Annotated in this window: 55 protein-coding genes and 1 tRNA gene (2 of these 56 running past the window's edge); 32 read left to right on the plus strand and 24 right to left on the minus strand. The window is 68.2% G+C overall.

The features are described from left to right. Positions 1 to 118, minus strand: the start of a protein-coding gene (locus PFX90_RS10745; protein ID WP_285712441.1) for a bactofilin family protein. Its footprint begins 263 nt before the window's first position; the window shows 118 of its 381 coding nt (coding positions 1-118); the start codon lies at positions 116 to 118; its stop codon lies off the left edge, out of view. Positions 119 to 131: 13 nt separating this feature from the next. Continuing rightward, positions 132 to 1244, minus strand: a complete 1113-nt coding sequence (locus PFX90_RS10750; protein WP_285712848.1) for a peptidoglycan DD-metalloendopeptidase family protein — start codon at positions 1242 to 1244, stop codon at positions 132 to 134. A gap of 307 nt (positions 1245 to 1551) precedes the next feature. Here PFX90_RS10750 and PFX90_RS10755 point away from each other — a divergent pair, with 307 nt between their 5' ends. The 9 genes from PFX90_RS10755 to PFX90_RS10795 all read left to right on the plus strand — a co-directional run bounded on the left by PFX90_RS10755 (position 1552) and on the right by PFX90_RS10795 (position 9256). Beyond that, on the plus strand, positions 1552 to 2841 hold the full coding sequence (locus PFX90_RS10755; RefSeq protein WP_285712443.1) for a glutamate-5-semialdehyde dehydrogenase: 1290 nt from the start codon (positions 1552 to 1554) through the stop codon (positions 2839 to 2841). A gap of 3 nt (positions 2842 to 2844) precedes the next feature. Then, complete coding sequence (locus PFX90_RS10760) at positions 2845 to 3507, plus strand: nicotinate-nucleotide adenylyltransferase (RefSeq protein WP_285712444.1); 663 nt, start codon at positions 2845 to 2847, stop codon at positions 3505 to 3507. A gap of 204 nt (positions 3508 to 3711) precedes the next feature. Continuing rightward, a complete protein-coding gene (gene rsfS / locus PFX90_RS10765) occupies positions 3712 to 4035 on the plus strand; it encodes a ribosome silencing factor (RefSeq protein WP_285712850.1) in 324 nt (107 codons plus the stop codon). A 136-nt stretch (positions 4036 to 4171) separates the two neighbouring features. After that, positions 4172 to 4594 (plus strand): 23S rRNA (pseudouridine(1915)-N(3))-methyltransferase RlmH, encoded by a 423-nt coding sequence (locus tag PFX90_RS10770; RefSeq protein ID WP_285712445.1) that lies wholly within the window; start codon positions 4172 to 4174, stop codon positions 4592 to 4594. Between the two features lie 7 nt (positions 4595 to 4601). Further along, positions 4602 to 5825, plus strand: a complete 1224-nt coding sequence (locus PFX90_RS10775; RefSeq protein WP_285712446.1) for a murein hydrolase activator EnvC family protein — start codon at positions 4602 to 4604, stop codon at positions 5823 to 5825. A 132-nt stretch (positions 5826 to 5957) separates the two neighbouring features. Continuing rightward, positions 5958 to 7322 (plus strand): S41 family peptidase, encoded by a 1365-nt coding sequence (locus PFX90_RS10780; protein WP_285712447.1) that lies wholly within the window; start codon positions 5958 to 5960, stop codon positions 7320 to 7322. Positions 7323 to 7332: 10 nt separating this feature from the next. After that, positions 7333 to 7785: a disulfide bond formation protein B gene (locus PFX90_RS10785; protein ID WP_285712448.1), complete on the plus strand. Its 453-nt coding sequence runs from the start codon at positions 7333 to 7335 to the stop codon at positions 7783 to 7785. 22 nt (positions 7786 to 7807) lie between these two features. Continuing rightward, entirely contained in the window at positions 7808 to 8329 is a 522-nt protein-coding gene (locus PFX90_RS10790; RefSeq protein WP_285712450.1) for a demethoxyubiquinone hydroxylase family protein, read from the plus strand. A gap of 333 nt (positions 8330 to 8662) precedes the next feature. Next, complete coding sequence (locus tag PFX90_RS10795; protein WP_285712451.1) at positions 8663 to 9256, plus strand: hypothetical protein; 594 nt, start codon at positions 8663 to 8665, stop codon at positions 9254 to 9256. 3 nt (positions 9257 to 9259) lie between these two features. On the opposite strand, the gene PFX90_RS10800 is transcribed toward PFX90_RS10795, so the two are convergent. Genes PFX90_RS10800 through PFX90_RS10815 form a run of 4 tightly spaced genes read right to left on the minus strand, consistent with a single transcriptional unit; the run spans position 9260 to position 12991 of the window. Next, positions 9260 to 10273, minus strand: a complete 1014-nt coding sequence (locus PFX90_RS10800) for an NAD-dependent epimerase/dehydratase family protein (RefSeq protein ID WP_285712452.1) — start codon at positions 10271 to 10273, stop codon at positions 9260 to 9262. A gap of 25 nt (positions 10274 to 10298) precedes the next feature. Further along, positions 10299 to 11105 (minus strand): enoyl-ACP reductase FabI, encoded by an 807-nt coding sequence (gene fabI / locus PFX90_RS10805; protein ID WP_285712453.1) that lies wholly within the window; start codon positions 11103 to 11105, stop codon positions 10299 to 10301. Then, positions 11105 to 11992: a YihY/virulence factor BrkB family protein gene (locus PFX90_RS10810; RefSeq protein WP_285712454.1), complete on the minus strand. Its 888-nt coding sequence runs from the start codon at positions 11990 to 11992 to the stop codon at positions 11105 to 11107. The genes fabI and PFX90_RS10810 overlap by 1 nt, the downstream gene beginning before the upstream one ends. 18 nt (positions 11993 to 12010) lie before the next feature. Continuing rightward, positions 12011 to 12991 carry a DnaJ C-terminal domain-containing protein gene (locus PFX90_RS10815; RefSeq protein ID WP_285712455.1) on the minus strand — a complete coding sequence of 327 codons (981 nt, stop codon included), beginning with the start codon at positions 12989 to 12991 and terminating at the stop codon, positions 12011 to 12013. A gap of 142 nt (positions 12992 to 13133) precedes the next feature. Here PFX90_RS10815 and pdxH point away from each other — a divergent pair, with 142 nt between their 5' ends. After that, positions 13134 to 13790: a pyridoxamine 5'-phosphate oxidase gene (gene pdxH, locus PFX90_RS10820; protein WP_285712456.1), complete on the plus strand. Its 657-nt coding sequence runs from the start codon at positions 13134 to 13136 to the stop codon at positions 13788 to 13790. A gap of 13 nt (positions 13791 to 13803) precedes the next feature. After that, positions 13804 to 14598, plus strand: a complete 795-nt coding sequence (locus tag PFX90_RS10825; RefSeq protein ID WP_285712457.1) for a PhzF family phenazine biosynthesis protein — start codon at positions 13804 to 13806, stop codon at positions 14596 to 14598. 147 nt (positions 14599 to 14745) lie between these two features. Here the strand turns inward: PFX90_RS10825 and PFX90_RS10830 are convergent, their stop codons facing one another. After that, positions 14746 to 15885 carry a serine hydrolase domain-containing protein gene (locus PFX90_RS10830; RefSeq protein ID WP_419180097.1) on the minus strand — a complete coding sequence of 380 codons (1140 nt, stop codon included), beginning with the start codon at positions 15883 to 15885 and terminating at the stop codon, positions 14746 to 14748. 35 nt (positions 15886 to 15920) lie between these two features. Between PFX90_RS10830 and PFX90_RS10835 the strand changes: the two genes are divergently transcribed. Beyond that, complete coding sequence (locus PFX90_RS10835) at positions 15921 to 16274, plus strand: hypothetical protein (RefSeq protein WP_285712459.1); 354 nt, start codon at positions 15921 to 15923, stop codon at positions 16272 to 16274. Here the strand turns inward: PFX90_RS10835 and mnmA are convergent. Continuing rightward, positions 16271 to 17440 (minus strand): tRNA 2-thiouridine(34) synthase MnmA, encoded by a 1170-nt coding sequence (gene mnmA / locus PFX90_RS10840; RefSeq protein WP_285712460.1) that lies wholly within the window; start codon positions 17438 to 17440, stop codon positions 16271 to 16273. The genes PFX90_RS10835 and mnmA overlap by 4 nt on opposite strands. 138 nt (positions 17441 to 17578) lie before the next feature. On the opposite strand from mnmA, the gene PFX90_RS10845 reads away from it, so the two are divergent. The 5 genes from PFX90_RS10845 (at position 17579) to PFX90_RS10865 (ending at position 24716) form a co-directional block, all read left to right on the plus strand. Continuing rightward, positions 17579 to 18025: a hypothetical protein gene (locus PFX90_RS10845; RefSeq protein ID WP_285712461.1), complete on the plus strand. Its 447-nt coding sequence runs from the start codon at positions 17579 to 17581 to the stop codon at positions 18023 to 18025. After that, on the plus strand, positions 18022 to 18321 hold the full coding sequence (gene sciP, locus PFX90_RS10850) for a CtrA inhibitor SciP (protein WP_285712462.1): 300 nt from the start codon (positions 18022 to 18024) through the stop codon (positions 18319 to 18321). Before PFX90_RS10845 ends, sciP begins: the two co-directional genes overlap by 4 nt. Positions 18322 to 18586: 265 nt before the next feature. Continuing rightward, positions 18587 to 19777: an efflux RND transporter periplasmic adaptor subunit gene (locus PFX90_RS10855; protein ID WP_285712463.1), complete on the plus strand. Its 1191-nt coding sequence runs from the start codon at positions 18587 to 18589 to the stop codon at positions 19775 to 19777. Positions 19778 to 19852: 75 nt separating this feature from the next. Further along, positions 19853 to 23377, plus strand: a complete 3525-nt coding sequence (locus PFX90_RS10860) for an efflux RND transporter permease subunit (RefSeq protein WP_285712464.1) — start codon at positions 19853 to 19855, stop codon at positions 23375 to 23377. A 46-nt stretch (positions 23378 to 23423) separates the two neighbouring features. Then, positions 23424 to 24716, plus strand: coding sequence for a DUF445 domain-containing protein (locus PFX90_RS10865; protein ID WP_285712465.1), 1293 nt, complete (start codon positions 23424 to 23426; stop codon positions 24714 to 24716). A 15-nt stretch (positions 24717 to 24731) separates the two neighbouring features. Here the strand turns inward: PFX90_RS10865 and PFX90_RS10870 are convergent, their stop codons facing one another. Then, positions 24732 to 25586, minus strand: a complete 855-nt coding sequence (locus PFX90_RS10870; RefSeq protein WP_285712467.1) for an energy transducer TonB — start codon at positions 25584 to 25586, stop codon at positions 24732 to 24734. Positions 25587 to 25739: 153 nt separating this feature from the next. Here PFX90_RS10870 and PFX90_RS10875 point away from each other — a divergent pair, with 153 nt between their 5' ends. After that, entirely contained in the window at positions 25740 to 25832 is a 93-nt protein-coding gene (locus tag PFX90_RS10875) for a DUF445 family protein (RefSeq protein WP_419180098.1), read from the plus strand. Between the two features lie 6 nt (positions 25833 to 25838). Here the strand turns inward: PFX90_RS10875 and PFX90_RS10880 are convergent, their stop codons facing one another. The 4 genes from PFX90_RS10880 to sucC form a co-directional block, all read right to left on the minus strand. Next, a complete protein-coding gene (locus tag PFX90_RS10880; RefSeq protein WP_285712468.1) occupies positions 25839 to 26792 on the minus strand; it encodes a hypothetical protein in 954 nt (317 codons plus the stop codon). 73 nt (positions 26793 to 26865) lie between these two features. Continuing rightward, positions 26866 to 27795: an electron transfer flavoprotein subunit alpha/FixB family protein gene (locus PFX90_RS10885; protein ID WP_285712469.1), complete on the minus strand. Its 930-nt coding sequence runs from the start codon at positions 27793 to 27795 to the stop codon at positions 26866 to 26868. A gap of 29 nt (positions 27796 to 27824) precedes the next feature. Continuing rightward, positions 27825 to 28571, minus strand: a complete 747-nt coding sequence (locus tag PFX90_RS10890) for an electron transfer flavoprotein subunit beta/FixA family protein (RefSeq protein WP_285712470.1) — start codon at positions 28569 to 28571, stop codon at positions 27825 to 27827. 158 nt (positions 28572 to 28729) lie between these two features. Continuing rightward, a complete protein-coding gene (gene sucC, locus PFX90_RS10895; protein ID WP_285712471.1) occupies positions 28730 to 29929 on the minus strand; it encodes an ADP-forming succinate--CoA ligase subunit beta in 1200 nt (399 codons plus the stop codon). A 114-nt stretch (positions 29930 to 30043) separates the two neighbouring features. Between sucC and PFX90_RS10900 the strand changes: the two genes are divergently transcribed. Next, positions 30044 to 30820 carry a 3'(2'),5'-bisphosphate nucleotidase CysQ gene (locus PFX90_RS10900; RefSeq protein ID WP_285712472.1) on the plus strand — a complete coding sequence of 259 codons (777 nt, stop codon included), beginning with the start codon at positions 30044 to 30046 and terminating at the stop codon, positions 30818 to 30820. 135 nt (positions 30821 to 30955) lie between these two features. Here the strand turns inward: PFX90_RS10900 and PFX90_RS10905 are convergent, their stop codons facing one another. After that, positions 30956 to 31657 (minus strand): YiaD family glycine zipper/OmpA-like lipoprotein, encoded by a 702-nt coding sequence (locus tag PFX90_RS10905; RefSeq protein ID WP_285712473.1) that lies wholly within the window; start codon positions 31655 to 31657, stop codon positions 30956 to 30958. A gap of 202 nt (positions 31658 to 31859) precedes the next feature. On the opposite strand from PFX90_RS10905, the gene PFX90_RS10910 reads away from it, so the two are divergent. Continuing rightward, a complete protein-coding gene (locus PFX90_RS10910) occupies positions 31860 to 33161 on the plus strand; it encodes a hemolysin family protein (protein ID WP_285712475.1) in 1302 nt (433 codons plus the stop codon). A 281-nt stretch (positions 33162 to 33442) separates the two neighbouring features. Here PFX90_RS10910 and PFX90_RS10915 read toward each other — a convergent pair whose 3' ends face one another. Genes PFX90_RS10915 through gpmA form a run of 9 tightly spaced genes read right to left on the minus strand, consistent with a single transcriptional unit; the run spans position 33443 to position 42317 of the window. Continuing rightward, a complete protein-coding gene (locus PFX90_RS10915) occupies positions 33443 to 33859 on the minus strand; it encodes a DUF3035 domain-containing protein (protein WP_285712476.1) in 417 nt (138 codons plus the stop codon). Then, positions 33852 to 34388, minus strand: coding sequence for a signal peptidase II (lspA, locus tag PFX90_RS10920; RefSeq protein ID WP_285712477.1), 537 nt, complete (start codon positions 34386 to 34388; stop codon positions 33852 to 33854). Before lspA ends, PFX90_RS10915 begins: the two co-directional genes overlap by 8 nt. Next, complete coding sequence (gene ileS / locus PFX90_RS10925) at positions 34385 to 37417, minus strand: isoleucine--tRNA ligase (protein WP_285712478.1); 3033 nt, start codon at positions 37415 to 37417, stop codon at positions 34385 to 34387. Before ileS ends, lspA begins: the two co-directional genes overlap by 4 nt. Positions 37418 to 37462: 45 nt before the next feature. Further along, positions 37463 to 38395 carry a bifunctional riboflavin kinase/FAD synthetase gene (locus PFX90_RS10930; protein WP_285712479.1) on the minus strand — a complete coding sequence of 311 codons (933 nt, stop codon included), beginning with the start codon at positions 38393 to 38395 and terminating at the stop codon, positions 37463 to 37465. After that, positions 38395 to 39591 (minus strand): dipeptidase, encoded by a 1197-nt coding sequence (locus PFX90_RS10935; protein ID WP_285712480.1) that lies wholly within the window; start codon positions 39589 to 39591, stop codon positions 38395 to 38397. The genes PFX90_RS10930 and PFX90_RS10935 overlap by 1 nt, the downstream gene beginning before the upstream one ends. Further along, positions 39588 to 40076, minus strand: coding sequence for a dihydrofolate reductase (locus tag PFX90_RS10940; RefSeq protein ID WP_285712481.1), 489 nt, complete (start codon positions 40074 to 40076; stop codon positions 39588 to 39590). The genes PFX90_RS10935 and PFX90_RS10940 overlap by 4 nt, the downstream gene beginning before the upstream one ends. Next, positions 40073 to 41140: a 5-(carboxyamino)imidazole ribonucleotide synthase gene (locus PFX90_RS10945; protein ID WP_285712482.1), complete on the minus strand. Its 1068-nt coding sequence runs from the start codon at positions 41138 to 41140 to the stop codon at positions 40073 to 40075. The genes PFX90_RS10940 and PFX90_RS10945 overlap by 4 nt, the downstream gene beginning before the upstream one ends. Then, positions 41140 to 41631 carry a 5-(carboxyamino)imidazole ribonucleotide mutase gene (gene purE, locus PFX90_RS10950; protein WP_285712851.1) on the minus strand — a complete coding sequence of 164 codons (492 nt, stop codon included), beginning with the start codon at positions 41629 to 41631 and terminating at the stop codon, positions 41140 to 41142. Before purE ends, PFX90_RS10945 begins: the two co-directional genes overlap by 1 nt. After that, a complete protein-coding gene (gpmA, locus tag PFX90_RS10955; protein WP_285712483.1) occupies positions 41631 to 42317 on the minus strand; it encodes a 2,3-diphosphoglycerate-dependent phosphoglycerate mutase in 687 nt (228 codons plus the stop codon). Before gpmA ends, purE begins: the two co-directional genes overlap by 1 nt. A gap of 273 nt (positions 42318 to 42590) precedes the next feature. Between gpmA and PFX90_RS10960 the strand changes: the two genes are divergently transcribed. The 7 genes from PFX90_RS10960 to PFX90_RS10990 all read left to right on the plus strand — a co-directional run bounded on the left by PFX90_RS10960 (position 42591) and on the right by PFX90_RS10990 (position 48697). Then, a tRNA-Thr gene (locus tag PFX90_RS10960) sits at positions 42591 to 42665 on the plus strand. A 401-nt stretch (positions 42666 to 43066) separates the two neighbouring features. After that, the gene (locus PFX90_RS10965; RefSeq protein WP_285712484.1) at positions 43067 to 45214 is read left to right on the plus strand and encodes a hypothetical protein; all 2148 of its coding nucleotides are present in this window, start codon (positions 43067 to 43069) and stop codon (positions 45212 to 45214) included. A 117-nt stretch (positions 45215 to 45331) separates the two neighbouring features. Then, complete coding sequence (locus PFX90_RS10970) at positions 45332 to 46096, plus strand: SDR family NAD(P)-dependent oxidoreductase (RefSeq protein WP_086737484.1); 765 nt, start codon at positions 45332 to 45334, stop codon at positions 46094 to 46096. Between the two features lie 30 nt (positions 46097 to 46126). Beyond that, entirely contained in the window at positions 46127 to 47095 is a 969-nt protein-coding gene (locus PFX90_RS10975; RefSeq protein WP_285712485.1) for a thiamine pyrophosphate-dependent dehydrogenase E1 component subunit alpha, read from the plus strand. Next, positions 47095 to 48081 carry an alpha-ketoacid dehydrogenase subunit beta gene (locus PFX90_RS10980; RefSeq protein WP_285712487.1) on the plus strand — a complete coding sequence of 329 codons (987 nt, stop codon included), beginning with the start codon at positions 47095 to 47097 and terminating at the stop codon, positions 48079 to 48081. Before PFX90_RS10975 ends, PFX90_RS10980 begins: the two co-directional genes overlap by 1 nt. Continuing rightward, positions 48081 to 48314 carry a biotin/lipoyl-containing protein gene (locus PFX90_RS10985; RefSeq protein ID WP_066532098.1) on the plus strand — a complete coding sequence of 78 codons (234 nt, stop codon included), beginning with the start codon at positions 48081 to 48083 and terminating at the stop codon, positions 48312 to 48314. Before PFX90_RS10980 ends, PFX90_RS10985 begins: the two co-directional genes overlap by 1 nt. Continuing rightward, positions 48311 to 48697 (plus strand): nuclear transport factor 2 family protein, encoded by a 387-nt coding sequence (locus PFX90_RS10990; RefSeq protein WP_285712488.1) that lies wholly within the window; start codon positions 48311 to 48313, stop codon positions 48695 to 48697. The genes PFX90_RS10985 and PFX90_RS10990 overlap by 4 nt, the downstream gene beginning before the upstream one ends. On the opposite strand, the gene PFX90_RS10995 is transcribed toward PFX90_RS10990, so the two are convergent. Continuing rightward, positions 48694 to 49464, minus strand: a complete 771-nt coding sequence (locus PFX90_RS10995) for a hypothetical protein (protein ID WP_285712489.1) — start codon at positions 49462 to 49464, stop codon at positions 48694 to 48696. The genes PFX90_RS10990 and PFX90_RS10995 overlap by 4 nt on opposite strands. Before the next feature lie 182 nt (positions 49465 to 49646). On the opposite strand from PFX90_RS10995, the gene PFX90_RS11000 reads away from it, so the two are divergent. The 5 genes in view from PFX90_RS11000 to PFX90_RS11020 are tightly spaced (each overlapping or abutting the next) and all read left to right on the plus strand, a layout consistent with a single transcriptional unit that may run on beyond the window. After that, positions 49647 to 50630 (plus strand): NAD-dependent epimerase/dehydratase family protein, encoded by a 984-nt coding sequence (locus tag PFX90_RS11000; protein ID WP_285712490.1) that lies wholly within the window; start codon positions 49647 to 49649, stop codon positions 50628 to 50630. Continuing rightward, a complete protein-coding gene (locus tag PFX90_RS11005) occupies positions 50627 to 51472 on the plus strand; it encodes a sugar phosphate isomerase/epimerase family protein (protein ID WP_285712491.1) in 846 nt (281 codons plus the stop codon). Before PFX90_RS11000 ends, PFX90_RS11005 begins: the two co-directional genes overlap by 4 nt. Continuing rightward, positions 51465 to 52484 (plus strand): hypothetical protein, encoded by a 1020-nt coding sequence (locus PFX90_RS11010; RefSeq protein WP_285712492.1) that lies wholly within the window; start codon positions 51465 to 51467, stop codon positions 52482 to 52484. Before PFX90_RS11005 ends, PFX90_RS11010 begins: the two co-directional genes overlap by 8 nt. Next, entirely contained in the window at positions 52484 to 53638 is a 1155-nt protein-coding gene (locus tag PFX90_RS11015) for an FAD-dependent oxidoreductase (protein ID WP_285712493.1), read from the plus strand. The genes PFX90_RS11010 and PFX90_RS11015 overlap by 1 nt, the downstream gene beginning before the upstream one ends. Next, a protein-coding gene (locus PFX90_RS11020; protein WP_285712494.1) for a hypothetical protein crosses the window boundary here: on the plus strand, positions 53631 to 55417 show its 5' portion. The gene runs 289 nt beyond the window's last position; only the first 1787 of its 2076 coding nucleotides appear in the window; it begins with the start codon at positions 53631 to 53633; its stop codon lies off the right edge, out of view. Before PFX90_RS11015 ends, PFX90_RS11020 begins: the two co-directional genes overlap by 8 nt.

A 55417-nucleotide genomic window follows, 5' to 3' on the forward strand; every position in this document is an offset into this window, starting at 1 on the left:
TCGCGCAGGTGATGTCGCCCAGCACTGCACCGTCGATATGCAGATCGGCCGAGGCGCTGAGATTGCCGGTGATGGTCACATCCGCGCCGATCACCGAGAAGGTCGAACCAGAGGCCATGGTGCTGCTCCTGTTAGCGGGCCGCGACGGGGCGGCGGGCAGGGGTGCCGGATCCGGCTGCGCGGACTTCCTTGAGAACATCGGGGGCGGCCTCCAGAAACGGGCGCGGGTTCACCGCGCGGTCATTGATGCGGACTTCGAAATGCAGGTGCGGCCCCGTCGAGCGCCCGGTCGAGCCGAGCCCGGCGATGGTCGTACCCGCCGCGACCTGCTGGCCGACCTTCACGTCGAAGCGCGAAAGGTGGGCGTAGCGGGTCAACATACCGTTACCGTGAGTGATCTCGACCACATTGCCGTAGCCCGACTTCTGCCCGACGAAGCTGACGCGGCCATCGGCGGCGGCGAAGACCGGCGAGCCCATCGGTCCCTTGAAGTCGATCCCGGCATGCATCGCCCCGCTGCCGTTGAAGGGGTCGCGGCGGTAGCCGAAGCCCGAGGTGATGTTCTCGACGCTCGCGGGGACGACCTGCGGGATGCCGTCCAAGGCGCGCTCGAGCACCGCCATGCGGGCGAGGCTGAGGCCGAGGCGCTCGAAGCGCGGGTCGATATCGTTGCTGCCGCCGCCGAGCAGCGCCTCGAAGGGGCCGCCCATCGCCTGCTGGGTCTCGCGGGTCATCGATTTGGGATCGAGATTGAGCTTGCGCATCGCGGCCTCGGCGCGGCGGGCGCGGGCATCGGCGAAGCGGGTGAGGCGCTCGGCAAAGGCGAGCTGGCGCGCCTCGATCTCGGCAAGGCCCTTGGCCTGCGGGATCAGCGCGCTGACTTTCTTCACGGTCTCGCTGGCTTCGCGGGTCGAATCGGTGATCGTGCCGCTCGCCGCGCCTTCGCGGACCATGTCCTCGGGCAGCATCCGGGCCATCTCGTCGAGGAAGTCCTGCCGTTCCTTCAGGTCATCGACCACCTTGTCGAGGTTGCCGCCATATTCCTTGATGCGCTCGCCCGCCTTGGCGACGCGGGCTTTCTCCTCGACGAAGGAGGCCAGGTCGGCCTCGGCGCGGTACTGGCCCCAGGCCATGATCGCGAGCGAGAGCAGCCACAGGAAGGCCACGGCCACCACGCCGCCGGCAACGCGCATCTGGAGCTTGGACGAGACCTTAATGAAGCGCACCTGTCCGTCGGCGCGCATGAAGAACTCGCGGTCGGGGAACCATTGCCGTAGCCGGTCGCCCCACACTTGTGCGGTATCCTTGAGTGACAAAATTGCGGCCCCGGTCTGGTTTTGTTGTGCCCCGGGCCGCGGCGCTATCAGCGTGTTTCTACGGGGTCGAATCCAATATTTCTATCCTAGGTGAGTCGATGCGGAATCGCGGCGAGCCGATCAAGGTTTGCGTGACGTTCCGGTGGCCAGGCTTCCGATGCGGGCGAATCCGCGCGAATCGCCCTCTGTCCGGGCAGGCCTGACAGGCGGCGCGCGCGGTGCTAGAGGCCGTGGCATGACCAAGCTGACCGCCGTCCGTCCTGCTGCCGAGGCTGCCGATCCCGCCGCGCTGGTGACTGCGCTGGCGCAGGACGCCCGCGCCGCCCAGCGCGCACTCGCCGCCATGCCTAGCGCCGCGCGCGCCGCCGCGCTGCGCCTTGCCGCCGAGGCCCTGCGCGCCGCCGCACCGCAGGTGCTCGCGGCCAATGCGAAGGACCTTGCCGCGGGCGAGGCGCGCGGGCTTTCGGGCGCGATGCTCGACCGGTTGATGCTCGATGAAGCGCGGCTTTCGGGCGTTGCCGATGCGGTCGCGGCGGTGGCCGATCTGCCCGATCCGGTGGGGCAGGTGATCGATTCCGCCGAGCGCCCCAACGGCCTCAGGCTGAGCCGCATCCGCGTGCCCGTCGGCACTATCGGGATCATCTACGAGAGCCGCCCCAACGTCACCGCCGATGCCGCCGCCCTGTGCGTGCGCGCGGGCAATGCGGCGATTCTGCGCGGGGGGAGCGAGGCGGTCCATTCCAACCGCGCGATCCACGCCGCGCTGGTGGAGGGTCTGGTGGCGGGCGGCGTGCCCGCGGCGGCGGTGCAGCTCGTTCCCTCGCAGGACCGCGCCTGCGTCGGCGCGATGCTCACCGCGAGCGGCCTTATCGACATGATCGTCCCGCGCGGCGGCAAGAGCCTCGTCGAGCGCGTGCAGGCCGAGGCGCGGGTGCCTGTTCTCGCGCATCTCGACGGGATCAACCACACCTATGTCCACGCCGCCGCCGACCCGGCCATGGCCGAGGCGATCGCGCTCAACGCCAAGCTGCGCCGCACCGGCATCTGCGGGTCGATGGAGACGATGCTGATCGATTCGGCCTATCCCGCCCCCGCTCCGCTTGTCGCCGCGCTGATCGATGCGGGCTGCGAAGTGCGCGGCGACGCCCGCATCGGCGCACTCGATCCGCGCGTCATTCCGGCGAGCAGCGACGACTGGGACACCGAATATCTCGACGCGATTCTCTCGGTGGCTATGGTCGACGGGCTCGACGAAGCGCTCGCCCACATCGCCCGCCATTCCTCGCACCACACCGACGCGATCGTGACCGCCGACGAGGCGGTCGCGGAGCGCTTCCTCAATGAGGTGGACAGCGCCATCGTGATGCACAACGCCTCCACCCAATATGCCGACGGAGGCGAATTCGGGCTCGGCGCCGAGATCGGGATCGCCACCGGGCGGCTCCACGCGCGCGGGCCGGTCGCACTGGAAGGGCTGACGACCTACAAGTGGCAAGTGCGCGGGAGCGGGCAAACGCGCCCGTAAACAGTGCCCGCGACCTATACCGGCCTCCTCGGCGGCAGCTTCAACCCCGCGCATGGCGGGCACCGGCGGATCACGTTGTTCGCGATGGATGCACTGGCGCTGGACGAGGCGTGGTGGCTGGTCTCGCCGGGCAACCCCTTGAAACCGCAGGCCGGGATGGCTCCGCTCGAGGCCCGCCTGCTCTCCGCCCGCCAGCAGGCCCGCCGCGCGCCGATCATCCCCACGGCGATCGAGCAGAGACTCGGCACGCGCTACACTGTCGACACGCTGCAAAAGCTCGTCCGGCGTTATCCCAAGCGGCGCTTCGTCTGGCTGATGGGGAGCGACAATCTCGCCCAGTTGCACCGCTGGAAGGACTGGCGGAGGCTCGCGCGGACAATGCCGATTGCGGTGATCGCCCGCCCCGGCTATGATGACGACGCTATGGCGAGCCCCGCCATGGCCTGGCTCAGGCGCTATCGTGTGTCTGCCGCCAGCATTCGGAAACGGGGGCAATGGAGCGCACCGGCCCTGGTGTTAATGCGTTTCGATCCAGACCACCGCTCGGCCACGGCCATCCGCCGTGCCCATGCCGGGTGGGCCGAGACTTTGCTCGGGCCGGATCGTGATGTGCCGCTGCGCGATCGGCTGACATTCCGCATAGTCCGGTCAGAGGAAGACGCATGAGGCGCCGCAATCGCGCCTCGGCTGCCTCGCCTGGCCGTATGCGTGATGCCCGCCCCCATCGCCCCGAACTCTGGAGATACGTGATTGCCGATGACCGAAGCCCTTCTCGCTTCCCTGCCGCTCGGTGCGGTGCAAGCTGCCGCCAATACGGCCAAGTCGCTCGTGGGCGCTGATCTCAGCGCCACGGCGCTTCACGCGCTGGTGATGGCGCAGCTTGACGACGATCAGGCGCAGGACGTCGTTTCGATCCCGCTCGAGGGCAAGAGCTCGATCGCCGATCACATGGTGATCGCGAGCGGGCGCTCGACCCGGCAGGTCGCGTCGATGGCGCAGAAGCTCGCCGAGAAGATCAAGCAGGCCGGTTTCGGCCACGCCCGCGTCGAAGGCCTGCCGGCCGCCGACTGGGTGCTGATCGACGCAGGCGACGTGGTGATCCACCTGTTCCGCCCCGAAGTGCGCAGCTTCTACAACCTCGAACGGATGTGGAGCTTCGAGGGGTCGGAAACGTCGATGATGGGTAGAAACTAGTTTTCTTTGCGGGGGCGCCTCCGCACCCCCGTCCTCGGTGCTGTTTCGAGCCCTGCGGGCTCGAGCACCTGCGGCTCGCGCGCGTGCGCTCGCGGCCCTGCGGGCCGAACCAGCGCCTACAGCATAGGGTGGCGTTTTGCTTCTCCACATCATCGCGCGCGGGAAGATAGGCCGGTCGCCTGAGGGCGAGCTGGTGGACCGCTATGCCAAGCGCCTGACATGGCCGGTGAAGCTCACCGAATGGCCCGATACCGGCGCCGGGAAAGCCGCCGATCCGCTCACCCCGCACCGCACCGTGCTGCTCGACGAGCGCGGCAAGGCCATGTCCTCGGAAGCCTTCGCGCAACTGCTCGGCAAGTGGCGCGATGATGGCGTGCGCGAGACACGCTTCTTCCTCGGCGCGGCGGACGGGCATTCGGATGCCGAGCGCGCGTCTGCTGACCTCCTCCTCGCCTTCGGGCCCGCCACCTGGCCGCACATGATGGCCCGCGCGATGCTGATGGAGCAGCTCTACCGCGCCACCACAATCCTTGCAGGCCATCCCTATCATCGGGCATGAGGACGTCATGCGCCGCGTGATCCTCACCGCCCTCGCCGTGATCGGCACCGGAACGGCGCTGACGCTCGCTTTGCCTTCCAGCGATGCCGCCCCCGCCACGGCGCTCATCGACCCCGCCGAGGCCGAAGCCGCGCTCGCCCGCGCCACGCGCGAGGGCAAGCTCGCCGACGCCCGCGCGCAAAAGCTCACCGCCGAAGCCGAGGCCGCGACCGAGGCAGCCGAGAAGACCGCCTCCGAGGCCGCCGCGCTCGCCGCGCGCATCCAGCAGGCCGAAGCCGGGATCGAGGCCGCCCGCGCCCGCCTCGCCATCGCCAAGGACCAGCGCGCCAGGCTGACCGCCCGGCTCGCCGCCAAGCAGGCGCCCACAGCGCGCCTTGCCGCCGCGCTCCAGACCGCCGCGCGCCGCCCGCTGGCGCTCGCCGCGCTGCAACCCGGATCGCTGGAGGACGTCGTCCACGTCCGCGCCGTCATGGCCAGCGCCGTGCCCCAGATCCGCGCCCGCACCGCCGCTTTGCGCGCCGATCTCGATCGGGGCCGCGCATTGGAAGCGCAGGCGAGCGCCGCGCTCGAGCAGCTGCGCAGCGGCGAGAGCGAGCTGCTCCAGCGCCGCAGCGCGCTTGCCGCGCTCGAACAGCAGCAGCGCCTTGCCTCGCGCACCACCAGGGCCGCCGCGCTGCGCGAGGCAGAGCGGGCGCTGGCGCTGGCCGAGGAAGCGCGCGATCTCGATGGCCTCGTCGGCAAGCTCGGCGAGGTCGCGGCGCTGCGGGACGAACTCGCCGCGCTCCCCGGCCCCGTGCTGCGCCCCGCCGACCTCTCCGCCGCGCTCCCGCCCGAACCGGCCCCCGCACCCAGCGCCTCCGCCCCGCCGCCCGCCGACTTCCAGCTCCCCGTGCAGGGCCGCACGCTGGTGGGCTTCGGGGCGAAGCGCGCGAGCGGCCTTGCCTCGACCGGCCTCACCTTGGCCCCCGCCCCTCAGGCGCAGGTCGTCGCCCCCGCGCGCGGGCGCGTCGCCTTTGCCGGGGCCTATCGCGGCTTCGGGCGAATCGTCATCATCGAGCACCCCGGCGGCTGGACCAGCCTCGTCACCGGGCTCGAGCGGGTCGACGTCGCGGTCGGCGATGCGGTGATCGGGGGATCGCCCGTAGGCCGCGCGGCGGGCGGGGCGAGCCCGGTGACGATCGAACTCAGGCGTGACGGCAAGCCCGTCAACCCCTTGCAATATCTGCGATAACCCCGCGGCCTCGCAAAGAAAGCCGCGGCGCAATGCCCCCCGCTGGCACACATCGCGCATACGCCACGTGTTATCTGGCGTTCATCTCGGCAAACCTATACATTCGCCCGACAAAGGAGCTTTGCCCTGCCCATGAAAATCGCCGCCTTCCTGCGTAGCGCCGCGCTGGTCACCTCGGTCGCGCTGATCCCCGCCACCACCGCCACCATGGCCCAGGTCGATGGCCGCGCCTCGCCCGAGTTCGCCAAGCTCTTCGCGGTGTTCCAGCGGGTCAAGGCGAGCTATGTCGAGCCGGTCGATGACGAGACGCTGATCCGCGGCGCGATCGACGGGATGCTGGCCGCGCTCGATCCGCATTCGGCCTATCTCGACGGCGGCGATCTCCAGCGGCTGGAGACGATGATCGACGGGCAGTATTCGGGCCTCGGCCTGTCGGTGGTGATGCAGGACGGGGCGGTCAAGGTCGTCTCGCCCTTCCGCGGCAGCCCGGCCGAAGCGGCGGGCATCAAGGCCGGCGACTTCATCACGCACCTCAACGGCAAGCTGATCGTCGACACCAAGCTCGACGACGCGGTCGCGCAGATGCGCGGGCCCAAGGGCACCTCGATCCGCCTCACCATCTTCCGCCAGGGCCGCGACGAGCCGCTCGAAGTCGATGTCACCCGCGGGGTGATCGAGCTCGAGCCGGTCACCTCCGAGTTGCTGCCCGGCAATATCGCGGTGATCAGCGTCAACGAATTCTCGGCCAATGTCGGCGCGGATGTCTTCGCCGAGTGGCAGGCGCTCAAGAAGAAGGCCTCCGGCGGGCGCCTCAGCGGGCTGGTGCTCGACCTGCGCAACAACCCCGGCGGGAGCCTCGACGAATCGGTCGCGCTCTCCGACCTGTTCCTCACCGACGGGCGGATCGTCAGCCAGCGCGGCCGCGCGCGGGGCGAGACGATGCTCTACGATGCCGAGACCGTCTATCGCGGTGACATGGCCGAGGGCGTGCCGATGATCGTGCTGATCAACGCGGGCTCTGCCTCGGCTTCCGAGATCGTCGCGGGCGCGCTGCAGGATCACCGCCGCGCGCTGATCATGGGCGAGAGGAGCTTCGGCAAGGGCTCGGTCCAGTCGCTGCTGCCGCTCGGCAAGGACGCCGCGCTCAAGCTGACGACCGCGCGCTACTATACCCCCTCGGGCCGTTCGGTGCAGGAGGGCGGGATCAAGCCCGACATCGCCGTGCCGCAGATTTCCGACCCCGATTACATGCTGCGCATGAAGTACCAGACCCGCGAGAGCGACCTGCGCGGCCACCTCATCAACGAGCTCGGTATGAAGGACGAGGAGATGGAGGGCGACAAGATCGCCGATCCGCGCTTCCAGCTCACCGCCGCGCAGCTCGAGGCGCAGGGGATCAAGGACTTCCAGCTGAACTACGCCGCCGACACCCTGCGCCGCACGACCAAGAGCACCGTCGCGCTCCGCCCCGGCACCCAGCGCGCCGCCAAACCCTGAGGCCCTAGCGATGGACAATCTGGCGAAAGCCCGCGCGCTTGCCGTGCTGGTGCCCGCTGCGCTGCTCGGCGGGGCCTATGTGTCGCAATACGGTTTCGGGCTCTACCCTTGCGAGATGTGCTGGTGGCAGCGCTATCCGCATTTCGTGGCGGTGGCGCTCGGCCTTGCGGCCTTCGCGATCAAGCCCGCCGCGCGCCCGCTGGTGCTGCTGGCGGGGCTGGCGATCCTCGTCTCGGGCGGCATCGGGCTGTTTCACGCAGGGGTGGAGTATGGCTGGTGGGAGGGCATCACCGATTGCACCGCCCACGCGCCCACCGGCTCGGCCTTCGACTTCGCCAGCCCGGTCGTGCCCTGCGACGTGCCGCAATGGAAGCTGTGGGGGGTGAGCCTTGCGGGCTTCAATTTCCTCTTCTCCGGGCTTGGCGGTGCAGCCCTGGTGGCGCTGGCTGCGTATCGGAAGTAAGACCCTCCCGAAGGAGCCGACCATGGACCGCAAAGACCTCCACCGTATGATCCGCGTCGACCAGGCCGGGGAATTCGGCGCGACCCGCATCTATGAAGGCCAGCTCGCCGTGATGGGCGACCGCGGGCCGCACTCGGCCGAAATCCGCCACATGGCCGCGCAGGAGGCAGAGCACCGCAAGAAGTTCGACGCCCTGCTCGCACGCCGCGGGGTGCGCCCGACCGCGCTCCATCCCTTCTGGTCGGCGGCCGGCTATGCGCTGGGCGCGGGCACGGCGCTGCTCGGGCCCGAGGCGGCGATGGCCTGCACCGCCGCGGTCGAGACCGAGATCGACAAGCACTATTCCGACCAGCTCGACGCGCTCGAAGCCTCGGGCGCCGATCCCGAACTTGCCGCAATGATCGCCGAATTCCGCGAGGAAGAGCGCGAACATCGCGACGCCGCCCTCGCCAACGGTGCCGAGCGCGCCCCGGCCTATCCGCTGCTGGCGGGGGCGATCCGGCTGGGGTGCCGGATTGCGATCCGGATCAGCGAAAGGGTCTAGGTTGGCGTAGCCTCCGCGGAGTCCTTGTCTGCGTCCGCGCCTCCGCGCGGACGTCCTCGGTGCTGTTCCTCCACTGCGCTTCGCTCCGTTCCGGGCACCTGCGGCTCGCGCGCGTGCGCTCGCGGCCCTTCGGGCCGTTTCCTGTGCCCCTCAGCATCGTAGCGCTTGCCCCCTTTTTCTTCGGGGGCACTGCGCCCGCGCTCCCCTCCCCTTGCGGGAGGGGTTGGGGGAGGGGGCGCAGCGCTCGCCGCTTTTGTCCGCGCTTGCCGCCTTGTGCCCCCTTCACCCTCGGTTCAGCCCCTCGGGCCTAGACAAACCCTCTCGCATGGGGGCATGGCTGCTGTCTCGCCGCCGCGCGACACAGAGGACACCTGCACCATGAAGCGCCTGCTCGCCCCCGCCGCTCTCGCCCTGCTCGCCTCCGCCGCGAGCCCCGCCGCCGCCCAGAGCGCGGACGAGAAGATCAACATGGTGATCGCCTACTCCGCCGACGAATGCCCCGTCGCCCAGCCCGGCGAGGTCGTGGTCTGCGAGATCCTCGTCGAGGAGGAGCGCTACCGCATCCCCTCCAACCTTCGCTACAGCGACGACCCCGCCAATGTCGCCCGCGCGCGGCAGGTCGAGGAGATCAAGTATGTCGGCGATTTCGGCACCATGAGCTGCTCGCCCGCCGGGGCCGGCGGCTTCACCGGCTGCAACCAGAAATTTGTCGAGGCCGCCTACAAGGACAAGTCGGAAGCCGACGCCGTCCGCTTCGGCCAGCTGATCGAGAAGGCGCGCCAGGAACGCCTCTCCACCATCGACGCCGAAGCCGCCGCCGAGCAGGAACGCGTCGAGATGATCGAGCGCGAATATATGCAGCGGCTCGAGCGCGAGCGTCAGGCCGAACCCCCCGGCGAAGGCCAGCTCCCCCCGCCGCCGAAGTAAGGCTCAGACCCGGTAATACTCCCGGTACCACGCCACGAACTTCGCCACGCCCTCGCGGAACGGGGTCTGCGGGGCGTAGCCGGTGAGCGCTTTCAGGAGCGCGGCATCGGCCCAGGTCGCGGGCACGTCGCCCGGCTGGATCGGTAGGTAGTTGCGGATCGCCGCGCGCCCGCATTCCGCCTCGATCGCCTCGACGAAATCGAGGAGCCGCACCTTGTCGCCATTACCGATATTGACCACCCGGAACGGCGCGACGGGCGAGAGGCTGTCGCCTTCGAGGATCGCCTCGGGCGTCTCGGGCCGCACCGGGGCGGCGTCGATCAGCAGGCGGATGCCGCGCACCAGATCGGCGACATAGGTGAAGTCGCGGTACATCTCGCCGGCGTTGTAAATGTCGATCGGCGTGCCTTCGAGGATCCCGCGGGTGAACTTGAACAGCGCCATGTCGGGCCGCCCCCACGGGCCAAAGACGGTGAAGAACCGGAACATCGTCACCGGCAGCGTCCACAGATGGGCATAGGAATGCGCCATCGCCTCGTTCGCCTTCTTGGTCGCGGCGTAGAGGGTGAGCGGCGTGTCGACCTTCATCCCCTCGTGGAACGGCATCGCGGTCTCTGCCCCGTAGACCGACGAGGTCGAGGCCATCAGCAGATGATCCACGCCAAGCTCGCGCGCGCATTCCATCACGTTGAAGGCGCCGACGAGATTCGCGTCGATATAGGCGCGCGGGTTCTCGAGGCTGTAGCGCACCCCCGCCTGCGCGGCGAGGTGGACGATCACATCGGGCTTCTCGGCCAGCGCCAGCGCGCGCAATGTCTCGAAATCCTCCAGCAGGCCTTCCACGCAGCGGAAATGCGGGTGCTGGAGCAGCATCTGGTGCCGCCGCTGCTTGAGCCGCACGTCGTAGTAGTCGGTCATCCCGTCATAGCCGACGACGCGGAAACCCTCCTCCAGCAGCAATTGCGAGAGGTGGTAGCCGATGAACCCGGCCGATCCGGTGACGAGAACGGTGCGCATGGCCGGGGCTCTTACGCGCCAGCCCTTAAGAAAGGGCGATATCCGGCGCGTCTTCCTGCTTCATGCCGACCACGTGATAGCCTGCATCGACATGGTGCGTCTCCCCCGTCACGCCCGAGGACAGGTCGGAAAGCAGATAGAGCCCCGCCCCGCCGACGTCCTCGATGGTGACATTGCGGCGCAGCGGCGAATTGTATTCGTTCCACTTGAGGATGTAGCGGAAGTCGCCGATCCCGCTCGCCGCCAGCGTCTTGATCGGCCCCGCGCTGATCGCGTTGACGCGGATGCCACGCGGGCCGAGGTCGTTGGCGAGATACTTCACGCTGGTCTCGAGCGCCGCCTTGGCGACGCCCATCACGTTGTAATGCGGCACGACCTTCTCGGCGCCGTAATAGGACAGCGTCAGGATCGCGCCCCCGCTCTCGGGCATCATCGCGCTCGCCCGCTGGGCGATGGCGACCAGCGAATAGGCCGAGATGTTCATGGTGTTGAGGAAGTTGTCGAGGCTGGTGTCGACATATTTCCCGCGCAGCTCGTTCTTGTCCGAATAGCCGATCGCGTGGACCACGAAGTCGATCGAGTCCCACCGCTCCTTCAGCGCCGCGAAGGCGGCGTCGAGCGATTCCATCTTGGAAACGTCGCATTCGAAGGTGAAATCGCTGCCCAGTTCCGCCGCGAGCGGGATCACCCGCTTGGCGAGCGCATCGCCCTGATAGGAGAAGGCCAGCTCCGCCCCCTGCTCGGCAAGCTTCTTCGCAATGCCCCAGGCGAGCGACTTGTCATTGGCGAGCCCCATGATCAGCCCGCGCTTGCCGTTCATCAGTCCAGTCATCAAGCCGTCTCCGTGCCTGCGTCTTTCGGGGTCAGGTCCCGTCCTTCGAGCGCGAGTGCCGCGTTCAATTCGGCGCCGATAACGAGGCCGAGGCCGACAAGCCAGAAAAACAGCAGCGTCACCATCGCGCCGGCAAGGCTGCCGTAGGTAAGGTCATAGGTGAAGACGCTGCGCAGCACCACCGGCAGCGCGGCGGCGACGGCCAGCCACCACACCGCGGTGAACAGCGCGCCGGGCCACTTGGGAAAGCGGCGGCCGCGGAAGGCGGGCGGGGTGAGGGTGATGAACAGCACGAACAGCGATCCCCACAGGCCCAGCGCGGGCACGATGCGCGAGAGTTGGAGGGTGCCGATCCATTCGCCCAGCTGCGGGAAGGCGGCGAGGATCACCTGCTGCGCCCCGCCGATCGCCACCTGCGCGAACAGCGAGAGCATCAGCAGCACCACCGCGCCGAGGATCAGCCCGGCCGACAGCAGCCGGGTCTTCCAGAACGCCCGCTGGCTCCGCGCACCATAGGCGCGGCGCAGGATGTCGCGGATCGTCTCGATCAGGCTCGACACGGTCCAAAGCCCGACCGCGCCGCCCGCCCACAGCAGCCAGCCCGAGCGCGCATAGACCACATCCTCGGCCACCGGCACGATCGTCGCCGCGACCGAATCGGGCAGCGCCAGCGCGACCGAGCGGATCATCGCCTCGGCATTCTCGCGCCCGCCGATCAGATCGAACAGCGCCGCGCCGAGGATGAAGAAGGGGAAAATCGACAGCATCCCGAGATAGGCGAGATTGCCCGCGTGGATGAAGCCGTCGTTGAAGGTGTCGGTCGCGACGGCCTTGACCACCGCCCAGATCCGGGCCGGCGGGGAGGGGGGAGGGGTGGTGCTCGGCACGCGGTTGCTCGCCCGGGCCTAAAGCCCGAACTTCTCCCGCGGGCGCGCCGGATCGATCCAGTTCTCGAGCCTCGCCTCGAGCGCCGCGAGATCGGCGGGGAGCTGGATCTCGATCGTCACCAGCTGGTCGCCGCGTTCGGGCTTGCCCTCGATCACCTTGCCGTTCTTGCGCGTCCAGCCCTTGCCCGCGAGGCGCATCACCGTCCCGCTCGAGGTGCCCGGCTTGATCGTCAGCATCACCGCGCCGTCCACGGTGGGGCATTTGACCTTGGCGCCGCGCACCGCCTCGTCGAGCGTGACCGGCAGGTCCATGCGGATATTGTCGCCCTCGCGCCGGAAGAAGGGGTGGGGGCCGACCTCGACCATCACGATCCCGTCGCCATTGCCGCCGGTGCCGGGATGGCCCTTGTCCTTGAGCCGCATCACCGTGCCGTCCTCGACGCCCGCGGGGAGCTTGAGGTTGATCGCCTTGCCGTCGGCGAGGGTAATGCGTTGGTCGCGACCGGCGGCCGCATCGACGAAGGGCACCGCGAGCCGGTACTGGATGTCCGCCCCGCGCCTAGGCGGCGGCGGCGGAGGCTGGCGGCCGAAGCCGCGCTTGGCCTGCTGGTTCTTGCGCCCGCCGAACAGCCCCTCGAACAGGTCGCCGAGATCGACGTCGTCCGCCCCGAAGCCCTCGAACCCGGGCCCGCCCGGACCGCCGCCGGGGCCTGCCCCGTAGGTGCCGCCCCGGCCATAGCCCGGCCGTCCGCCCATCCCTGCAAAGGGGTTGGCGGGGTTGCCGTCCGCGTCGATCTCGCCGCGGTCATATTGCGCGCGCTTGGCCTTGTCCGACAGCAGGTCATAGGCCCGCGTCACCTCGGAGAACTTCTCCGCGGCCTTGGGATTGTCCTTGTTGCGATCGGGATGGAGCTCCTTCGCCAGCTTGCGATAGGCGCTCTTGATGTCGGCCTCGGAGGCCGTGCGGGGGATCCCGAGCGTGGCGTAAAGGTCGCGCATGGTGAGTTAGCTAGGTGAGACAGTCGCCATGCGCAAGCGGGGACCCTTGTCGGCGGAAAACCAAAGTTAAGCATATGCGCCTTTCGCTGGCGGGCGCGCGTAACTATGTGGCGGAGCCTGAAGCTTCCCGAGGAGCCCCACAATGTCCGATCCCGTCCCGCTCGACGATGCCCAGCTGGCCGATAGCGTGCTGCCTGCGGGCGCCGATCCTTTCGTGCTGTTCGAGGAATGGTTCGCCGCCGCGCAGGTGGGTGAATTGAACGATCCCAACGCGATGGCGCTCGCCACCGCCACGCCGGAGGGCGCGCCCTCGGTGCGGATGGTGCTCTTGAAGGGGCACGGCAAGGGCGAGATCGCCGGGGGCGGCTTCACCTTTTTCACCAATGCCGAGAGCCGCAAGGGCGGCCAGATCCGCGCCAACATGCAGGCCGCGCTGCTGTTCCACTGGAAGAGCCTGCGCCGCCAGATCCGGATCGAGGGCCCGCTCACCGAAGTCTCGCCCGAGCGCGCCGACGCCTATTTCCACTCGCGCCCCTACAAGAGCCAGGTCGGCAGCGCCGCCAGCGACCAGTCGCGCCCGCTGCCCGAGCGGCAGGCCTATATCGACCGGGTGCAGGCCATCTGGGCCGAGCACGAGGCGGCGGGCAAGGTGCCGCGCCCGCCGCACTGGACAGGTTTCACTTTGTCCCCGCAAAGAATCGAATTCTGGATCGATCGCGACAACCGGCTGCATGATCGCCGCGAATTCGTCCGCTCCGGCCCCGACGCGCCGTGGTCGGATACGCTGCTTTACCCCTGAGGAACCTTCGCAAATGCCGCAGAAAATCCCCTACTGGCACGTCGATGCCTTCGCCGCGCAACCCTTCGGCGGGAACCAGGCGGCGGTGATGGTGCTCGAGGAATGGCTGCCCGACGATGTGTTGGTGAAGATCGGGGGCGAGAACCTCTTTGCCGAAACCGCCTTTGTGGTGCGCGACACGACCGGGGAGGCCGATTGGGAGCTGCGGTGGTGCACCCCCACCTACGAGATCGCGCTGTGCGGCCACGCGACGCTGGCGAGCGGGCATATTCTGCTCCAGCGCGACGGGGGCGAGCGCATCACCTTCCGCACGCGCAAATCCGGCATTCTCGATGTGGTGAAGGTGGGCGATGCCTACGAGCTGGCGCTCCCCGCGATTGCGACCGCGCCGGGCGAATACCCCGAGGCGGTCGCTCTGCTTGGCGCGCAGCCGCTGGAAGTGTGGCGCAACGAGGGGCGCTACAACGTCTTCCTGTTCGAGAACGAGGCCGCCGTCCGCGCGCTCGATCCCGACATCCGCGGGCTGGGGGCGTTGGGCACCGACCAGTTCATCTGCACCGCTCCGGGCGACACGACCGACATCGTCAGCCGCGTCTTCGTCCCCGGCGGCGGGGTGGACGAGGATTCGGTCACCGGCTCGGCCCATGCGGTGCTGACCCCGTTCTGGGCGAGGAAGCTCGGGCGCGAGAGCTTCACCGCTCATCAGGCTTCCACGCGCGGCGGCGATCTGGCGCTGCGGCTGGATGGGGACCGGGCGTGGCTTGGCGGGCCGTGCGTGACGGTGGTCGAAGGAGCGTTCTACCTTTAGCTCCCCTCCTCTTCAGAGGAGGGGCCGGGGGTGGTGGCGCGGGCCGAAGGCGCACGCGCGTGCCGCAAGGCACCACCCCGCTGCGACTAACTCCGCTTCGCTCCGCAAGTCTCGCGGCCCTCCTCTCAAGAGGAGGGCGGATTCGCGCTACCTCTCCGGATAAAGCTCCAGCACGTCGGCTGCTTGTTGCAGCATCGGTGGGCGCTCGGCGGAGTCGGAGTGGCCGAGGCGCACCAGCGTCACCTGCTGGCTCGGCGAGACCAGCACATATTGGCCCATGTGGCCGATCAGGCTGAACAGGCTCTGCGGCGCGCGGTCGGGGAAGAGGGGGTGCTCCTCGCCACCGGGCCGCGGGCGGTTGAGCCAGGTCTGGAAGCCGTAGTGCGGACTGCGCGGGGAGGGCGTCACCATCGCCTCGACCCAGCGGATCGGCACCAGCTGCTCGCCGCCCGGCGCGCGGCCCTTGCGGCGCAGGAACTCGCCGAACTTGGCCCAGTCGCGCGCGGTGGCGTGCATCAGCGAGCCGCCGATGAGGGTGCCCGACGCGTCGAACTCGGGCACCATGCTGGTCATGCCGAGCGGGCCGAACAGCCGCTGGTGGAGGTAATCGGCCACCGCCTTGCGCCGCGCCTCGGGCTTGTCGCTGGTGGTCAGCGCGCGCGCCGCGACGTCGGCGAGGATGACGCTGGTGTTGCTCGAATATTCGAACTGCTTGCCGGGCTCGGCCTCGAGCGGCTGCTCCTCGGCCCACTTGGCCATGTTGTCGCGCCCGTCGAGGAACAGCATCCTGACCTCGGACGATTCATAAGGCGGGTCGCCCGACTCGGTGTGGCGCAGGCCGCTGCGCATCTGGAGCAGATGGCGCAAGGTGATCTCGCCGCGCGGATCGCCCTGGCGCTGCCACAGGGGCACGGGGGCGGGGGCGTCGAGGGCCAGCAGGCCGTCGGAGACCAGCATCCCGATCAGCACGCCGGTGACGGTTTTGGCCATCGACCAGCTGATGAAGCGTGTGTCCTTGCTGTAGCCCGGACCATAGCGCTCGGCCGCGATCTTGCCGTTCGCCATCAGCACCACCGCGCGGGTTTCGCCGAGGCCGGGCTTGGTGAAGAGGTCGTCGATCTCGCGCGCCAACTTGTCCCTGGGCGCGCCTGCGTCCTTGGTGACGGCGGCCTTGGCTTCGTCGGTGAGCGGGGCCTCGGCCACCGGCGCCGCGCCGCAACTTGCGAGCATCAGGAGGGCTGGCGCGAGAGGAAGGGCGCGGTTAAGGACGGCGGCTCGGAGGGTCATCGCGCCCTCATTCCCCGAAGCATGAAGGCTTGGCAATGGCGAAATCACCCGCTCCCGCAGGCAGACGCGCGCGCAGGCGCTGGGGGCTGTGGGTGCTCGCGATCATCGCGGCGCTGGTGGGCGGGGCGGCCCTCGCTTTCCGCACCGAGATCGCGGGCTATGGCAGCGTTTCGGCGGCCTATTCGGCGCGCGTGGCGTGCTCGTGCCGCTTCGTCGCGGGCCGGCCGCTGGAGGACTGCAAGAAGGACAAGCTCGCAGGGATGGAGGCCGTGACGCTGGTCGAGGATGGCGAGAGCAAGAGCGTCACCGCGCGCTTCCCGCTGGTCGCCAGCGCGACGGCGACCTACCGCGAGGGCTATGGCTGCGTGCTGGAGCCCTACGAGAGTTAGGCTTCAATCTTTTCGGTGCTGCCGATCCAGCCGCCGCCGACCACGCGGCCGTCCGCATAGATCACCGCCGCCTGCCCGGGGGCGACGCCGAATTCGGGCTCGGCGAAGCGGATCGTCACCGGCGCGCCGTCGCCCAGCGTGCCTTCGAGCGTTACCGGCACTGGCTTGGCGAGGCTCCTGACCTTGGCGGTCAGCGGGGCATCCGGCAAAGGCCCGATGCGGTTGGTCTCGGTGAGATGCGCGGCGCTCACCGCCAGCATCCGCTTGGGGCCGACGCGGACTTCGCGCGAGGGGGCGTCGAGGCCGATCACGTAGAGCGGCTCGGGCTGGCCGCCGATCTCGAGGCCCTTCCTCTGGCCCACGGTGAAGTGGACGATGCCCTTGTGTTCGCCCAGCTTCTCGCCGGTCGCGGCGTGGACGATCGCGCCGGGCGCTGCACCTTCGGGCCGCACCTTGGTGACGATCTTGGCGTAGTTCCCGTCGGGCACGAAGCAGATGTCCTGCGAATCCGGCTTGGCGGCGTTCCTCAGGCCTGCCGCCTCGGCCAGCGCGCGAACCTGCGGCTTGGGCATTCCGCCCAAGGGAAAGCGCAGGTATTCGAGCTGCGCCTCGGTGGTGCCATAGAGAAAATAAGACTGGTCTCGCGCCGGATCGAAGGCGCGGTGGAGCTCGACCCCTTCGGCACCCATCACGCGGCGGACATAGTGGCCGGTCGCAAGGCAATCCGCCCCCAGCTCGCGCGCCATGCGGAACAGGTCGGTGAACTTGGGGCCCATGTTGCAGCGGATGCAGGGGACCGGCGTGCGGCCCGCGAGATATTCGTCGGCGAACTGCTCGACCACTTCCTCGCGAAAAGCGCTTTCGTGGTCGAAGACATAGTGCGCGATCCCCAGCCGGTCAGCCACGGCGCGCGCGTCGCGGATGTCGTCGCCGGCGCAGCACGCGCCCTTGCGGCCCGTGGCGGCGCCATAGTCATAGAGCTGGAGCGTGATCCCGATCACCTCCGCCCCGCTGGCATGGGCGAGCGCGGCGACCACCGAGGAATCGACCCCGCCGCTCATGGCGACGACGATGCGGCACGCCGAGGCCGCGCGCGGCAGATCGAACAGCGCGGCGGCGTCTTCCGGGGCCATCAGGCCGGGCTCGAGGGTGGCAGGCGTGGTCATGGGGCGGCGCGCATATAGCGATGCGTCCCCCCTTGCGCCAGTGGGGGCAATCTTGCCGCCCCGGCCCGCGCTATTCCTAAGCCGGGGTAAATGGCGACTTTACCGGATTTTGACGCACTCGGGTTATCAAAGGGGGTGATGTTCGAGAAAGCCAACCCCAGTCTTGTGCGCGCCGATGCGCCTTCCGGCGGGCTCTCCGCCGAGGAGCGGGCGCTGCTGCGCGCTGCGGCCAAGGGCGGCGGGGCGGAGCGATTCGCCCCGCGTCAGGCGCGCCGCAACGGCGAGGCACTGCGGGCGATGGAATGGAGCGAGCTGACCGCAAGGCTCAACGCCGCGCGCGATCTCAGGCTGTTGCTGCGCACCGAGAATCAGGCCCCGATCGAGGCGGCCGCCGCCAGCTTCGGGGATGCCGCGGCCAGTTATTTCGCCCTTCTCGAAGATAGCGAACCTCCCGTTAACCCTGATGCTTTAGGGCAATCTAAACCTCAGGGTGCGATGGTCGATGCGGCCCAAGCAAATCGCCCGGAGAATGCGAATGGAACCCGTTCGGACGCGCCCCGCGGCGCTGCGAGAGACATGCGATGATTGAGAATCAGGACTTCCGCCCCGCGCAGGTGATCGGCCCCCTCGGCGAGCCGCTGACCCTTGCCGACCTGCCGTCGCCCGACACCAAGCGGTGGGTGGTGCGGCGCAAGGCCGAAGTGGTGGCTGCCGTCAACGGCGGATTGCTGACGCTCGACGAGGCGCTGGCACGCTATGGCCTGACGCTCGAGGAGTTCGCCTCGTGGCAGCGCGCGGTCGACCGTTCGGGGATGCACGGGCTGCGCGTCACCAAGATCCAGCACTACCGCGATCTCTACGAGCGCCAGCTCAAGTACTGAGGCCCGAAAGCCACAATCGGCCCCCCTGACGGCCCGCTTCGCCCGCAAGGCGTAGCGGGCCGTCGCCGATTCGCGGCACCTTTCCGCCTGTCCTTCGTCTAGACGGGAAGTCATCGGTCGAAGCGCGGATTGCGGGCAAGCCCATGACAATCTATCAGGCGTTGCACTTGGTGACTTATACGAGTAATACACTCGGGCCGGGAAATTGGCAGGCTTCGGGCTGCACGGGGCTCCGGGCATTTCGGCCCCGGGTGAAGGAATGGCGATGAATTACGAGACGACGATCAAGGCCGAGGCCGCCGACGGGGTGACGACGGATTTTACCGGCGCGCGCAGTCTTGCCGCGCCCGCCATCCCGCGCTGGCTGATTGTCGGCGGGCTCGGCGTGTTCGGGCTGCTGCTGGCGGTCGCGCTGTGGTTCGCTCTGGCGGGCGGCGAGCCCGTGCCGGTCGATGACGACAATTCGCAGGCCCCTGCGGTCACCGTGGTGGCGCCCGGCATGACCATGGTCACCGGCGAGATCGAGGCCCCCGGCACGCTCGCCGCGCGCCGCCCCATGCCGGTCGGCGTGGTCGGCGAGGGCGGGCAGGTGGTGCGCGTCACGGTCGATGCGGGCGACTGGGTGCAGCAGGGCCAGGTGCTGGCGGTGATCGACCGCTCGGTGCAGGTCCAGCAGGCCGAGGCGCAGGCCGCACAGATCCAGGTCGCGCGCGCCGATGCCAACCTTGCCCAGGCGAACCTCGACCGCGCGCTCCAGCTGGTCGCGCGCGGCTTCGTCTCCAAGGCCGATGTCGATCGCCTGACCGCGACCCGCGATGCCGCGGCCGCGCGCGTCAAGGTCGCCGAAGCGCAGCTGCGCGAACAGCGCGCGCGCAACCAGCGGCTCAACATCGTCGCGCCCGCGACCGGCTATGTCCTTGCCCGCGCGGTCGAGCCCGGGCAGACCGTCGGCGCGGGCACCCCGGCGCTGTTCACCATCGCCAGCGGCGGCGAGATGGAGATGCTCGCGCAGCTTTCGGAAGAGCAGCTTTCCAAGATGTCGGTCGGCACGGTCGCGCGCATCACGCCGACCGGTTCGGACCAGACCTTCGAGGGTCAGGTGTGGCAGATCGCCCCGACCATCGACCAGCAGACCCGGCAGGGCACCGCGCGCATCGCGCTGGCCTTCAACCCGGCGCTGCGCCCCGGCGGCTTTGCCACCGCGCGCATCAACTCCGGCAGCTTCCGCGCCACCGTGGTTCCCCAGAGCGCGGTGCTGGCCGATTCCAAGGGCAGCTTCGTCTACGTCGTGGGCGACGACAAGAAGGCCACCCGCCGCAGCGTCAAGACCGGCGCGGTCACCGCCGAGGGCATCGCCATCATCGAGGGCCTTACCGGCTCGGAGAAGGTGGTGCTGCGCGCCGGCGGGTTCCTGAACCCGGGCGAAACGGTCAACCCGCAGCTTCAGAAGAAATAAGGCGCCCATCCCGCGCGGGGGCTTCCGCGTATCTGGCAGGCACTCCGCGACAGGCGCAAAACAGGCAGGATTTTCATGGCACTTCGCGACATTTCGGCCTGGTCGATCCGCAACCCGGTGATTCCGCTGGTGTTCTTCACCGGGCTGCTGTTCGCGGGGATCGTCAGCTTCATGCGGATGGATGTCACCAACAACCCGGACATCGAATTTCCCGGCGTGATCGTCCTCATCGCCCAGCCCGGCGCCTCCCCGACCGAGATCGAGAACCAGATCACCCAGCGCGTCGAAAGCGCGGTGCGTTCGATCGCCGGGGTCAACTCGATCCAGTCGACGGCGCGCGAGGGCAGCTCGCAGACCTTCGTCGAATTCGAGATCGGCACCGACATCATCGAAGCAGTCAACGAGGTCGAGACCGCGATCGACAGTGTGCGCGGCTCGCTGCCCGACGGCATCCTCGAGCCGCAGGTCAACAAGGTCAACGTGGTGGGCGAACCGATCGGCTATGTCGGGGTCGAAGCCAACGACATGACGCTCGAGCAATTGAGCTGGTTCGTGGACGATACCGTGGCCAAGCGGCTGCTGAAGATCCCCGGCATGGCGGAAGTGCAGCGCATCGGCGGGGTCGACCGGCAGATCGAGGTGATCCTCGATCCCACCCGGATGCAGTCCTTCGGGGTCACCGCCTCGCAGATCAATGCGGCGCTGCGCCAGACCAATCTCGACGCGGCGGGCGGCCTTGCAGAGGTCGGCGGTACGCGCCAGTCGCTGCGGGTGCTCGGCAATTCGGACACCGCCTACCAGCTTTCGCAGACGCAGATCCAGCTGGGCGGCGGACGCTCGGTGCGGCTGGCCGACATCTCCACGGTGCGTGACGGCTATTCCGAGCGCACCTCGATCAGCGAAGTGAACGGCAAGGAGGTCGTCAACTTCCTGATGAACCGCGCGCGCGGGGCATCGGACCTGACGGTCTATGAAGCCGCGCTGGCGGAGATGGACAAGATCGAGAAGGAGAATCCCGGGGTCAAGTTCATCAAGTTCTCGACCAGCACCAACTATACGCGCGGCCAGTACAAGTCCTCGATGTGGGCGCTGGTCGAGGGCGCGGTGCTCGCGGTGGTCGTGGTGTTCATCTTCCTGCGCGACTGGCGCGCCACCGCAATCAGCGCGGTCGCGATCCCGCTGTCCGCCATCCCGACCTTCTGGTTCATGGATCTGCTCGGGTTCAACCTCAACTTCCTCTCGCTGCTCGCGCTGGCGCTGGTGGCCGGCGTGCTGGTCGACGATGCGATCGTAGAGATCGAGAACATCGTGCGCCACATGCGCATGGGCAAAAGCGCCTATCAGGCGAGTATCGACGCGGCCGACGAGATCGGCCTGCCGGTGGTCGCGACCAGTTTCTGCATCGTCGCGGTGTTCCTCCCCGTCGGCCTGATGCCGGGCGTGTCGGGCCAGTTCTTCCAGAACTTCGGGATCACCGTGGTGGTCGCGGTGCTGATGTCGCTGGCCGTCGCGCGCATGGTCACGCCGCTGATGGCGGCCTATTTCCTCAAGGCCCACGGCGAGGCCGAGCATGGCGGCGGGCGCTGGATCCAAGCCTATATGCGGGTGCTGGCCTGGACGCTCGACACCGGCAAGATGGCCGCGCGCCGCGCCGGGCTCAACGGCTCGGGCAACCGCTTCTTCTATGTCGCCGGCCTGCTGCTGACCGTCATCGTGCTGCTGTTCGTTTCGGCGGCGGCGATGTTCGAACTGGCGAACGGCAGCTTCAGCGGCGGCGCGTGGAAGGGCCTCCTCGGGCTCGGCATCCACACGCAGATCGCCGCGGCGCTCGAGCCCGACACGAATACCCTGCTCAACCAGATCGTCGCCAAGGTGTTCGAGGTGGTGATCGTGCTCACCATCTCGGCGGCGTCCTTCCTGGCCGCCTTCTTCGTCTTCAAGGCGTTCGAGATGCTGGCGGGCATGGGCAGCGGGTTCCGGCGCGGCATGCGCTGGCTGACCGCGCGGTTCTACGACCACCGCATCTGGATGCTCGGCATCGGCTGGTTCTCGTTCCTGGTGACGATCCTGCTGTTCGGCCAGATTCCGGGCCAGTTCCAGCCGAACATCGACGACGAGGACAGCCGCGTCGAGATCGAGCTTGTGCCGGGCACCACCCTTGCCCGGACCAAGGAGGTCGTCAACGCCGTCGCCGATCGCTTGCGGCAGGAGCCGGAAGTGGAGCGGATTCTCGAGCGCATCCGGCTGGGTGAGACCTCGTCGGTGTTCCTGAAGCTGCGCGACGATCGTGCGCGGTCCTCGATCGAGTTCGAGCGCGAGCTCGCCCCGGTGCTGGCCGCGATCCCCGATGCGCGCGTGCGCTTCCAGTCGCAGTCCGGCGGGTTCGGCTCGGGCCGCGACATGACCGTGATGCTGGCGGGCTCGGATCCGGTGCTGCTGGAGAAGACCGCGACCCAGCTGGTCGAGGAGATGAAGGGCCTCAAGTCCCTCGTCGCCCCGCGCATCAGCGCCGATCTCAACCGTCCGGAAATCATCATCACCCCGCGCACCAAGATCGCCGCTGAGCTGGGCGTCACCACCGCTGCGCTCTCGCAGACGATCCGCATCGCGACGCTGGGCGAGATCGAGCAGAACGCGGCGCGCTTCTCGCTCTCGGACCGTCAGATTCCGATCGTGGTGCGCCTGTCGCAGGAATCGCGGACCGACTTCCGCACCATCGAGAACCTGCCGGTGCCCACCGCCAATGGCGGCTCGGTGCCGCTCAGCCGCGTTGCCGACATCACCTTCGGTTCGGGCCCGACCGCGATCCAGCGCTACAACCAGAACCGCCGTGTGCTGGTCGGGGCGGACCTCGCCTCGGGCGTGCTCAAGGGCGAGGCGCAGGCGCAGATCGATGCGCTGCCGGTGCTTCAGGACCTGCCCCTTGGCGTGATCCGCGACGTGGTGGGCGAGGAGGAATGGCAGCGCGAGCTGGTGCAGAACCTCATCATCGCGATTGCGGCGGGCGTGCTGCTGGTGTTCGCGGTGCTGGTGCTGCTCTACAAGCGCCTGATGAGCCCGCTGGTCAACATGACCTCGCTCGCGCTCGCGCCGCTCGGCGGCATCCTGCTGATCTGGCTGCTCGGCCAGCCCAATTCGATGCCGGTCTATATCGGCATCCTGCTGCTGCTGGGCATCGTCTCGAAGAACTCGATCCTGCTGATCGACTTCGCGATCGAGGAGATGAACAAGGGCATCCCCAAGCTCGAGGCGATCATGGACGCCGGGCACAAGCGCGCCCAGCCGATCATCATGACCACGGTGGCGATGACCGCCGGGATGGTGCCGGTGGCGCTCTCGCTCGAGGGCGACGGGGCGTGGCGTCAGCCGATGGGCATTGTGGTGATCGGCGGGCTGGTGCTCTCGACCCTGCTGACGCTGCTGATCGTGCCTGCGGGCTTCAGCCTTGCCGACAGCTTCGAGAAGCGCGTCGGCCCGTGGCTGCGCGCGCGCCTGCTGACCTACAAGCCGGGCGACGAGAAGCGTCCGCTGGGCGCGGCCGATCAGCCGTTCCCCGGCCTCGCCAAGCTCCCGCCGCACGGACATGAACCGGCCGAGTGATCAAAAGGTGCTGACGCGGCGGCGTGAGGCGCGCTAAGGCTCGTACATGGCGAAGCGCTCCCTGAGGCCCCTGACGCTCGGCGGCCAGCCGCTGACGGTCGACCGCGCCAAGCGGATGCGCTGGACGGCGACGGGCATGCTCGCCGCGATGGCGGTGATCTTCATCGCCACCCACGGGCTCGCCACCACCGGCCACCCCGCCTGGGGCTATGTCCACGCCTTTGCCGAGGCGGCGATGGTCGGCGGCCTGGCCGACTGGTTCGCGGTGACCGCGCTGTTCCGCCACCCGCTCGGCCTGCCGATCCCGCACACCGCGATCATTCCCGAGAACAAGGACCGCATCGCCGACACCATGGCGGCCTTCCTGCGCGAGAATTTTCTGACGCCCGCAGTGGTTGCCCGCCGGATGAGCGGCATGAATGTCGCCAAGGCGGCGGGGGAGTTTTTGGCGGCTTCCCCCGAGCGCGGCGGCGTGGACGAACGCTCGCGCATCACCAGCGGCGCGGCGGAGTTGCTGGCCGAGGTGCTCGAATCGCTCGATCCCGACCGGCTCGGCAATCAGGTGCGCTCGGGCCTCGCCGCGCAGCTCGCCAAGCTCGACATCGCCCCGCTCGCGGGCCGGATGATCGAGAGCGCCATGGTCGACAAGCGCCACCAGCCGCTGATCGACGGCTTCGTGCGCTGGGCGGGCCTGACGCTCGAGGACAACGAGGAGACGGTGCGCGAGATCATCCACCAGCGCGTCTCGGGCGTGCTGCGCTGGGCGGGGATCGACAAGACCATCTCCTCGAGCGTGCTCGACGGGCTCTACAAGCTTCTCGCCGAGGTGCTGGTCAACCCCGACCACCCCCTGCGCGGCAAGATCGAGGAGGGGCTGGCGAAGCTAGGCCAGGACTTGCAGCACGATCCCGAAACCCGCGCCAAGGTCGAGGACATGAAGCGCGACCTCATCGCCAACCCGGCGGTCGCGGTGTGGTGGACGGGGGTGTGGGAGCGCATCCGCCAGTCGCTGATCCGCCGCGCGCGCGATCCCGAGAGCCAGATGGGCGCGGAGATGCGCAACATGCTGTCGGAGCTCGGCCAGGCGCTCCAGCAGGACGAGCGGCTGCAGCACCAGATCAACCGCTTCGCCCGCCGCACGGCCGTGGGCGTCGCCACCCGCTACGGCGACCAGATCGTCCGGCTGGTGTCCGAGACGGTCAAGCGCTGGGACGCCCGCACCATCACCGACCGCGTCGAGGGCGCGGTGGGCCGCGACCTCCAGTTCATCCGCATCAACGGCACGCTGGTGGGCGGGCTGGTGGGGATGACGCTGCACTTCATCAATACGGTGCTCTAGGCGCCGCCCCGGCCGCTATCCCGAGAAGGCAACACGCAGGTTCGTGCGCAGGCGCCAATAGGAAGGCGTTGCCTGACCATCCGCGCCGAGCGCAGGCTTGAAGCGTTCCTTCATCGCCGTCGCGCACATGGCCTTGTCGAGCTCCGCATATCCCGTCGCGACCAGCATCCGGCAATCGGTGGCCTTGCCCGCGGCATCGGTGAACACCACCAAGTCGATGGTGCCCTGCTGCAAGCTGCGCAGCGCGGGGCGCGTGTAGGCAAGGCGCATCTGCTTCATCAGCCGGTCCGTGTCGACGGGGGCGGCTGCGCGTTGCAGGCCGTATTGCTGCGCCGGGTCGAAGCCCCAGCTGCGCATGATCTGCGCGGTGCAGTCATTGAGCGCGCTCGCGGCTTCGGTCAGCGGGCCGGTGGCGAAGGTCACGCCGCCATTGCCCTGCGTCACGGTGATGCGCTCCACGCCCTGCGCCGTGGCGGTATCGATCCGGCCGCGACCGGCTGCGGCATCGGGCTTGCTCTGGTCGAGCCACACCTCCTGCAGGATCGCGGCCTGGCCATACTGGGCGTTCGGCTCGATCCGGGCCTTCTTGTCGAAGCCGGCATGGCTCCGCGCGAAGCTCACCCGGAGCGGAGCGTCCGCGTTGAGGCCTGCGAGCGAGGGCCCGGCCAGCGCGATCCCGACAGCCGGGGCGGGGGCATTCTGTTCGAGGATGAGAAGATGCGGCTTGCCCCCGACATCGAAGCTGCGCTGCACCCGGCAGACCCCGCCCTCGCTGGAAGCCTGCCAGGGTGCAGTCGGCGTAGCGACGGGCGCGGCGATCGCGGGGGTGGCGGCGGAGACGGCGGCAACAACAAGCAGAGCGCGGCGCATGGCGGGGGTCCTTTCGGTCAGGGCCGCCAAGCTGCCGAGAGAATGTTTCGCTTTCAAGACCTTATGCGACGAGTTGAGGGAGGTGGGCGTAGGTTTCTCACCGGTCGGCGCAGGAATTGGGGGCGGGTCTTCTCCGGTCGCGGCAAGGACGCGGTGGGCCGCGACCTTCAGTTCATCCGCATCAACGGCACGCCGGTGGGCGGGCTCGTCGGGATGGGGTTGCACCTCACCAATACGGTGGCGTGAGCGCGGTCATGCCCCTGCCCTTGAGACTGCGGAGGTGTAAAACGAGCGCATGGGGTTGCCCTCCGCATCACGCGCCGGTGCCATCTTCAGCTTCCGCATCAGCGTTTGGCAGAACTTCTCTGCACCCGCCACCTTGGCTTCGGCGCCCGCATGGCAATCCGAAATCTTGCCGTCTGCCTCGACAATCAGCCGATAGGGCAAGGACTGCCCGATATTGACTCCCCGTGGTATGTTGCGCGTTATGAGCGCGAATGCTTCTGCGAAGTTCAGGACATAAGCGGACTTGTAGGTGCGGTGCCGGGCGGGATCGAGCCCCCAACTGGTCAGCAGGTCCCCAGTACAAGCGTTGAGCGCGGCAAAAGCATCCATCATGTTACCGGTCTCGAAGGAGACAGCGGCGCCGTCTTTCATGTTGGCAAACACGATCCGCTCGACCTTAGCAGCGGCGGCCGGGTTGATCTGTCCATGATTGAGATAGACCCCTTCGGCGTTTGGCGTGTTTTCCCGATCCTGCAGAGCGATGCCATCGCGGGTCATCAGGATCCTGACCTCTCCGAGCGTAGCCCATCTGACAAACACCGCCGGACCCAAGTCCGGTGCGTTCGTGATCGCTTCGCGCGGATCGGCGGTGAGGGGGAGGTCGCTCCGCAGCCCCCACGCCAGGTCGGGGCGATTTCCAAGCTTGGCCAGCGCCGGTCCCGCAGCCACCATCTGGAAGCTGTCTTCCGGCCCTTGTTGCTTGAGTTCGACCACATGGCGCTCGCCGTTAAGCTCGAAGTCGCGCTGGAGGCGGCAATTGTCCCCGGCGAAATCGACGACCCAACTTCCCGTTGGTTTCAGCAGCGCCACATCGGCCCGGGAAGCGACCTCCGCCGGGAGAGGCAACGCGTCTTTCGCGTGCAGCGGAAGTGCTGCAAGCGCAGTCGACAGAGCAGCAAAGGCAAGAAGGGCGCGACCCATATGAAAAACCTCCAGCAGTCTTGCGAGACTGCCGGAGGCTTTCTGCAAAATAAAGACCTTTGTGGTGAACGCCTTACAGCGCGCCCGTCAGCTCCGGCACGGCGGTGAACAGGTCTGCCACCAGCCCGATATCCGCCACTTGGAAGATCGGCGCGTCTTCGTCCTTGTTGATGGCGATGATGACCTTGGAGTCCTTCATCCCGGCAAGGTGCTGGATCGCGCCCGAGATGCCGATGGCGAAGTAGACTTCCGGCGCGACGATCTTGCCGGTCTGGCCGACCTGGTAGTCGTTGGGGACATAGCCCGCGTCGACCGCAGCGCGGCTCGCGCCGATGGCCGCGCCGAGCTTGTCCGCAAGGGGCGTGATGGTCGCTTCGAAGGTCTCCGCGTCCTTGAGGGCGCGGCCGCCCGAGACGATGATCTTGGCGCTGGTCAGTTCCGGGCGCTCGCTCTTGGCGATTTCCGAGCTGACGAAGCTCGAAGTGCCCGCATCGCCCGCGCCGCTGACGGCTTCGATGGCGGCCGAACCACCTTCCGTGGCAGCCTTTTCGAAGGCGGTGCCGCGCACGGTGATGACCAGCTTGGCATCGGTCGATTCGACCGTCGCGATGGCGTTGCCGGCATAGATCGGGCGGGTGAAGGTCTTGGGGCCTTCGACCGACAGGATCTCGGAGACCTGCATCACGTCGAGATGCGCCGCGACGCGCGGGGCGACGTTCTTGCCCTGCGTGGTGGCGGGCGCGAGGAAGGCGTCGTGATCGGCCATCAGCGCAGCGGCGAGCGGGGCGACGTTTTCGGCAAGGCCGTTGGCGTAGGCCGCGTCATCGGCGACGTGGACCTTGCCGACGCCCGCGATCTTGGCGGCAGCCTCGGCCACCGCGCCGCAATTGTGGCCGGCGACCAGCAGGTGCACTTCGCCCAGCTTGGCGGCGGCGGTCACGACGGGAAGCGTCGCGTCGGCCACCTTGGTGTTGTCATGTTCGACGAGAACCAGAGTCTTCATCTCGATATCCTCTCAAATTCCGTGGGGGCTCAGGCGATGCCGAGCGCCTTGACCTTCTCGACCAGCGCGGCGACGTCGGCGACCTTTTCGCCCGCCTGACGCACCGGCGGCTCGGCGACCTTGAGGGTCTTGAGACGCGGGGTGAGGTCGACGCCGTAATCGGCAGCGGTCTTGGTCGCGAGCGGCTTTTGCTTCGCCTTCATGATGTTGGGCAGCGAGGCATAGCGCGGCTCGTTCAGGCGCAGGTCGGTGGTGACGATCGCGGGGAGGGCGAGCTTCACGGTCTGAAGACCGCCATCGACTTCGCGCTTCACGACAACGCTGTCACCTTCAACGGCGACGGTATTCGCAAAAGTCCCCTGCGGACGGCCCATCAGCGCGGCGAGCATCTGGCCGGTCTGGTTCGAATCGTCCGAGATCGACTGCTTGCCGAGGATCACGAGGCCCGGGGCCTCTTCGTCAGCGATGGCCTTCAAAATCTTGGCGACCGCCAGCGGCTCGACCTCTTCCTCGGTTTCCACGAGGATCGCCCGGTCGGCACCCATGGCGAGCGCGGTGCGCAGGGTTTCCTGCGCCTTGGCCGGGCCGATGCTGACGGCGACGATCTCGGTCGCCGCGCCCTTTTCCTTGAGGCGGATGGCTTCCTCGACCGCGATCTCGTCGAACGGGTTCATGCTCATCTTGACGTTGGCGAGGTCGACGCCGGTGCCGTCGGCCTTGACCCGCGGCTTGACGTTGTAATCGATCACCCGCTTGACGGGGACGAGGATCTTCATGGGTTTGTCCTTCCTCTCAAAGAATCACGTGACGCCTGACAGCGCCTTGGCCGCCCGCCTAGCTTGCGTTTACGTAAACGTCAAGCGAGGCGGGCCGCAGTTCTGGTCGGGCGAGGTGGATACGTGATGAGCCTCGCCCGGGATGTATGCGCGCCGTCTCAGGCGGCCTTCTTCACTTCTGCGACGATCTTCTGCGCCGCATCGCCGAGGTTATCGGCGGGCACGATCGCGAGGCCCGAGTTGGCGAGGATCGCCTTGCCTTCGGCCACGTTGGTGCCTTCCAGACGCACGACCAGCGGAACCTGGAGGTTCACGTCCTTCGCGGCCTGCACGATCCCGTTGGCGATCACGTCGCACTTCATGATCCCGCCGAAGATGTTGACGAGGATGCCTTCGACCGCCGGGTCCTTGAGGATGATCTTGAAGGCCGCGGTGACCTTCTCGGTGGTGGCGCCGCCGCCCACGTCGAGGAAGTTCGCGGGGAAGGCGCCGTTCAGCTTGATGATGTCCATCGTTGCCATGGCGAGGCCGGCGCCGTTGACCATGCAGCCGATGTTGCCGTCGAGCTTGATGTAGGCGAGGTCGTATTCGCTGGCTTCGACTTCGGCCGGGTCTTCCTCGGTCTCGTCGCGCAGGGCTTCGATGTCGGGGTGGCGGTAGAGGGCGTTGCCGTCAAAGCTCATCTTGGCGTCGAGCACCAGCAGCTTGCCGTCTTCGCTTTCGACCAGCGGGTTGATCTCGAGCATCTCGCAGTCCGTCGCCAGGAAGGCGTCGTAGAGCTGCTTCGCCAGCTTCTGGGCCTGCTTGTTGAGATCGCCCTGAAGCTTCAGCGCGAAGGCCACGGCGCGGCCGTGGTGCGGCTGGAAGCCCTGCGCGGGGTCGATCGAGAAGGTGGTGATCAGCTCGGGCGTGTCATGCGCCACGGTCTCGATGTCCATGCCGCCCTCGGTCGAGACGACGAAGGCCACGCGGCCCGAAGCGCGGTCGACCAGCAGCGAGAGGTAATATTCCTTGGCGATATCGACGCCGTCGGTGATGTAGAGGCGGTTGACCTGCTTGCCCGCATCGCCGGTCTGGATGGTGACCAGCGTGTTGCCGAGCATTTCCTCGGCGTGGGCGCGCACTTCATCGAGGCTCTTGGCAAGGCGCACGCCGCCCTTCGCATCAGTGGGAAGTTCCTTGAACTTGCCCTTCCCGCGCCCCCCGGCGTGGATCTGCGCCTTCACGACATAGAGCGGCCCGGGCAGCTTCTTGGCGGCTTCGACCGCTTCTTCGACGCTGAGGGCGGCATGGCCTGCGGGGACCGCGATCCCGTGCTTGGCGAGCAGTTCCTTGGCCTGATATTCGTGAACGTTCATTGCGTATCGATCCCTTCGATAAGTTCCTGGGGGAGAGGTTCGTCCACGCGGGGCCTAAGCACGGATCGCCCCTCTTGAAAAGTGCCTGCGGCACGGCCAACACGGGGGCCTGCCATGATTGACAGGTCGCACCTTCAGACAATCGTCCGCGAGGCGGGCCGCATCGCCCATTCGCGCTGGCCGGGGGCGGGTCATGCGCTCAAGAGCTGGGACAAGACCCCCGGCAGCCCGGTGAGCGAGGCCGATCTCGAAGTCGACCGTTTCCTCAAGCGCGAGCTCGGGCGATTGCTGCCGTCCGCCGCCTGGCTCTCCGAGGAAACCGCCGACGACAAGGCGCGCACGCAGAGCGGGCTGATCTGGCTGGTCGACCCGATCGACGGCACCCGCGATTTCGTGCGCGGGCGGTCGGGCTGGGCGGTCTCGGTCGCGCTGGTGAGCGCGGGGCGGCCGCTGATCGGGATCCTCTCGGCGCCCGCACGGGCCGAGGAATGGGTCGCGGTCGCGGGGCAGGGCGCGACGCTCAACGGCATGGCGATCCGGGCGAGCCAGCGCAGCGAATTCTGCGGCGCGCGGGTGCCCACTGACAACCTGCCGAAGCAGGACAGCGATCTGGTCGCGGTCGAGCAGCCCAATTCGATCGCGCTCAGGATCGCGATGGTCGCCGCCGACCGCGCCGATCTCGTCGCCACTTTGCGCTGGGGCTACGAGTGGGACATCGCCGCCGCCACCCTGATTGCGCGCGAAGCGGGGGCCGAGGTCACCGACGCCTTCGGCAAGCCGCTCGCCTACAACAAGCACGACCCGCGCGATTTCGGCGTGCTGGTGTGCTCCCCCGCGATCCACGCCGCGGCGGTCGCGCGGCTGGCGGAACGGGCAAAGGCGCTGCGCTGAACAGGTGGTTCGTGTGAGAACGACTACGGGCCGCCCGTCAGGGCGACCCGCAAGGCCGAACGGCCGCCCGCAGCGACGCGACCTTCAGGTCGCGTGAGCGAGGATGCGGGGGCGCGGAGGCGCCCCCACAAAAAATCAATTCCCCGCGCGGGCCGCCTGCACGTCCTGCTGGCTCACGGGGATGATCTTGATCTCGACGCGGCGGTTGAGCGGTTCGTTGACGCCGTCGCCGGTCTTGACGCGCAGGTAGTCATACTGCTCGCCGAAGCCCTTGGTCGCCATGCGCGCCCGCGCCACGCCCTTGGCGGCGAGGTAGTCGGCCACCGCCTGCGCGCGCTGTTCGGACAGGCGCTGGTTGGTCGCCGGAGCGCCGGTGGTGTCGGTGAAGCCGTAGACGTCGATCAGGCTGTTGGGATACTTGATCAGCGTCTCGGCGACCGAATCGAGCGTCGAGTAGAAGCCCGGGTTGATCGCCGCCGAGCCGGTGGCGAAGGTCACCCCGTCGGGCAGGCGCACGAGAATCGCGTCCTGATCGCCGACTTCCTCGACATCGACGCCGCTGCCCGCGGTCTGTTCCTTCAGTTCCTTGATCTGGTCGTCATACTGCTTGCCGATCACCGCCCCGGCCGAGCCGCCGATGCCCGCGCCGATGATGCGCCCCGCATCGCCGCCGATCGCGCCGCCGAGCAGGTAGCCGAGCGTGCCGCCCAGACCCACGCCGATCGCGGTGCGCGAGATCTTCTTCTCGCCGGTGTTGGGGTCGGTGACGCAGGCCGTGGTCATACCGAGCAGGGCGATGGCCGCGGTGCCGGTCTTCAGAATGCGTGCGATAGTCATAAACTGTGCCTCCCTTTATGTCTTGGTGACGATGCCACGCGGCCGGAGTGGCGGCAAGGCGTCGTTCCCTTGGGACTAGGCGCACTTGGCCCCCGCATCCTTGACCCATGTTGAACAATGATGCTGTCCGATATTCAGGCTGCGGGGGCGGAGCTTGCGCCACGTGCTGGCAACTTGGCCGGATTGTGCTAGCGCGCAGGGCGTGACACCTTTTCCCTGGACAGACCTTGCGATCATCGTCGCGCTTGTCGTGCTCAACGGCGTCTTCGCCATGTCCGAGCTCGCGATCGTCAGCGCCAAGACCAGCGCATTGGAGGCCAAGGCCGAAGCCGGCTCCACCAGTGCGCGCATCGCGATCCAGCTCGCGGCGGACCCGGGCAAGTTCCTCTCGACCGTGCAGATCGGCATTACCCTCATCGGGATCGTCAACGGCGCCTATTCGGGCGCGAGCCTCGGCGGGCCGGTGGGCGAGCGGATGGAGGCGCTGGGCCTCCCGGCCGAATATGCCGACGAGGCCGGGTTCGCCGTTGTGATCGCCTTCACCACCTATCTCAGCCTCATCATCGGCGAGCTGGTGCCCAAGCAGCTCGCGCTCCAGATCGCGGTGCCGGTGTCGCTGGTGATGGCGCGGCCGATGGCCTTCATGGCCAAGGCCGCCGCGCCGCTGGTGTGGCTGCTCGATTCGAGCTCGGCCGCGATCATCCGCCTGTTCGGCATCCGCCGCAGCGACGAGGGCACGGTCACCGCCGAGGAGCTGCGGATGATCTTTGCCGAGGCGACCCGCTCGGGCGTGATCGAGGCCGAGCAGCGCCAGATCCTCACCGGCGTCGTGCGCCTCGCCGAGCGGCCCGTGCGCGAGATGATGACCCCGCGCATGGAGATCGACTGGATCGAGGCCGATGCCGACGCGGCGGAAATCCGCGAGACGATCGAGGGCTCCTCGCACTCGCTGCTGCCGGTGGCCGAAGGCTCGCCCGACACGATCCTCGGCGTGGTCAAGGTGCGCGACGTGCTCGCCGCGCTGGTCGCGGGCCGCCCCGTGCGGCCGCGCGACATGATGCGCAAGGTCGAGGTGGTGCCCGACCAGCTCGACGCGATGGACGCATTGCGGGTGCTCCAGCAGTCCGAAGTGGCGATGGCGCTGGTGCATGACGAATACGGCCACTTCGAGGGGATCGTCACTCCGGTCGACCTGCTGACCGCGATCGTCGGCAATTTCGCGAGCGATTCGGACGATGGCGACTTGCCTTCGGTGGTGGAGCGCGAGGACGGCTCGCTGCTGGTCTCGGGCTCGCTTTCGGCCGATGCGCTGGCCGACCGGCTGGGGCTCGATTACGGCGAGGACCGCGAGTTCGGCACCGCGGCGGGCTATGCCCTGTCGGTGATGAAGAAGCTGCCGCACGAAGGCGAGCACTTCACCGATCAGGGCTGGCGCTTCGAGGTGGTCGACATGGACGGCCGCCGGATCGACAAGCTGCTGGTGAGCCGGGTGCGCGAGGACTGAGGGCGCTTTCGGGGTTCTCGCAGAGACCGCTGCGGTCGTTCTGCCGCGCAGCGGACTTTGTGTGAGCCAATCCGCGGCACAGTCGCGCGACCTTCCCCCGCGTCTCTGCGAGAAACAAACTATTTTCCTACACGCGCACCGCGTGACAGGGTCGCGCAATGACCTGCCCGAGTCTGCCCGCCCGCCATGCTGCAAAGGGCACGCGGGGCAGGGCAAGATTTCTGCCCTTGGACAGTGTCTCATGTGTCTCCAACACGCCCGCCGCAGCGGGGCGGGGAGGGTCAGGCGCTCGGGATGACCGTCGAGGCCGACTGGCCGTCACCCTCGGGCGCGGCGACGATGTCGCGGGTGAGGCGGCCCTTGGCAACGGTGTTGGTGCCGGTGTCGCCCACCTGGCTGCGGATGCTCGGATCGGCGCGGCCGGCGCGGTCGATCACGCTCGCCTCGACGCGGCTGCGCGGGGCGGGGCCGCCGAAGAGGGCGTCGAGCGCCTGCTCCGAGGCGGTGCCTTCGCTCGGACGCGGGGCGCCGGGGGCGGGCGGGGTGAGGGTGAAGTCGGGCGGCACCACCAGCGGCGCCTGGCGCTGCACCGCGAACTCGTCGGGCCGGGCGCGGTTGAACACCCCGCCATCGCCGCCGCAGGCCACGAGCAGCGCCGTCGAACCGGCCAGCAGGATCAGGGTGGCAGTCTTACGCATCTTGGGCCTCTCCACGGGGGCTTCCCCCGGTTGCAGTGTCGCCCTTGTCGCGCACCAGCAGGCTGCGCGCAAGGATGATGACGACGCCGATGGTGATCGCGGCATCGGCGATGTTGAAGATCAGGAAGGGTCGGAAGGTGCCGATATGGAAGTCGGCATAGTCGATCACGTAGCCCAGCTCGAACCGGTCGCGGATGTTGCCAAGCGCCCCGCCGAGGATGAGGGCGAGCCCCGCGATCTCGCCGAGCAGCCGCTCGCGCATCATCCACACCAGCACGACGAGCGCGATCAGCGCGGTGACGCCGACCAGCAGCCAGCGGGTCTCCATGTTGCTCGCCTCGAACATGCCGAGCGAGACGCCGCGGTTCTCGGTGTAGGTGAGGTCGAAGAAGGGCAGCAGGTCGATGTGGCGCACCTGCCGCAGGTCGAGCGGGCCGATGACGTACCACTTCACCGCCTGGTCGACGAGGGCGATCAGCGCGGCGATCGCGAGGCCGATCAGCCGGTTGCGGGTGAACAGCGTGCTCATGCGCCGACCACGTCCTCGCACCGCCCGCACAAGGCGCCGTCCTCGGCGACGTCGGGCAGCAGGCGCCAGCAGCGGCCGCACTTGTGGTGGGAGGTCTTGGAGACAGTCACCGCATCGCCCTGCCCGCGGGTGACTGTCGCGGTGATGAACAACTCGGCGAGGCTCTCGTCGCTGACACCTTCGGGCACGGCGGCGGCGGGGACCACCACCTCGGCCTCGAGGCTCGAGCGGATGGTCTTGTCGCGCCGCAGCGGCTCGATCGCCTCGTTGACCTGGTCGCGCAGCGCCCGCAGCCGCTCCCACTTGGCGGTCTCGACCACCACGCCGGGGACGCTCGGCCATTCGAGCAGGTGCACGCTGCCGCGCTGGCCCTCGTCATCCGCCTCGCCATCCTCGGGGTAGCGCGAGAGCCACACCTCCTCCGCGGTGAACACCAGCACCGGCGCGGCGTAGCGGACGAGGGCGTGGAACAGCAGGTCGAGCACGGTGCGGTAAGCGTTGCGGGTGACCGAGTCCGGCCCATCGCAATAGAGCGAGTCCTTGCGGATATCGAAGAAGAAGGCCGAGAGATCCTCGTTGCAGAAGTCGACCAGCAGGCGGGTGTAGGTGTTGAAGTCGTAGGCCAGCGCCGCCGCCTTCAGCTTCCCGTCGAGCTCGGCCAGCAGCGCGAGGATGTAGACCTCCAGTTCCGGCAACTCGCCCGCGTCGCCCATGTCGCCCACGAACCCGTCGAGCGCGCCGAGGAGATAGCGGAAGGTGTTTCTGAGCTTGCGATACTGGTCGCCCACACCTTTCAGGATCTCCTCGCCGATGCGGTGATCCTCGGTGAAGTCGACCGACAATGCCCACAGCCGGATGATGTCCGCGCCGTAGGTTTCCATCACCTTCAGCGGGTCGATGGTGTTGCCCTCGCTCTTCGACATCTTCCGGCCCTTGGCGTCCATCGTGAAGCCGTGGGTGAGGATCTGGTCGTAAGGCGCGCGGCCGCGGGTGGCGCAGGATTGCAGCAGCGAGGACTGGAACCAGCCGCGATGCTGGTCCGAGCCTTCGAGATAGAGGTCGGCGGGCCATTGCAGGTCGGGCCAGCGCCCCGATTCCAGCACGAAGGCGTGGGTGCAGCCAGAATCGAACCACACGTCGAGAATGTCGGTGACCATCTCGAATTCGGCAGGGTCGTAGTCGGGGCCGAGGAAGGCGGCCTTGTTGGCGCTGTTCCACGCGTCCATGCCTTCCGCGTTCACGGCGGCGACGATGCGGGCGTTGACGGCGGGGTCTTGGAGGTAGGAGCCATCGGGCCGCACGAACAGCGTGATCGGCACGCCCCATGCGCGCTGGCGGCTGAGCACCCAGTCGGGCCGCCCCTCGACCATTGCGCCGATGCGGTTGCGGCCCTTGTCGGGCGTGAACTGCACGCGGGCGATCTCGGCGAGAGCGGTCTCGCGCAGGGTCTTGCCCTCGCCGCCGCCGACCGGGAGCATGAACTTGCCGAAGCCGACCATCGTCGGGTCGGTGGTCTCGAGCGGCTTGTCCATCGGCACGAACCACTGCGGGGTGCAGCGGAAGATCACCTTGGCCTTGGAGCGCCACGAATGCGGGTAGGAGTGCGCGTAGTCCGCGCTCGCGGCGAGCAGCGCGCCTGCTTCGCGCAGGTCCGAGCAAATGGGGCCGTCGGGCGCGTTGAATTTCGGGTTGATGACGCTCATGCGTCGCTCGTCCGCGCCGCCGAGCCAGCCCCAGTCGTCGCGGTAGCGCCCGTCGTTCATCACCGCGAAGACGGGGTTGATCCCGTTCGCCTTGCACAGCTCGAAGTCGTCCTCGCCATGATCGGGCGCCATGTGGACGAGGCCGGTGCCAGAGTCGGTGGTGACGAAGTCGCCGGGCAGCAGCGGGCGCGGTCGCCGATAGAATTCAGCTAACGGGTTCTCGGGGTCAAAGCGCTCTGCAAAAACGCCGTGCTGCGCCCAATACTCAGATTGCACGGGATCGGAAAAATCAGCACTGAACACTTCAGACATGGGGTGACGGACGACAGCTTCCGCCAGTTGCCTACCCAAGAAAGTCGTGGATACAGTCAGTTCATCGACGTAGAACTTACCCGATGCCCAACGATTATCCGCCCCAATAACCCTGCTCTTGAAAGCATCTACGAGATCGCTTGCCACCACGAAGCGCAAAAGCGATCCCGGCTTTCCTTGCAGGGTCAGGTGAAGCAGAGAATATTCAATCTCGGGCCCATAGGCCAAAGCCTGATTGACCGGGATCGTCCATGGCGTTGTCGTCCAGATGACCGCCGAGGCGCCAACCAGTTCAGGAGCGTTCGGGCTCTCGACGATCTCGAACGCCACGTCGATCTGGGTCGAGGTGATGTCCTCGTACTCGACCTCCGCCTCGGCCAGCGCGGTCTGTTCGACGGGTGACCACATCACCGGCTTCGAGCCGCGGTAGAGGTTCCCCGCTTCGGCCAGCTTCAGCAGCTCGGTGACGATCACCGCCTCGCTCTCCTTCTGCATGGTGAGGTAGGGGTGGTCCCAATCGGCCATGATGCCGAGGCGCTTCAGCTGCGAGCGCTGCACGTCGACCCAGTGCTGCGCATAGGCGCGGCACTCGTCGCGGAAGGCCTTGACCGCCGCCTCGTCGCGCCCCGCGCCGGTGAGGACGGGCTTGGCCTTCTTCTCCTTGCGGTACTGCTCCTCGACCTTCCACTCGATGGGGAGGCCATGGCAGTCCCAGCCGGGCACGTAAGGCGCATCGCGGCCCAGCAGGTTCTGGGTGCGGCAGACCATGTCCTTGAGGATGTGGTTGAGCGCGTGCCCGATATGCATGTCGCCATTGGCGTAGGGCGGGCCATCGTGGAAGATGAATTTTTCCCGACCCTTCCGGCTCTTGCGCAGGGCATCGTAGAGCCCGATCGCTTCCCAGCGCGCGGCAATGCCCGGCTCCTTCTGGGGGAGGCCGGCCTTCATGGGGAAATCGGTCTTCGGCAGGAAGACGGTGTCCCGGTAATCGCGCTGCGTGCTGTCGTCGCTCATGGTGCGCGGGGCCTTAGCCGTTCGCGCTGCCAGTGCAAAGACTCGTCATTGCGAGGACAGAAGCCGCCGCGCTTCGGCGCAGTCCTTGTCCATCTGTTCGATCAGCGCGTCGAGGGAAACGAACTTCGCCTCGCCGCGCAGGTAGTGGTGGAAGGCGATTTCGATCTCCTGCCCGTAGAGATCGCCCTTGAAGTCGAAGAAGAAGGGTTCGAGCAGCTCCTTGGGCGGTTCGAACTGCGGGCGGATGCCGATATTGGCGGCACCTTTCAGCACCTCGCCGGTCGCAAGGATGCGGCCCGTCACGGCGTAGATGCCGTATTTGGGACGGAGGTAATTCTCCACGCCAAGGTTGGCCGTGGGATAGCCGATCGTCCGGCCCCGCTTGTCGCCATGCTCGACGATGCCGCGGATCGCGAAGGGGCGGGTGAGCAGGCGCGCGGCCTCCTGCGGGTCGCCGTCGCGCAGGGCCTGACGGATGCGGCTGGAGGAGACGACCTCGCCGCCCTCGGCCACCGCCTCCACCACCCGCGATTGCAGGCCCAGTTCGCCGCCGAGGGTGCGCAGCAGCTCGACATTGCCCTTCGCGCCCCTGCCGAAGGTGAAGTCGCCGCCGGTCACCACCCCGTGCGCGCCGAAGCGGTCGATGAGGATTTTCGCGATGAAGTCCTCTGCGCTCGTCCCCGCGAGTTCCGCATCGAAGTGGAACACCAGCATCGCGGTCGCGCCCGCCGCCAGATAAAGCTCCTGCCGCTGTTCGAGGGTCGTCAGCTTGAAGGGCGCAAGGTCGGGCTTGAAGAAGCTCACCGGATGCGGATCGAAGGTCGCGATGATCGAGGGGCGGCCCTCCGCCTGCGCCCAGCGGATCGCCTCTCCCGCGACGGCCTGATGCCCGCGGTGGAACCCGTCGAAATTGCCGAGCGCGATGACTGCGCCGCGCAGGGGCTCGGGCATGGGATCGCGATGATCGAGCCAGCGCATCAGGGTCTGCCCCCGCCTTGCGCCATCGGGACAAGGCCCTGTTGCAGCACGCGCAGCGCGTTGCCGCCCATCACGGCGCGGATCTCGTCGGGGGTGAAGCCCTCGTCCATCAGCGCCTGCGTCACATGGACGAGGTTGGCGGTGTCGAACCGCACCGTGGTCGCCCCGTCATAGTCGCTCCCCAGCGCGACATGCCGGATGCCGACCAGATCGCGCACATGCTTCATCGCGCGGGCGGCGGCGCGCGGGTCGGTCGAGCAGATCGCGCCGTCCCAGTAGCCGATGCCGATCACCCCGCCGGTCGCCGCGACGCCGCGGATTTCCGCGTCGGTGAGGTTGCGGTTGACCTTGCACGTCGCCTGCACCCCGCCGTGGCTCGAGACCACCGGACGGCGCGCCATCGCGAGGATGTCCGCCACGCAGGCGCGGCTGCAATGGGCGATGTCGACCACCATGCCGAGCTCCTCCATCCGCCGCACCACCTTGCGGCCGAAGTCGGTGAGGCCCCCCTTGCGCTCGCCATGCATCGACCCGGCGAGCTCGTTGTCGAAGAAATGCGCCAACCCCGCCATCCGCATCCCGGCGCCGTAAAGCCGGTCGAGATTGGCGATGTCACCTTCGAGGCTGTGGAGCCCCTCGGCGCTGAAGATCGCGCCGACCGGGGGACGAGCCTTCGCCTTCGCCCGTTCGCGCAGCAAGGTTTCGAGCGAGGCGGTGTCGGTCACCCTCACCAACGCCCCGTCCGAGGCGGCCACCGCCCGGTCCAGCTTGGCCGCGTGATACATCGACCGGTCGAACAGCGAGAACCACGTCTTCATCGGCTGGAGCTGGCCGATGGCGAGCATCGTGATGTTGTCGCCCTCGGCGCTGTTGCTGTCGTAGTTCTGGTTCTTGGGCGTCTTGGTGACGCTCGAGAACACCTGCAGCGCGACATGGCCCTGCTGGAGCCGCGGCAGGTCCATGTGGCCGCGGTCCCCCTGCGCGAGCAGGCTGCGCTGCCACATCAGCGTGTCCGAATGCAGGTCGACGATGGTCAGCGTGGCATGGAGCGCGCGGGCCTCGGCGCTGATCTGCGGCAGGGGCTCGCCGTCGAGCTTGTTCATACTGCGCTCGGCGATGCCGGGGGCGAAGCCGAAGAAGCTGACTGCGCCGAGCACCAGCAGCAGCGCAAGGGCGATGCCGATCTTGCGGATCATGCCGCGCCCTTCCGGTAGGTCAGGAAGGAGAAGGCGGGATAATCGCCCTCCGCCGCATGATCCTCGCGCGCGGTCTCGTGCCATGCGGGGCCGACCGGGGGCATGAAGGTGTCGCCCTCGTAATCCGCGTGGATTTGCGTGAGTTCCACCCGGGTCGCCAGAGGCATGAACAGCGCGTAGATCGCCGCCCCGCCAATGACCGCGATGGTCTCGCCGGAGGCGAGGCCGAGCGCCCCCTCAGGCGTCGTTGCCACTTCAGCCCCCTCGGCGGCCCATCCGGCATCGCGGGTGAGGACGATGTGGCGGCGGCCCGGCAGCAGCCCCGGCAGGCTCTCGAAGGTCTTGCGGCCCATGATCATGGGGAGGCCCATGGTGAGGGCCTTGAAATGCCTGAGGTCCGCCGGCAGCCGCCATGGCAGGTCACCATCCCTGCCGATCGCGCCATTGGCGGCGCGGGCGTAGATCAGCATGATCTCGGGAGTCATTTCACCGCGTGCCCCACGCGGGTGACGTGGCCCATCTTGCGGCCCTCGCGCGCCTCGCGCTTGCCGTAGAGGTGCAGGTGCGGCTCGCCCGGCTCGGCGAGGATGCGGTGCGCCTCCAGCGCCTCCTCGCCGACGATGTTGCGCATCTCGATCGCCTCGAAGCGGGTCTTGGTGCCGCCGAGCGGCAGTCCGCAGATCGCGCGAATGTGGTTCTCGAACTGGCTGGTGGCCGCGCCTTCGATGGTCCAGTGGCCCGAGTTGTGGACGCGCGGGGCCATCTCGTTGAACACGGGGCCTTCGCGCGTGGCGAAGAATTCGAGCGTCAGCACGCCGACATAGCCGAGCGCGTCGGCGACCTTGCGGGCCAGCTCACGCGCGGCGGGCACCTGCGCCTCGACCACCGCGCCCGCGGGCAGCACCGAGCGCGCCAGCATCCCGCCCTCGTGGAGGTTCGCGGTCGAATCCCAGAACTTGATCTGACCGTCAGCCCCCCGCACCAGGATCACGGAAAACTCGGTCTCGTAGGTGACAAAACCCTCGTAGATGCAGGTCACCCCGGGGAAGGCGAGCGCGCCCGCCTCGATCGCGGAGCGCACGCGCCACTGGCCCTTGCCGTCATAGCCGTCGCGCGCGGTCTTGAGGATGCCGGGGGTGCCGACGGCGGCGAAGGCGGCGGCCAGCTCCGCGGCGCTCTCGACCTTGGCATAGGGGGCGGGGGTGCCGCCGAGATCGGCCGCGAAGGCCTTTTCGTTGAGGCGGTCCTGCGCCACTTCCAGCGCGCGCGGCGGGCAGGCGAGCAGATGCTGCGGCAGGGCGGCGACTGTGGCGAGGGGGACGTTCTCGAACTCCCAGGTCACCACGTCGCAGGTGTCCGCGAACCGGGCGAGCGCGGCCGCATCGTCCCAATCGGCGGTGATGAAATCCGAGCACGCATCGGCCGCGACATTATCGCCCTCGGGCGCGAAGCCCACCACCCGGTAGCCCAGTTGCAGCGCCGCGACGGCCATCATCCGGCCGAGCTGGCCGCCGCCCAGAATGCCGATGGTGGAGCCGGGCGCGAGCATCAGTCCTCCGGGGTCTCGCCGACACCCGCGGTCTTGGCCGCGCGCCAGTCCTGCAGGCGCTCGGACAGCGCTTCGTCCGACAGCGCGAGGATCGACGCGGCCAGCAGCCCCGCGTTCTTCGCCCCCGCCTCGCCGATCGCCAGTGTGCCGACGGGGATGCCGCCGGGCATCTGTACGATGGAAAGCAGGCTATCCATGCCGGAGAGCGCCTTCGACTGCACCGGCACGCCCAGCACCGGCAGATGCGTCATGCTGGCGATCATGCCCGGCAGGTGCGCTGCCCCGCCCGCGCCCGCGATGATGACGCTGAACCCCTCGCCCTCGGCACCCTTGGCGAAGGCCACCATCCGGTCGGGCGTGCGGTGGGCCGAGACGATCCGCGCCTCGTAAGCCACTTCCAGCTCGTCGAGCACCTCGGCGGCGCATTGCATGGTCGGCCAGTCGGACTGGCTGCCCATCACGATCGCGACCTTCCCCCCGGCGCTGTCCATCATGCGTCCTTCAGATAATAGCGCTCGCCCACGGGGGCGGTGCCTTCGAATTCGTAGACGATCGGCTGGCCGGTCGGGATTTCGAGATCGGTGATGTCCGCATCCGAAATGCCCGACAGGTGCTTGACCAGCGCGCGCAGGGAATTGCCGTGGGCGGCGATGATCACCGTCTCGCCGCTGGCCAGCCTGGGCAGGATCGTGCTTTCCCAATAGGGCAGCACGCGCTCGATCGTCAGCTTGAGGCTCTCGGTGTTCGGGATGGCGATCCCGGCATAGCGCGGGTCGGCGGCGAGATCGAACTCGCTCCCCGCTTCGAGCACCGGCGGGGGAATGTCGAAGCTGCGGCGCCAGATCTTGACCTGTTCGTCGCCGTGCCTGGCGGCGGTCTCGGCCTTGTCGAGCCCGGTCAGCCCGCCATAGTGCCGCTCGTTCAGCCGCCAGTCCTTGACCTCGGGGATCCACAGGCGCCCCGCCGCCTCGAGCGCCAGATGCAGCGTGCGGATCGCGCGGGTCTGGAGCGAGGTGAAGGCATAGGTCGGCAGCACACCCTTGTCCTTCAGCAGCGCGCCCGCGGCGGAGGCCTCGGCGACGCCCTTGTCGGTCAGGTCGACATCCCACCACCCGGTGAAGCGGTTTTCGAGGTTCCACTGGCTCTGGCCGTGGCGGACGAGGATGAGCTTGGGCATGATGGCTCCGGCAAGTCGTCGGGAGCGCGCTGCGTTAGCCTTCGCGAGGGCGATTGGGAAGGGGCTGCGCGCTATCCGAATCGCCAAGCGCGCGCGCTTGCGCCTTCCGCCGCCGCAGGTTCTCGCGCAGCTTGGCCGCGAGCCGCTCTTCGCGTGACATATTCTTGCGAGGCTCTTCACTCATGTGAAACGCCTTGCCGTTATGTGCGGGCCCCTTCAAGCCCCGCTTGACATTGGCAGGCCGCGCGACAATAGGGCGCGCCTGTTTCCGGCGCTGCTGTAGCTCAGTGGTAGAGCGCACCCTTGGTAAGGGTGAGGTCGGGAGTTCAATCCTCCCCAGCAGCACCAGTTTCGACAACGGAGATTCATCCGGGGGATGAATTTCGGTCGAAACTCCCGAGCGCAAGCGACGGGCCGCCCTTGAAGGCCGGAAATGGAGCCTTGGCGCCGCGTCAGCGCCTCCGCGCCTGCGAGACCTTGGCGTCCTCGGTGCTGTTCCTCCACTTCGCTGCGCTACGTTCCGGGCACCTGCGGGCGCGCATTCGCGCTTGCGCAAACGTCCTTTCCTCTATCGCGCAACCCGCCTTCCCTGCCAAGTTATGTAGCGGATGCTTCAGGATTTTTCATGGTTAACCTGCATTGTTCAAGCTTCTGAAATCTTGCCATAAAATTTCCGCGTTTACCCGAAATTATCCGTGAAAATTCGAGACTCGCCCCCTGTCTGCGCTTTGAAACAAGGGGATGTATCCATGGGTTCGGGTTACGGAAAATCGATTGGTCTGCGACTGGCAGCGGCCTGCGCGCTGGCGCTGCTGCTGACCGGCTGCGGGGGCGGCGACAGTTCGGGCGCGCCGCCTGCAACCGGCGGCACGCCGACCCCGGCACCCACCGCCACGCCTCCCGCCGTGGTCGGCGGCGAGCGCCAGATCGGCCAGTGGCGCGAGCTGATCCTCAACAATGACGGGACGATCAACCGCAGCGAATACGTCCGCGTCGCCAACAACTACAACACGCCCGCGATCATGGACTACCGGCTCGGGCCGACGGCGGCGGATTTCGGCAATGCGACAAACACCGCCGCCCAGCTGTGGGGGCCCGACCTGACGAGCGGGCAGGGCCTGTGGCCTTACGGCACCCAGCCGGCGAACAATCCCGGCGAGCCGAACAAGTGCCTGCCGCCGAGCCAGCAGCCCCGCAGCGATCAGGAGGAAATCTCGCGCGGACTGCAAGGCGCGGGCTGGCTGGTCGGCGGCCAGCACCTGTTCCTGCCCGACAACCCCGGCGACGCGAACTACCGCTTCGGCATCAGCAACACCCGCGGCGCGGATGGCGCGGTCTTCAACACCGGCGGGCTGTGCATGCGGATGATCGCGAGCTGGAACCCCGACTGGTGGAACCGCAACAACATTGCCACACCGGCCAACCCGCAGGTCCGCAGCCTCGCCGCGAGCCGCAGCGATCTGCCGCTGGTCCCCGTCGCCATCGCGCGCGGGCGCGCCAACGCGAGCCAGATCAGCTTCGCCGCCTTCCGTGACGGCACCATCGCCCCGATCGTGGTCGGCAACTCTGCGCCCGAGTTCTTCGACGCGAGCGCGCTGCGGCTACCCGCCGGCATGGTGCCGACCGCGATGGCGGTGACGCCCTACAACGAGTTTCTGGTGGTCGCCGTGTGGGATACCAACACGATCACCGGCAAGCTCGCCTTCATCGCGCTGCGCCCGCGCCAGATGGCCGTCGGCAACCCGCAGCAGACCCCCAACACCCGCTGGTACTGGGGCACGCCGGGCGCGTGGACCAACCGGGGGATGAAGCTGCTTGGCTTCGTCGACCTGCCCTTCGCCGCGCCGACCAGCCTCGACGTGTCGAACAACCTCTACCTCCAGAACCCGCGCGGGTTCGGGGACAACGACGATCCGGCAGCAGGCGACCTCTCGCGGCAATCGGTGCGCGATCTGTGGCGCGGGGTGAACCCGGTCTACCCGGCGGGCGACGTGCAGTGGCACCAGCTGGCCTCGGGCGGCTATGCCGTGGTCGCCTCGCGCGCCGAGGGCAAGGTGAGCTTCGTCGACATGACCCCGCTCTATCAGCATTACCGCGATCTCTACCTGACCACGCAGGCGAACTTCAATCGCACGCTCGACGTATCGCTGACCGACGGGGCGAAGTTCCCGTTCAGCTTCACCGCCGTGCCTGGCCAGCGCCCGGTCGTGACCACCACGCTGAGCATGGCGCAGCCGACCGGCGTCAGCGCCGGGGTGATGGCCAAGGGCTACATCAACACCCGTAGCGAGGACTATTTCGAGTACGTCCGGCGTTCCCCGCGCGAGGCGTGGTCCGGGGTCGAGCCCGAGCGCTACCTCGCCCGCAGCCGCGCCTTCGTGGCCTCGATGGACGGCACGGTGCGCGGGTTCAACGTGCAGGGGCTGGTGTTCCCGACCTCGCCGGTCGGCAAGACGGTTTCGGCGACCCCGCTGTTCAGCTTCGCCGCCGGGCGCAACCCGAACTTCGCCTATGTCAACGCGACCGCGACCGCGTCCGACGACCTGTGGCTGGTGAGCCGGGGCGATCGCCGCATCACCTTCGCCTGGCCGACGGGTGACGTGCAGTACAGCTTCACCGACAGCCGGTTGGTCGATCCGGTAGCGGGGTCGGTGTCGTACAATCAGGCCGGGTTCGGCGGCAACGGTGCGGGGCGTGCGGTCAACGCTCCCTTCATCTCGGTGATGGACTTCAACGGCAAGGCGATCCTGACCTATGCCGTCAACCCGCGACCCGCTCGGCCCAACGGAGAGCTCTACCCCTTCCGTGCGCCGTCCGGCCCGGTCGACGCGTTGTTCGGGTCGCGCGCGCCCTTCCCGGGCAAGCCCTTCATGATGGATCAGGAGGAGATCATCTGACCTGTTGCGGGGTCGGGGGCGGCGTTCTGCCCCCAACCCCGTCAAAATTGACGATACGCCCCGCCCCCCCACTCGGCTATCCCCTCGGGCCTGCACGATAAGCCGGGGAGAGGCGCTATGGATCTGGGACTCAAGGGCAAGAAGGTCATCATGAACGGCGGGGCCCATGGCCTTGGCCTCCAATCCCTCAAGCTGTTCGCGGCCGAGGGTGCCGACGTCGCCTTCTTCAGCCGCAAGGAAGACAAGATCGCCGCCGCCGTCGCCGAGATCGACGCGGCGGGGCCGGGCAAGGTCTTCGCCGAGGTGTTCGACATGGCGAGCGGGACCGAAGCCTATCAGGCGTGGCTCGAGAAGGCTGTCGCCGAACTCGGCGGGTGCGATATCTTCGTCCATACCGCGTCGGCGTCGGGCACGGGAGGTGCCGGGGACTGGCAGGCGTGCCTCGACATGGATTTGAAGGGCGCGGCCTTTGCGGTCGAGACGTTGACGCCCTACCTCGAAGCCTCGGGCACGGGGTCGATCGTGATGCTGTCCTCGACCGCCGCGCTCGAGACCTTCATCGCGCCCAACCCCTTCAACGCGATCAAGGCCGCGCTGATCACCTATGCCTCGCAGCTCAGCCAGGCCTATGCCGCCAAGGGCATCCGCGTGAACACCGTCAGCCCGGGCGCGATCTACTACAAGGGCGGCAACTGGGAGATCATCGAAGAGCACATGAAGCCGCTGTTCGACGCCACCCTCGCCAAGATGCCCACCGGTCGCTTCGGCGAGCCGGTCGAGGTCGCCAAGGCGATCGTCTTCGTCGCGAGCCCTGCCGTGCCCTACATGACCGGCGCGAACATCGTCGTCGACGGCGGCTTCACCCAGCGCGTCCAGTTCTAAGTCCCCCTCCTCCAAGCAAGGCGTAAAACCATGGCGCAGATCGACCGCGACAAGCTGCTCGACATCTACACCCGCACGATGAAGGTGAACCGCACCGACGAGAAGTTCCGCGAGCTGCTGATGGGCGGCAAGGTCGCGGTGATGTATTATTGCGTGCGCGGGCAGGAGCTGGTCTCGGCCGCGGCGATGGCGGCGCTCGAGAAGGAGGACTATGTCGTCTGCACCTATCGCGGGCAGGGCGAGCAGACCGCCAAGGGCATCCCGATGGAGAAGTGGTGGGGCGAATGCCTCGGCAAGGCGACCGGCACCTGCAAGGGCAAGGGCGGCACCATGCATATCACCGATCCCGAGACGGGGATCATGGTGACCACGGGGGTGGTCGGCAGCGGCCTCCCCATCGCCAACGGCCTCGCGATGGCGAGCCAGAACAACGGCGACGGGCGCGTGACGCTGGTCAGCTTCGGCGACGGCGCGGCCAATATCGGCGGCTTCCACGAGGCGATGAACATGGCCCAGCTCTACAAACTGCCCGTGATCTTCCTGTGCCAGAACAACCGCTACGGCGAGCACACCGCCTATGCCGACCACACCGACAGCCCCAATATCGCGTCGCGCGCGGCGGGCTACGGGATGCCGGGGGTGACGGTTGACGGCAACGACGTCCACCAGATCTACCCCGCGGTGAAGGAAGCGGTCGACCGCGCGCGCCGGGGCGAGGGGCCGACGCTGGTCGAGGCCATGTGCTACCGCATGATGGGCCACTTCTTTGGCGCCGACTTCAGCTACATGCCGCCCGAACACATCGCAGAGATGAAGGCGGAAGACCCGCTGCCCAAGCTGCGCAAGGTGATGCTCGAGCACCAGTTCACCGAAGAAGAATTGGACAAGATCGTCGCCGACATCGACGCGCAGATCAACGCCGCGGTCGAACACGCTCTGGCCGCGCCGCTGCCGGATACCGACGAAATCTACAAGGACGTGCTGGAGGAGACCGCCTGATGGCCCAGATCACCATGACCCAGGCGCTGAACCTCGCGATCGACGAGGCGATGGCCGAAGATCCGGGCGTGTTCTGCCTCGGCGAGGATGTCTCCGCCAAGCAGGGCGGCGGGGTGTTCAAGGTCACCTCGGGCCTGACCGAGAAATATGGCGAACACCGCATCCGCGCGACGCCGATTTCGGAGACTGCGATCATCGGCGCGGCGGTGGGCGCGGCGCTCGCGGGCCAGCGCCCGATCGCCGAGATCATGCTGATGAACTTCGTCGGCGTGTGCATGGACCAGATCGTCAACCACGCGGCGAAGCTGCGCTTCATGTCGGGCGGGCAGACCCCGTGCCCGATGGTGATCCGAACCACCACCGGCGTCGGCGTCGGCTTCGGCGGGCAGCACTCGGACATGCTCGAGGCGTGGTTCGCCCACGTCGCGGGCATCCATGTCGTCACCCCGTCGAACCCCGCCGATGCGCGCGGGCTGATGCGGGCGAGCATCGACGCCAATGACCCGGTGATCTTCATCGAGAACATCCTGTGCTACGGCCTCAAGGCGGAAGATCCCGGCCCGGGCTACCGCGTGCCGCTCGGCAAGGCGGCGATTGCGCGCGAGGGCACCGATATCTCGATCATCACCTATGGCCGAACCGTTCTGGACGCGCTGGCGGTGGCCGATGACCTCGCCAAGGAGGGGATCAGCGTCGAGGTCGTCGACCTCAGAACCATCGCCCCCTATGACGAGGCGACCGTCCTCGCCTCCGTCCGCAAGACGGGCCGCGCGCTGACGCTCCACGAAGCCGTGCGCCCCTTCGGCACCGGCGCGGAACTCGCTGCCAACATTCAGGAAAAGTGCTGGGATAGCCTCAAGGGCCCTGTGCGGCGCATCGGCGGGACCTTCTCCGCGGTGCCCTTCGCCTCGCACCTCGAACAGGCCTGGATCCCGACCAAGCCGCAAATCGTCGAACAGATCAAAGCCTCTCTCGGAAAGCTCTAATGGCCAGTGAAATCCGCATCCCCAAGCTCGGCATGAGCGCTGTCGAAATGACCCTCGTCGAATGGATGTTCGGCGATGGTGAGCGGGTCGAGAAGGGCGACATCATCTACACGGTCGAGACCGACAAGAGCACCACCGAGATCGAGGCACAGGCCAGCGGCATCATCCGCCCCACGGGCGAGGAAGGCGCGGTCTACAAGGTCGGCGACCTCATTGGCACCATCGAAGAGTGACAACGCCTAGGGAACTCTTGGCGAAGGTCTACGCCACTGCCGGCACCCGCGACTGGGATGCGGTCGAGGCGCTGATCCACCCCGATTTCGTGCTCTACGAGGCGAACTCGCTCCCCTTTGCGGGCGAGTGGCGGGGGAAGGACGCGCTCCAGCGCTGCGCGGCGGCGATGTATGGCACCTGGGCGAACACCAAGCTCGAAATCCTCGATTGCACCGGGGGCGAGACCCATGCGGTGATGGTGATCCGCCTCACCATGCACCCCAAGGACGGCAGCGAGCCCTTCACCCAGACGATCTGCGAGGCGGGCACCTTCGAGGACGGGTTGCTGCGCACCCTGCGCATCCACTATTTCGACGCTGCGGAAGTGGCCGCCCGGGCCTAATCCCACACCCAGTCGTGGATCGTCCCCGACACGAGCCCACGCTGCTTCATGATCGCCGCCAGCACCACGTCAACGGCGAGCGCATTGTAGCGCCCCGGGCCCATCTCGGTGGCGGCGTTGGTGAAGGCGGGGTGCGTCGCGCGTCGGTCGAAATTGGCGATGCAGCGGCGGATCGCCTCCTGCGGATCGCCCTCGCCGGCGAGCAACGCGTGGTAATCGGCGAGGGTCTTGGCGATGAACGTGCCCTTCGTCGGCGTGGCCGTGGCCATCGCGGGCAGGCAGTCGGGGCTCGCCAGACCCGCGATCACCCAGCGATCGAGCCACAGCAGGGCATATTTGCGCTCTTCCTCGCTTGGCGGGGCGGTCTCGAAGGGGAGGCCCCAGCCGAGCATTCCCGAGACCACCGCCACCAGCCCGGGATTGGCGTGGCCGACGAGAATGTCGGGCCGCAGCGCCAGCGCCCGCTCGTAAGCCTCAGGGATGACCGCAAGGCGCGGGCGCGGGTCGGTGCCGTCGCGCCAGTCGATCAGCGCCAGCTCGATGGCGTAGTGGGACAGGCGGCCGAGGGTGTAGAACAGATCGCCGGGATGCGTCGGCGGTGTGGCCGCCAGCAGCGTGTCGAGGTGCGCGGTCGTGGTCGCCACGCCCTCTGCCGCGCCATTGATGACATTGCGGCGGAACTGCGCGTCGCTGATCGGTTCGCGCGCCTGCCCGCGCGGCGGCTCGGGCGCCGGCTGCCTGCCGAAGATCGACCTCAGAAACCGCATCGCCGCGCCCCCTTTCCGGCCCCGCGCCGGATGCGCCAAGCATAGCCTCGCCCCACGCCACCGCAAGCGGGCCGCCGCGCCGTGGTTAACCTTATATAGAACAATGTTAATTATGGCCGGAGGGGAGCGGGCCCGGCGCGGCCCGTGCGTGTCGACCCGAAAGCAACCGGCCCCTTCTTGCGATGAACGCCCCCGCTGCCTCTTCTCTGCCCGACGGCCTGATCGGCCACACCGGCTTTGTCGGCACCGCGCTGCTGCGCCAGACGTCGTTCGCGAGACGTTATAACAGCGTCAACATCGGCGACATCGAAGGGGAGGCCTTCGGCACGCTGGTCTGCGCCGCCGCGCCCGGTTCCATGCTCGAAGCCAACCGCGCGCCCGAGCGCGACAAGGCCGCGATCGATGGGCTGATCGAACGGCTCAGCCGTGTCACGGCAGAGCGCTTCGTCCTGATTTCCTCGATCGCGGTGCTGGCCGATTTCGCCGGGGGCGACGACGAGAGCACCACCGCCTATCAGCACGATCTCGCCTATGGCCGCCATCGCCGCGCGCTCGAGGCCTTCGTGGAAGAGCACTTCCCCGGCAGCCTCGTCGTCCGCCTGCCCGCGCTGTTCGGGGCGGGACTGCGCAAGAATTTCCTGTTCGATCTGCTGAACCCCGTCCCCTCGATGCTGGCCGAAGCGCGGCACGCGGCGCTGCGGACAGCATTGGACGGTGATCTGGCCGCATGGCTGGCTGCGCTCTACACCCCCGATGCGGCCACGGGGCTGCGCAAGCTCGACCGTGCGGCGCTGAATGCCGACCCGCGCCGCGCCGAACTGGAGGCCGCGCTCGACGCGCTGGGCGCCACCGCGACCCAGTTCCATCACCGCGATACGACCTACCAATATTACAATACCGACCGGCTGTGGCAGGACATCGGCATCGCGCTCGAGGCAGGGCTGACCCACCTCCACCTCGCCCCCGAGCCCCTCCGGGCCGCCGACATCCACCTGAGGCTGACCGGCCGCCCCATGCCCGAGACGCCCGCGCGCCTCCACCGCGAGGACATGCGCACGCGCCATGCGGGCCTGTGGGACGCGACCGGTTCCTACCAGTTCACCGCCGACGTCACGCTCGAACAGCTCGCCACCTTCTTCGCCGGCCAGCGCGGGGGTGCGGCATGATCTACTCGATGTCCAACATCGCCTGGGCCCCGGAAGAGCGGCTGGAGGCCTATGCCATCCTCGCCGAGGCGGGCTTCACCGGGCTCGAGATCGCGCCGGGGCTGTTCTTCCACGCCGCCGAGGACCCCTTCCTCCCCGACACCGCCAGCGCGCGGGCGGCGCGGGCGGAGATGGCGGACGCCGGGCTCCGCCTCGTCTCGATGCAGTCGCTGCTGTTCGGCGTCACCGGGGCGGCGCTGTTCGAGGGGGCCGAGGCGCGCGCCGCCTTCGAGACCGGGATGCACCGCGCCATTGCGCTGGCCGACCGCTTCGGCATTCCCAACCTCGTCTTCGGCTCGCCGCTGCAACGCCGCGTGCCCGAGGGGATGGCGATGGATGACGCGCTCGAACAGGCCGCCGAGGTGTTCCGCAAGCTCGGCGATGCCGCCATGGCGGCCGACACCCGCATCGCGATCGAGGCCAATCCGGCGGCCTATGGCACCAATTTCTGCAACACGCTGGACGAAGCGCTGGCCTTCGTCGCGCTGGTCGACCACCCCGCGGTTGTCCCCCACCTCGATCTCGGCGCGATGCATATGAACGGCGACTTCGCGAGCATGCCCGCGCGCCTGCCCGATCTCGCCCCGCGCCTCAGCCATGTCCACGTCAGCGAGCCCGACCTCGCCCCCGCGCCCGCCGATCCCGCCGCGCTCGCCCGGGTGCTGCGCGGCTTGCGCGACGCCGGTTACCCACGCGCTGTCTCGATCGAAATGAAGCGCGCCCCCGAGGGTCTCGCCGCCGTGCGCCGTGCGGTCGCGAACCTCGCGGCGGCGCGTGACGCCATGGAGGCAGCCCATGCGTGAGCCTGATGCGGGCACCTTCCGCAAGCCCCGCGAGGATGTGGTGGTCTCGGTGTGCTTTTCCGAGCTCGCCGCCACCCCCGCCACCTTCGCCGCGCTCCGCGCCCTCGCCGTCACGCTCGATAGCGCCTACCGCTTCCGCGAGATCATCCTCGTGGTCGAGGACAACCAGCGCGCCGACTTCCTCGACATCGTGCGCGAGGTGCCCAACACGCGGCTCTTCGTGGTCCGCCGCGGCACCGAATATTACGACCGCAGGGTGATCGCCGCCGAGGAAGCCATCGGCGACCTCGTGATCCTCGGCAATCTTGATGAGATCGCCGCGCTCGACGTGCTCGCCTTCCTCGATTTTGCCGAGCGCGAGAACGCGGTGACGATGGCCTTCCGCCCGGAACGCAGGCCCCTCAAGCGCCTCGCCGCCTGGCCGTTCATCGCCCTGGGCAAGCTCGCGGGCTTCAATGTCGATCCGAGCGAGTGGCAGTCGATCGCGGTGCCGCGCACGCTGCTCAATCTGCTGCTCGCGCATGACGAGCCGCGCCTCGCGCTGCGCTTCCCCCCGCGCGATCCGAGGCTGCCGCGCGAGTGGTTCCGCACCGCAGCGAAGGTCGACAGTCGCACCGCCTTCAACGGCATCGGGCGCAGGCTGGCGCTGCTCCAGACGCTGCTGGTCTATCTGACGCCGACGCTGCTCTCCGTGGTGGCGGTGTCCTCGACCATCCTGACGCTGGTGGGCCTCGCCTATGCCGCGTGGATCGTGGGCGCGGTGCTGCTGGTGGAGCAACTGGCCCCGGGCTGGCTGACCACCAACGCGATGCTGGCGGTGAGCGCGGTGTTCATGGGCTTTTCGACCCTCGGCCTCAGCCTCGGCTTGCAGCACCTGCTCAAGCAGCAGCGGCGGCTGAAGGGCGCGGCGGTGCCCGAGGAGGTCAACCGCATCGACCTGTTCCAGCAGGTCGCCTTCGATCTCAACGTGGTGCTGGAGAGCGACACGCCCCCGCCGCCTGCGGAGGGGTGATGAGCGGCGGGCGCACCTCTTACGACTACATCGTCATCGGCGGCGGCTTCTACGGCTGCTGCCTGGCACTCTATCTGCGCTCGATCTCCTCGCGCGTGCTGCTGGTCGAGGCGGGCGAGCGGCTGATGGACCGCGCCTCGCGGGTCAATCAGGCGCGGGTGCACACCGGCTTCCACTACCCGCGCAGCGCGGCGACGGCGGTGAAGTCGATGCTGCTCCACCAGCGCTTCATCGCCGATTTCCCCGAGGCGGTGGTGGGCGATTTCCAGATGCTCTACGCCATCGCCCGGCGGCGTTCGAAGGTGACGGCGAAGAAATTCCACCGCATGTTCCGCGACATGGGCGCGCCGATCGAAGTGGCGGGCCCCTCCCACCGCGCGCTGTTCGATGCCGAGCGGATCGAGGAAGTCTTCGCCTGCCACGAGGTCGCCTTCGACCACAAGATCCTCGGCAGGCTGGTCGGCGAGCGGCTGGCGGCGGCGGGGATCGAGGTGCGGCTTTCGACCGGCGTCATGGCGCTCGAGGACCATCGCAGCGGCGTGGTCGCGCGGCTCTCGAACGGCAGCGAAGTCACTGCGCGCTTCGCCTTCAACATCACCTATTCGCAGATCAACGCGGTGCTGCGGCAGGCGGGCCTCCCCCCGGCGCGCCTCAAGCACGAGATCGCCGAGCTCGCCCTGATCGAACCCCCGCGCGAGCTGGAGCGGATCGGGGTCACGGTGATGGACGGGCCGTTCTTCTCGGCCATGCCTTACCCCGCCGAGGGGCTCTATTCCCTTACCCACGTGCGCTACACCCCGCACGACAGCTGGGCCGACAATGCCCGCGCGCGCGACCCTTACGCCCACTTTGCCGGTTTGCAGCCCGAGAGCCGCTTTGCCTTCATGCAGCGCGATGCGCAGTTCTACCTGCCGTGCATGGCGGGGGCGACCTATCGCCGCTCGATCTACGAGGTGAAGACCGTCCTCATCAAGAACGAGGGCGATGACGGGCGGCCGATCCTCTACCACCGTAGCCCCGAGACGAGCCGCGTGATCTCGGTACTGGGCGGGAAGATCGACAATATCTACGACCTGTTCGAGGCGGTGAAGGAGACCGGCGGGGAGTTCGCGGGGCTCGATCAGGGGCATGTGTTCGGGCGGGTTCATGCGTGAGATGGTAGGCCTGAGGGGGCGCTCGCGCGGCTTCGCCGCTCTCGCGGTCGTGTTCGCGGTGCTGGCCGCGCTGCGGGGGGCGTGGCTGCTGCACGGGCACAGCCTCAATTCCCTGGACGGGGCGCTGCAGACGTGGTTCGCGCTCGACCATTTTTCGCGCGGCGAACAGCTGGGGGCGGCGTTCCAGTCCTATCTCGGCATCACCATGGTGCTGGCGCTGGTGCCGGTGTTCGTGGCGGGCGGGAAGACGCTGTTTGCCTCGACCTTGGCGGCTTACGTCATGGTGCTGCTGGGGGCTTTCGCTTGCGCTTATGCCTGCGCATGGCTGATCCGCCCGATCCCGCCACGGAGGCGGTGGCAGGCGGCACTGGTCTTGCTGGCGCTGTTCTACTTTGCCGGGCCGCTGGCGGGGCAGGCGAGCGGGATCGTCTGGCCCGCAACGCTCGATCCGGGCGTGTCGCTCAGGCCCCTGCGCGGGGCCTTGCCGTTTTTCGTGCTGCCGTTCTTCGTGGTGCTGGTTCGCCGGGTGCGGCTTGATGGCCGCGCGCTCGCCGGAGGCCTGCCCTTGGGGCTGATCGCCGGGGCGGGGCTGCTGTGGTCGAACGATGCGGGGATCCCGCTGGTGCTCGCGCTCGCCGGAGCGCTGGTGCTGGCCTTGTGGGAGCGGCCCCTGCTGCTGGCGAAGACCCTCGCGGGCTTCGCGCTCGGCGTCATGGCGTCGGCGGGTGCGATCCTGCTCGCGGTGACCCACGGTGCGCCGGGGCCGTGGCTCACCTACAATTTCCGCGATGTCGCCGCCGACCAGTTCTGGTTCTTCGCCCCGTGGGACCGGAGCACCCGCATCCTCTCGCCCGCCGACCTGCCGCAGATCCTCGCCCAGGCCGATCCCTTGGCGGCGATCGGGCTGGTGGTGCTCACGCTGTGCCTCGCCTTCGCGGCCATCCAGCGCCTGCGCCGCCGCAGCGCGCCGGTGCGGGGGAGCGCCTTCCTGTTCGTCGGTGCGAGCGTGCTCGGCACGGCATTGGTGCCGCAGATCGGGGGGCACGTGGGCGCGGAGTATAACGGGATCACCTTCGTGCTTGCCGCAGCCGCGCCGCTGATCGTCCTGCCTGCCGGGCTGTGGCGGCGGGCGAGGGGGCTTCCGCGCCTTGTCTCGCCGAGGCAGATCGCCGCGCTGACCGCCGTTGCGGTGCTGGCGATGGTGGGGGCTGAGGGAGCGCGCCTTGCTACGCTCGGCGCGCGCGCCGAGCGCACCGCTTACGATCCCGCGCTCGGGTTCTACGTGAAGCCCGCCTATGCCGCAGACCTCGCCGCCATGCGCCGATTGGCGGCGGCGTGGGACAAGGCAGGCTGGCCAGCCGACCGCCGCCTGCTGTCGGTCTACACCTCCCCGCTCGATATCGCTGCGGGGGTGAGGAGCCCCGCCGATGTCGGCTCGCTGATCCATGCGCTGGGGCCGGAGAAGCGCGCCGCCTTTACCGCGCTGGTTGCGCGGGGCGAGGTCGCCGCCGTCACCACCATCGCCCCCGACTATAGCGGGTGGGAGGGGTGGCTCACCCGCGCCAACTGGCCCTTCTTCCGCGCCTTGCGGGACAATTACCATCCTGTTGCCCGAACCGAGCAGAACATCGTCTGGGCCGCAGGCGGGGGGAAATTCAAGTGGTCCGATGCGACGTGCAATGTGGTGCATGTGACAGACGACCGGACCGAGGTTTCCATCACATCGCCCACCGCCGGTCTCGCCTCCATCCGGCTCGAACGCAGCGGCACCTATGCCTC

The organism is Erythrobacter oryzae, assembly GCF_030271515.1.
Lineage (GTDB): Bacteria > Pseudomonadota > Alphaproteobacteria > Sphingomonadales > Sphingomonadaceae > Erythrobacter > Erythrobacter oryzae.

Coding starts and splice junctions, on each gene's coding strand:
- PFX90_RS10775 (WP_285712446.1), top strand. CDS start 4,602: ATGCGCCGCGTGATCCTCACCGCCCTCGCCGTGATCGGCACCGGAACG.
- PFX90_RS10980 (WP_285712487.1), top strand. CDS start 47,095: ATGGCCCAGATCACCATGACCCAGGCGCTGAACCTCGCGATCGACGAG.
- sucC (WP_285712471.1), bottom strand. CDS start 29,929: ATGAACGTTCACGAATATCAGGCCAAGGAACTGCTCGCCAAGCACGGG.
- mnmA (WP_285712460.1), bottom strand. CDS start 17,440: ATGACCACGCCTGCCACCCTCGAGCCCGGCCTGATGGCCCCGGAAGAC.
- PFX90_RS10815 (WP_285712455.1), bottom strand. CDS start 12,991: ATGCGCGACCTTTACGCCACGCTCGGGATCCCCCGCACGGCCTCCGAG.
- PFX90_RS10865 (WP_285712465.1), top strand. CDS start 23,424: ATGGCGAAGCGCTCCCTGAGGCCCCTGACGCTCGGCGGCCAGCCGCTG.
- PFX90_RS10860 (WP_285712464.1), top strand. CDS start 19,853: ATGGCACTTCGCGACATTTCGGCCTGGTCGATCCGCAACCCGGTGATT.
- PFX90_RS10855 (WP_285712463.1), top strand. CDS start 18,587: ATGAATTACGAGACGACGATCAAGGCCGAGGCCGCCGACGGGGTGACG.
- PFX90_RS10930 (WP_285712479.1), bottom strand. CDS start 38,395: ATGCGCTGGCTCGATCATCGCGATCCCATGCCCGAGCCCCTGCGCGGC.
- PFX90_RS10790 (WP_285712450.1), top strand. CDS start 7,808: ATGGACCGCAAAGACCTCCACCGTATGATCCGCGTCGACCAGGCCGGG.
- PFX90_RS11005 (WP_285712491.1), top strand. CDS start 50,627: ATGATCTACTCGATGTCCAACATCGCCTGGGCCCCGGAAGAGCGGCTG.
- rsfS (WP_285712850.1), top strand. CDS start 3,712: ATGGCGCAGCTTGACGACGATCAGGCGCAGGACGTCGTTTCGATCCCG.
- sciP (WP_285712462.1), top strand. CDS start 18,022: ATGATTGAGAATCAGGACTTCCGCCCCGCGCAGGTGATCGGCCCCCTC.
- PFX90_RS10795 (WP_285712451.1), top strand. CDS start 8,663: ATGGCTGCTGTCTCGCCGCCGCGCGACACAGAGGACACCTGCACCATG.
- PFX90_RS11015 (WP_285712493.1), top strand. CDS start 52,484: ATGAGCGGCGGGCGCACCTCTTACGACTACATCGTCATCGGCGGCGGC.
- PFX90_RS10945 (WP_285712482.1), bottom strand. CDS start 41,140: ATGCTCGCGCCCGGCTCCACCATCGGCATTCTGGGCGGCGGCCAGCTC.
- lspA (WP_285712477.1), bottom strand. CDS start 34,388: ATGAGCACGCTGTTCACCCGCAACCGGCTGATCGGCCTCGCGATCGCC.
- PFX90_RS10935 (WP_285712480.1), bottom strand. CDS start 39,591: ATGATCCGCAAGATCGGCATCGCCCTTGCGCTGCTGCTGGTGCTCGGC.
- PFX90_RS10970 (WP_086737484.1), top strand. CDS start 45,332: ATGGATCTGGGACTCAAGGGCAAGAAGGTCATCATGAACGGCGGGGCC.
- PFX90_RS10965 (WP_285712484.1), top strand. CDS start 43,067: ATGGGTTCGGGTTACGGAAAATCGATTGGTCTGCGACTGGCAGCGGCC.
- PFX90_RS10995 (WP_285712489.1), bottom strand. CDS start 49,464: ATGCGGTTTCTGAGGTCGATCTTCGGCAGGCAGCCGGCGCCCGAGCCG.
- PFX90_RS10825 (WP_285712457.1), top strand. CDS start 13,804: ATGCCGCAGAAAATCCCCTACTGGCACGTCGATGCCTTCGCCGCGCAA.
- PFX90_RS10755 (WP_285712443.1), top strand. CDS start 1,552: ATGACCAAGCTGACCGCCGTCCGTCCTGCTGCCGAGGCTGCCGATCCC.
- PFX90_RS10905 (WP_285712473.1), bottom strand. CDS start 31,657: ATGACTATCGCACGCATTCTGAAGACCGGCACCGCGGCCATCGCCCTG.
- PFX90_RS10890 (WP_285712470.1), bottom strand. CDS start 28,571: ATGAAGATCCTCGTCCCCGTCAAGCGGGTGATCGATTACAACGTCAAG.
- PFX90_RS10870 (WP_285712467.1), bottom strand. CDS start 25,586: ATGCGCCGCGCTCTGCTTGTTGTTGCCGCCGTCTCCGCCGCCACCCCC.
- PFX90_RS10915 (WP_285712476.1), bottom strand. CDS start 33,859: ATGCGTAAGACTGCCACCCTGATCCTGCTGGCCGGTTCGACGGCGCTG.
- PFX90_RS10750 (WP_285712848.1), bottom strand. CDS start 1,244: ATGCGCGCCGACGGACAGGTGCGCTTCATTAAGGTCTCGTCCAAGCTC.
- purE (WP_285712851.1), bottom strand. CDS start 41,631: ATGGACAGCGCCGGGGGGAAGGTCGCGATCGTGATGGGCAGCCAGTCC.
- PFX90_RS10830 (WP_419180097.1), bottom strand. CDS start 15,885: ATGACCCTCCGAGCCGCCGTCCTTAACCGCGCCCTTCCTCTCGCGCCA.
- PFX90_RS11010 (WP_285712492.1), top strand. CDS start 51,465: ATGCGTGAGCCTGATGCGGGCACCTTCCGCAAGCCCCGCGAGGATGTG.
- pdxH (WP_285712456.1), top strand. CDS start 13,134: ATGTCCGATCCCGTCCCGCTCGACGATGCCCAGCTGGCCGATAGCGTG.
- PFX90_RS10785 (WP_285712448.1), top strand. CDS start 7,333: ATGGACAATCTGGCGAAAGCCCGCGCGCTTGCCGTGCTGGTGCCCGCT.
- PFX90_RS10835 (WP_285712459.1), top strand. CDS start 15,921: ATGGCGAAATCACCCGCTCCCGCAGGCAGACGCGCGCGCAGGCGCTGG.
- PFX90_RS10985 (WP_066532098.1), top strand. CDS start 48,081: ATGGCCAGTGAAATCCGCATCCCCAAGCTCGGCATGAGCGCTGTCGAA.
- PFX90_RS10940 (WP_285712481.1), bottom strand. CDS start 40,076: ATGACTCCCGAGATCATGCTGATCTACGCCCGCGCCGCCAATGGCGCG.
- PFX90_RS10900 (WP_285712472.1), top strand. CDS start 30,044: ATGATTGACAGGTCGCACCTTCAGACAATCGTCCGCGAGGCGGGCCGC.
- PFX90_RS10975 (WP_285712485.1), top strand. CDS start 46,127: ATGGCGCAGATCGACCGCGACAAGCTGCTCGACATCTACACCCGCACG.
- PFX90_RS10800 (WP_285712452.1), bottom strand. CDS start 10,273: ATGCGCACCGTTCTCGTCACCGGATCGGCCGGGTTCATCGGCTACCAC.
- PFX90_RS10845 (WP_285712461.1), top strand. CDS start 17,579: ATGTTCGAGAAAGCCAACCCCAGTCTTGTGCGCGCCGATGCGCCTTCC.
- ileS (WP_285712478.1), bottom strand. CDS start 37,417: ATGAGCGACGACAGCACGCAGCGCGATTACCGGGACACCGTCTTCCTG.
- PFX90_RS10880 (WP_285712468.1), bottom strand. CDS start 26,792: ATGGGTCGCGCCCTTCTTGCCTTTGCTGCTCTGTCGACTGCGCTTGCA.
- gpmA (WP_285712483.1), bottom strand. CDS start 42,317: ATGCCCAAGCTCATCCTCGTCCGCCACGGCCAGAGCCAGTGGAACCTC.
- PFX90_RS10885 (WP_285712469.1), bottom strand. CDS start 27,795: ATGAAGACTCTGGTTCTCGTCGAACATGACAACACCAAGGTGGCCGAC.
- PFX90_RS11000 (WP_285712490.1), top strand. CDS start 49,647: ATGAACGCCCCCGCTGCCTCTTCTCTGCCCGACGGCCTGATCGGCCAC.
- PFX90_RS10780 (WP_285712447.1), top strand. CDS start 5,958: ATGAAAATCGCCGCCTTCCTGCGTAGCGCCGCGCTGGTCACCTCGGTC.
- fabI (WP_285712453.1), bottom strand. CDS start 11,105: ATGACTGGACTGATGAACGGCAAGCGCGGGCTGATCATGGGGCTCGCC.